We start from the raw sequence: 57671 nt of genomic DNA, 5'->3' as shown, positions 1-57671 counted from the left end.
TGATTGAATTAGACTCTCAACATGAGTTTGCTTATTTAAACCGCGCTATTGCATTATATTATGGTGACAGAGCAAAACTGGCGGAGAAAGATTTTGAATCCTTTTATCGGTTTAATCCGCAAGATGCGTTTCGGGTTATCTGGTGGTATTTTGCAAAATCAAGTTATGATCCCGCAGCGGCCATTGAGCAATTAAACCGTCAGATAACGCAGTTGCCTGATGATAGTTGGGGTACTCAAATTGCATTGTATGTAAAAGGCCAGCTAACCGCCGAACAATTACTTGAACAAGCTGTCATGTATAGTCAAAAAAACGAAAATTCAGCACAAAATATCAACCAGAGTATCAACCAAAATTTATGTGAAGCCTATTTTTATATTGCTAAGCAATTAGCTGCACAAGGCAAAAAAATGCAGGCAGCAGACTATTTTAATGCTGCTTTAAAAACGGCTGTGTTTGAATTTGTTGAATACAGATACGCTCATTTAGAGTTACAACGTTTATCCCGTTAATATTGTTGTGAAAGCATCAGTCAAGTTTAAACTGTTGGCAATGTTGCTGGTTGGTTTGCTAACCAGCAGTTTAGCTTATGCTCTCTTTTATCATTCAAACAATCAATTTATTGAAAACATTGCCAAGCGCAGTTTAAATAATCCCCTTAAATTAACGCAGCAAGAGTTAAGTTGGTATTTAAAGCAGGATAAAGCCAAACAATTAAGTTGGGCGCAAAATTTATTAACCGCATTAAATAATCAGAATCATCACTGGACTGATTTAGCCACAGCTCAATTACCGCAAAGTTTGATTTTGCATTGGGCTAATTTTAATCATATACCTAGCCAGTTTTATTTAGCTCAGCTGAGTAAAAATCAGTATTATAAAGTGTATTGGTTAAAAAAAATTGCGAGCGGGGTGGATAAACCTGATGAAGCGAGCAAAGCCAATATTCAGCTGGCTAAGCATTATGAAAATACCTCAACCAAAGCTGCGAAACTTAATTATCAACAAGCTTTAGCATTAAATAATATAAATGCATATCGATTTGAATACGCTAAATTTTTAATTAAACAGGGTTACCCAAAAAGTGAATGGAACACCTTGATTGAACACAATCAAGCCGCGCTATCTTTTACTCAAAATGACTTATTCTATTACTTTAACTCGTTAGGTGAAGTTATAAACGCAGAATTTTCAACAGATATTCAATGCGCACGACCGATTCAATTAATTACTTCTAATTACAGCCAGTTAAATAAACTAAAAATAACATTAGGGACTCTTTTAGATTTAAATTTTTTTAGGGAATCAGGCTTTTGTATTATTGCGGAGCATTGGTCAAATCAGCTCTCAGATAAACAATTACAAAATGCTGAATCGCTAGATTTTACTCAGCAATATTGGTTAATTGAACTGTCAGGTTTAACGCGGGCATACCGCCAGGGCAACCGGATATATTTGCCATCTAGTTTTAACTCGCAAGTTATGGGGCATGAGTTAGCTCATTGGTTAGGGTTTGAAGATGAATATCAACTTAATCAGGCAAAAGCACAACAGAGATGTTTTATTGCAAAAAATGAGGTTGGTAACGTATTAGCCCAAAACTTAATTATTTTTCAGATGGATTATTATTTTAAACATAAATCAGACTTATTAAATTGGATGAGAACAAATATCCCTTGGTTTAACTATATAAAAAATCCTCAAGATTGGATTATCCAAACAAAACAGGGTTTTAAATTAAAATTAGCAGAAAAAGAGCAGGGTATAGGGTTTTATCCGGCTCATACTTGTAATGAGATGGGGGTTATTTCGGTAAAACCTGTATTTAAAGCAACATTTATGCAGAATCATGCGTTTTATATTCCAAAATTATATAAAAAAATAATTCTTTAAACTGGCAGCAAGTTAAGCCTTTGACTAAGTTTGAAAATGTTTATTATAAATGGATAAGGACTAAGGATATGAAACGTATATTATTACCTCTCACATTACTGATTAGTTTACTTTCTGTTAATGTTCACTTACAAGCTAAAGAAGAATCTATCAATACTCATCCTGTTGCCTCGGACGTAACGCCACAGTCTAAAATTAATATTAACGACGCTACATTAGAACAGCTTCTCGAAGTTAAGGGGTTAGGGAAATCTAAAGCTCAAGCTATACTTGATTATAGAACGGCTAATGGGATGATTAAAAATGTAGACCAGTTAAAGTCAATTAAAGGGATTGGCAAAAAAACTCTTGCTCGACTTATTGAAAAATTTGAACTTGGTCAATAAACTAGATTGCGGTTTTGTATAGAATAGATACAATATGCCTTGATTTTTCATGTGGCATAGCCGTCACAAAAAAGACACTTGCAAATTTAGTAAAACTGTTTTCTAATCAGACTAAATTAACTCTCTTTCAGATCTCAAAATACAAGGAAGCTGAAAAATGAAATTAACATTTAAGCACACTGCTTTATCACTAGCTTTAGCTGGTTCATTTGCCTTAACTGGTTGTAACTTTATCGGTGATGGTGATGCTGTTTTTACTGACCCTTCTATGAATGTTGCGTTTAGTGGTTCTGCTATTAAAGGCCCATTAAAAGATGCTGATGTATCAGCTTATGAAGTTGATGATCTTAATACAGCAATCGCTACTCAGATTCCTACAAATGCTCAAGGTCAATACAGCTTCAATGCAGATGTAAGTAACTCTGTTATTATTGATGTAGTTGGTAATGCTAACTCATTCTTTGTATGTGATATCCCGGCAGGTTGTGGTGTGGACAATCAATACGCTGTTGGTGAGGATGTACCTGCTGAAGGCGTAACATTATCTACTGTTGCTTATGTTGAGAATGGTCAAGCTACTAGCACAACTCAAGCTAACGTAATTAGCACGATTGCTGCTACAATTGTACGACAAAACCCAAGTTTCCAAAGCAATAGCCAAGCAAACAAAGCTCGATTAAATAAAGTAATATTTGATTTACTAGGTTTATCTGATAGTGAGCAAAATGGCCTAGATGTTTTTTCTCTTAATTTAGTTGCAGGTAATAACTTAGGTGCAACTCAGTCAGCTGCATTGAAAAAATTATCAGCATTTAATGCTTCATTCGCTAAACTTACAGCTGGTCAAACAGTTGGTTCACTTATTAGTGGCTTAGCTACTGCTGTTAATAATGTTGCGACAGCAACAACTCAAGAAGAAGCTCAAGCTGCTTTAAATACAGCCTCAGAAGCTATTGTTGCAGGACAAGAAAAAGCGAAAGAAATTGACTCTTCTTTAGATTTTGAAGCACCTGAATTTGAATATAATGGTGAAGATTTAACTGGTACTGGTACTGGTACTGGTTCTGGTTCAAACTCTGGTGGTTTAAACTAAGAGTTCTGAATTTATTAAGTTTAAAAATCCTCGCTCAGCGGGGATTTTTTTTGCCTAAAGATTTTTAAAGTTCATAACACTATAAATACAAAAAAACCGGCATTAGAGCCGGTTTTTTTAATTAAACTTATATAACAGAAAAGTTTCTAGATTTCGTTTTTATCGACGATTGCTTTCATGTCTGTCATATAACCACGTAATTCTTGACCAACCCACTCAACAGGGTGGTTACGGATTTCGTCGTTAACACGTACTAATAGCGCGTTGTCTACAGAGTTAGACTTAGGTGCTTTGTATTGACCAATAAATGCGCTGTCTAAGTTATTTACGAAGTCTTTTAATAATGGAACAGCTGCGTGAGCGAATAAGTAACAACCATACTCAGCTGTATCAGAAATGACTACATTCATTTCATACAATTTCTTACGCGCAATCGTATTAGCGATTAACGGAGTTTCATGTAGAGACTCGTAATATGCTGACTCTTCGATAATGCCTACTTCAGTCATAGCTTCGAATGCTAATTCAACACCCGCTTTTACCATAGCAACGAATAAGATGTTGTTGTCGAAGTATTCTTGCTCATCAATAGACGCTTCTTGAGAAGATGATTTTTCGAAAGCAGTTTCAGCAGTTTCAGCACGCCATTTTAATAAGTTCACATCATCGTTTGCCCAGTCTTCCATCATAGTTTTAGAGAAGTGACCGGTAATGATGTCATCCATGTGCTTGCGGAATAAAGGACGCAAAGTCTCTTTTAACTCACCAGCAAGTGCAAAACATTCGATTTTAGCAGGGTTAGAAAGTCTGTCCATCATACCTGTGATGCCGCCGTATTTAAGCGCTTCAGTGATAGTTTCCCAACCATATTGGATTAATTTAGAAGCGTAACCAGCATCAACACCATCAGCGATCATTTTTTCGTAACCTAAGATAGCGCCAGTTTGTAACATACCACACAGGATAGTTTGCTCACCCATTAAGTCAGACTTAACTTCAGCAACAAATGAAGACTCAAGTACACCTGCACGATCACCACCAGTTGCAGAAGCATAAGCTTTTGCCCACTCTAAACCGTGTCCTTGCGGATCGTTAGCTGGGTGAACTGCGATAAGTGTAGGAACACCAAAACCACGCTTGTATTCTTCACGTACTTCAGAACCAGGACACTTAGGTGCACACATGATAACAGTGATATCATCACGAATTTGCATGCCTTCTTCAACAATGTTGAAACCGTGAGAGTAAGCTAAAGTTGCGCCTTGTTTCATTAATGGCATTACTGCACCAACAACCGCAGTGTGTTGTTTGTCTGGTGTTAAGTTACATACTAAATCAGCAGTCGGAATTAACTCTTCGTAAGTACCAACAGTGAAGCCGTTTTCAGTAGCGTTTTTCCAAGATTGACGCTTAGCTTCAATTGCAGATTCACGCAAAGCATAAGAAATGTCTAAACCAGAGTCGCGCATGTTTAAACCTTGGTTTAAACCTTGAGCACCACAACCTACGATAACAACTTTTTTGCCTTTTAATGCTTCACAACCGTTTGCGAATTCGCTACGGTCCATAAAACGACATTTACCTAACTGCTCTAGCTTTTCAGCCATACTAAGCGTATTAAAATAATTTTGACCCATGATTAATCCTTAACAGATTGTTTTTAAATACATTAGTGGTTTAATTTTAGCTAAATACTTTAACTTTCAAAGTGTAGCTAAAACAATTGCGCAATACTCTACCGTATTGTCCGTATTGCTTAAAGTGATATATTTAAAAAACAGTATTTCATTAAATGAAATACTTAATCCAAAGTTATCTTAACCGAATGAAAATTAGTCGTTTAGTTCAAATACAGGTTCAGGTTATAATTACTGTTAAATACGGTTTTTCAAATTATATAAATAAATTGGTGAGATATGCGTTTATTATCTACAGGGATTAGCCTGCTTTTGGCTTCTGGGTTTGTTCAAGCAAGTGAGCAGCCTGTTGTGCAGCCTTCATTAAATGGCTATGGTGGTTATTTTAATGTGCCTACCGCTTTTACTCTACAAGAGGGCTACGGCAGCGTTATTAAGAGTAACCTAACTGAAAAAGGTGGTCAGTATCGGGATACCCCTAATTTTCAATTTGGGGTTTCACTTTGGCAAAGTGTTGAATTATCGACCCGCATATCGGCTTATGAGGATGATACAGACGGCAGTTCAGACTTATCTGCAAATATAAAAGTTCAAATTCCTTTTATTCCAGATGACTGGTTTAAGTTAGCTGTAGGGGTTCAAGATTTAGGTGGTGCAGCTAATCACTATGATGCTCGTTTTATTGTTGCCTCTAAATATTTTGCTGATTATAACTTAGATATCTCGGCTGGTATGGGGAAAAGTGACTCAGCGCTAGACAGAATCGATGGCACTTTTGCTGCAATAAAATGGCAACCTTATGAATGGGGTGCATTGGTAGCGGAATATGATGCTAGTAGTACAAACTATGGGGTTGAGCTTGCGACGCCTAAAGCTTGGTTAGGCGGTACTCAGGTTATTTCAAAAGTGATGCTGGGAGCCAGTGATGAAGGCTTAGGCGATGAAAGATTCTATTCTGTTGGCCTTAATTTCCCTTTGCAACGACAAGCAGATGACATAGAGCCTGCTCAGCTAAATATAGTGACAACACCAGCCCAAAAAGTACAAAACTCGGATATAGCTCAAAATTTAAACTTATTAAATAAAGCGTTAGTCAGACGTGATTTTGAAGATTTTAAAATTGGTTTGGCAACACCAAGTCATATTGTTATTGAGGTTGAAAACTCTGTTTATACAACCAATTTAATTGACACTTATGGTGTGGTTTTAGGTTTAATTAGCCAATACTCACCTGAACAAGTGACTGATTTTACTGTACGAATTACTCAAACTGGGATGGTTGTAGATTCTATTTCCGGCAACTTAGCTCAATACCGAGCTTTCTTAAAAGGTGATAGTTTAAAACTGAAAACACAAGCTTATGCAGCTGATGTAAATTGGTATGAGAATGAAGACAGCTTTTTATTAAAACCTAGGCTTACTTTATACCCTCATATTAATAGTACCGTAGGTACTGAAGTGGGTATGCTTGATTATTCGGTTGCGCTAGCAACGCATGCCGAAATTCCTTTATGGAAAGGCGCTGCTTTCACTGCATTGCATATTAATCAGTTATTTGAATCTGAAGACTACAGAGATGGCCGTGCGTTTGCCAGTGGTCGCCAACCGGATTCAGCTTTATTAAATGCCACTTTCCACCAAGCGTTTAACTTACCTTATAATAGCCGAGTTTTATTTAATTATGGCCAGTTTGATCAAGACTTTATACAAACCAGTATTGAAGCTGATTGGATAAGCAACAATGGTGCTCATCGTGTTTCGGTGTATGCAGGTGATTATAAATTTGATGGTGAAGAGGTCTGGGGTTGGGACCGAAATTGTGTGAATGACCCTAATACAATGCTAATTCAATGCTATCGAAAAATGCCCCAGGGTAGTGACAGAAAAGTACAGGTGGCCAAATACAGATATTATTCTTCTGATTTAGATTCCAGTTTCCTCATTAAATATGGTAAATACTGGTCTGGTGATAAAGGCTGGCATTTAATCGCAAGTCGTCACTTTGATGATGTTGAAGTGAACTTTTCTTTTAAAGCGACCAAAGGTGCGTTATCTGGTTTAAGCGCATTTAATTACGAAGATGATTATCAGAAACAAGTCGGTATAGGGTTTACTGTGCCACTAGGGCCACGTAAAGACTTTAATTCTCGTTATATTAATATCCGAGGCCGAGCGGATTGGAGCTATGTGCTTCATACCTTAGTTGGTGAAGAGCATAACGGTTTAACTTTTGGTTTGGCGGATGAAGCGAGAAACTTCTACAATTTAAGCAATCACTTTAATAACTTTGATCGCAGTGGTTTAAGTTATATTTATCAGAATCAGGATAGATTAAGAAGCGCTTATTTTGAATTGAGATAATTGTAAATTAACTGTGTGGGCCAACTTAGGCTCACACAACTTTATTTCCCGCCAGTTGTTTTATTAATTTTCCTGTCAAATTATGCGTAGAGGCTAGCAATGGAGCTTAAATCATTAAGATGTTTTATTCATTTAAGTGAAACGCTGCATTTTGCAAAAACAGCTGAAGCTATGCATACCAGTGCACCAACCTTGAGTCGGATGATAAAAAGACTGGAAGATGAAGCCGGTTGTGTATTACTTGAAAGAGATAACCGCAGTGTTGTATTAACCGAAGCTGGCATGCAATTTTTGGCATTTGCCAGACAAACGTTAGATGCTTGGCAAAGCTTTAAACAAGATACACAAACTACAGGTAAAGCGTTAAAAGGTCAGCTAAAAGTTTTTTGTTCTGTCACTGCTTGTTATTCACATATTCCACCAATTTTAGCCAGGGTGAGCCAAACTTATCCTAATATTGAAATATTGCTGGAGACCGGAGCTGCGTCTTTAGCTATGCACAAAATTGCCGATGGTTCGGTGGATATTGCCCTATCTGCGCGGCCTGAGCATTTAGCTAATAATATGGCATTTCATACGATAGATAATATTCCTTTTTCCTTAATCGGGCCGAGTTCCGATTGTGAGATCGGTCGTAAATTATCATCGCAAGCGCCAGACTGGCAGAGTATTCCATTTATTATGGCCGATGCCGGATTAACTCGCAGCCGTAGCGACAAATGGTTTAGAGCGCATCATATTAAACCGAATATTTATGCCACAGTCGCAGGTCATGAGGCGATTGTTTCTATGGTCGCTTTAGGATGCGGAATTGGGCTTGCACCAGACATTGTGATTGCAAATAGCCCTGTGCGTGATAAGGTAAAAAAACTAGAAGCGGGCGCCGATCTTGAGCCATTTGAACTGGGCGTTTGTTGTTTGCACAAACATTTAGTTGAGCCTTTGGTTGCTGCTTTTTGGCAGGAAGTTATCAGCATTGGCAGTGAGTTAAGTCAATATCAAGCTTCATAAACGTCAATTTCGTGAATTTAAAATTTATATTTTTCATCCATAATTTATCAGCCGCCTATGCATTTTAATAACCTTTATTATCAAACATTTCCTAATCACTACCATAGCCAAATGCCAATGGCTTTAGCTAACCCTATGCTAGTGTGCAAAAATCAAGAACTGGCTAACTTTTTAGGTTTATCTGAGCAGAGAATCCGTGACGCTGATTTTCTTCAAGTATTTTCTGGTCAGGCGGTAATTGAGGGTATGCAGCCACTTGCGCAAAAATATACTGGTCATCAATTTGGTTATTATAATCCTGATTTAGGTGATGGCAGAGGCTTATTATTAGGCGAAGTGATTGCTGAAGATGGCTTAAATTGGGATTTACATTTGAAAGGGGCTGGTCCAACCCCCTATTCCCGTGGTGGTGATGGTAGAGCTGTATTGCGCTCGTCAATTCGAGAATTTTTAGCCTGTGAAGCGCTGCATTATTTGGGCATTCCGAGTAGTCGGGCATTAGCGCTGACAGTGGGTGAAAATCCAGTCTACCGGGAAACTCAAGAACAAGCTGCTATTTGCACCAGAGTTTGCCGTTCACATATCCGCTTTGGCCATTTTGAATATTTATTTCATAGTAAACAAACCGATGAGCTTAAAAAGCTAGTAGATTTTTGCATTGCGCATTATTTTACAGAATGCTTGGCTGAGCCTAAGCCGGAACTGGCTTTTTTCAGACAAATTGTAATCCGCACTGCTCAATTAATTGCTAAATGGCAAGCTTATGGTTTTTGTCATGGGGTAATGAATTCAGACAATATGTCTATTTTGGGCATTACTTTTGATTTTGGTCCTTATGCTTTTTTAGATGCATACCAAGAGAACTTTATTTGTAATCATTCCGATCATTCAGGGCGTTATGCTTTTAATCGCCAACCAAGCATTGGGCTTTGGAATTTAAATTGTTTAGCACATGCTTTTTCAGGCATTTTATCAATAGATGAATTAAAAGCAGCCTTACAGGAATATGAACCCGAGTTTTTAGTGCATTACCGAGATTTAATGCAGCAAAAATTAGGATTAACTGACTGGCAACCACAAGATCAACCGTTATTAGGTCAGTTGCTTGATTTAATGCAACAACATCAACTGGATTTTACCAATACCTTTCGCCTGTTATCCGAAACAGATGAGCAAGCTGAATTAATGGCTTGGTTTGGCGCAACAGAGCAAAATATGGCGTGGATTAATGCTTATTTACGCCGGGTTAATCAGCAAGATATCTCGGCTGATGAGCGCTTTAAATGTATGCAAAAAGTCAATCCTAACTATATTTTGCGCAATTATTTAGCTCAAAATGCAATTGAGGCTGCTGAAAAAGGAGATTTTTCGCAGGTAAATGAATTATTTGAGTTACTTAAAAATCCTTTTACCACGCAAAAAGATAAACAGCATTTTGCTGATAATGCGCCTCAGTGGGCGCAGCAGTTGGAAATATCATGCAGCAGTTAATTCAATTTGAGCTGCAAGTTGCACAGCAAGAACAAGGGTCAAATATTTTAATCGGGCAGCTTCAAAGCTGGCCTGAGTGGGAAAAAATTGAAACCTTATTTAATCATTGGCTGAATACTTATCAGTTTACTATTTTGGAGTGTATTACCGGAGCAGATCGGGTAAGTTGGCGGCTATCGTTAGATCAGGTATATTTTTATTTTCATGTTGAAAGTTTATCTGAGTCTTGTTGGTTTGAATATGATGACGGATTAAATTTTGAACAAAACTTAATCTGTTCAGACAATAATCCAAAAAATAAACCAAAAAATGCCAGTTTTGCTCTTTGGCTACTGGATTATTTAAATTCAAAAACTGTATAGTGTTTAATATACCCGTGCTGCCTTAAATGCGATTGAAGTAGTACGGGGATACTTTGTAAATGTGGTTATTTAAGCTGCTAGATTTATGCTGTTCCGGCCTTTAATAAACCTTTAGTTTTTGAATTAAAGCAGATAACAATTAAAATGAAATTGTCTTATTATTGGTTGGTATTACCGCTTATTTTGCTGTGCCAGACATTAATTGCCAGTGAGCCAGCAAATACCAATGAGCTAGCCAATCAGGTTATGCTTGAACAGTGTCAGTATCCAGACAGACAAACTCAACCTTCAATCAAGTTAGGCCGTTATCTTAAATATATTGTTTCCGATGATATCACCTCAATCGAACAATTAATCAGTCAAACTAACCAATTAACATGGCAAACTAGCTCGCAGGATATCCCATCATTAAACCGGAGTAATCAATTTTATTGGTTGTATTTTGATTTGGCTTGTCAGCCAGCGCAGGGCAATCGCAACTCAGATATTTTATACCTTTATTTAGATTACCCTTTGCTGGATTTTGTTGCTGTATATCAGCAAAACCAGCTAACTGGTGAACTAACTCAAATTGGTGAAAGTAGTGTTGAACAAGCTTATTATCAAAGAAAGATTGCACACCGGGCATTTGTTTTTGCTTTAAAACCATTTGAGCCGCAAGCCCCACAACGTATTTATCTGCAATTAAAAAATGATAGTTTTATGTTTTTACCGCTTAGCTTGCATTCTAAAGCGGAGTTTATTGAAAAAGAAAAAACGTTGAGTCTGGTATTTGGTTTATGTTTAGGCACATTGTGCATCATAGCCGCATTTGCTGTGTTTATTGCGCTCAGTTATCGCGAGTTAAGTTTTGTGTATTATGCGCTTTATAGCCTTTGCTTTTTTATTTTTTACAGTGCAACCAAAGGGTTTGCATTTGAATACTTTTGGCCTGCTTATGGTGGCTTAAGTCAGCCATTAAGTTTGATCGCTTTAGTGGCAGGTTTAGGATTTATTAATATTTTCAGCATATTGTTTTTGCAGTTAAAAGAGCGTAATCATTTACTGTATAAAGCAATTTCGGTTTTGATTCTGGCCTGTTTTATTAGCGCTACTATTTTTGTGTTTATGCCGCATTTTTATCGAATCCAATTGGTGATTATTTTATTTTCAATCACTTGTGTCTTTTTAGTGTTTGCTGGTTTAATTAGCTTAAATAAAACAACCGCAAGTAAAGGTTATTTATTGTGTTTATTTGTGATTGGCGCATCAGCATTATTATTTATCTTAAACCGGTTTGATTATGTTGTGCACAATAACTTTACTGAATACAGCATAATATTTTCTCAGTTCTTTACTTTTTTTGTTTTATTTAATGTACTGCACGACAGAATTCGTCAAGCACGTAAAGACATGCTCAAAGCCCAGTTAGATGCGACACATTATTATCAGCAGTTTTACGATATCTATCAGTTTGCAGTTGAAGGGCATTATACATCTACTGTTGATGGGCAGATTCTGCATGCTAACAAAGCGTTTTGTGAACTATTGGGGATTACCAGTCTTGCTGATTTGATCAATAATAAAACCAACATGAAAGATTTTTATGTTGATTTAAATGCCAGAACACAATTGTTAGCCAAAGCCAAAGAATCCGGTCAGGTGCTCAACTTTGAAGCACTTTGGCGCACCCGCCAGCAAAAGAATATTTGGGTTTCTATTTGCTTACGCTATCAAGACGATCCAGATGTTGGTGAAATTTTAATTGGCTCAATCATTGATGTCAGTTCACGTAAACGAGCCGATGCTAAATTAGAATTTATTGCCAAACATGATTCTTTAACCGGTTTATTAAACCGCCATGCGTTTGAGCTATTGATTACTGAAATCATCAAACGTAGTAAAACAAATCAGGCATTACATTCATTACTTTATATGGATTTGGACCAATTTAAATTAGTTAATGATACCTGTGGTCATAAAGCTGGCGATGCCATGCTTAAACAACTAACCAGTGAACTTAAAATGATATTAAACAAAAAAGGTCATATTGCGCGGTTAGGTGGAGACGAGTTTGGGGTGTTATTACCTAATTGTATCGACGAGCAAGCATTAGAAATAGCTCAAGATTTAAAACAAGCAGTGCAAAATTTTCGCTTTAGCTGGAACGAGCAAATATTCACACTGGGGGTCAGTATTGGCATGATCACACTCGGACAAGATGAATATAGCTTTGAAGAAGCGCTTAGTATTGCTGATACTGCTTGTTATGCCGCTAAAGAAAAAGGCAGAAACCGGATTCACGCTTATACCCGCACCGATAAAGATGTAAAAGATCGGCATGACGAAATGCATCAGGTCGGTGAAATTAAACAGGCGTTAGAGCAAAACCGTTTTTGTTTATTTGCTCAGCCTATTTTGGCGATACAAAGCCGGTCTGATTTAAAACATTACGAAGTATTATTAAGAATGAGAGATAAAAGTGACCAGTTTATTTCACCTGCTCAATTTTTATCTGCTGCCGAGCGTTACGGTTTAATGCCTCAAATTGACCAGTGGGTAATTGAAGAATACTTTCAATTTTTGGCTCAAAACCCACACCATATCGAGCAATTAGCCAAATGTGCAATTAACTTATCAGGCCCCTCGTTGGCAGATGAAAACATCCAAAGTTTTATTCTTAAATGTTTTGAGCAATACCAAATTCCGTATCAAAAAATTTGTTTTGAAATTACAGAGTCAATGGCCATCCAACAGTTAGATGCTACGCTGAGTTTTATCAGCGTATTTAAAGAGTTAGGCTGTACATTTGCATTAGACGATTTTGGAAGTGGTTTCTCATCTTATGGGTATTTAAAAAATCTGCCGGTTGATTATGTCAAAATCGATGGCAGTTTTGTCAAAGACATGCTGGATGAGCCAATCGATCAAGCTATGGTTAAATCAATTAACGAGGTGGCTAAAGCTATTGGAATGAATACGGTTGCTGAGTTTGTTGAGTCAAAACAAATTTTGAAGGTATTACAAAGCATTGGGGTTGATTACGCACAAGGTTATGCAATTGCTAAACCTAAACCTTTGATTGAAATATTTGCTAAACCTTGATTGTTTAAAAAGAATGCTGAGGTAAATTTGAAAAATCTAATCTTGTTATTAATTAGCTGTTTTATCTTTTCAAAAGCGAGTTTTGCAGAGCCAGCTTGTCAGCCTAGGCAATATCATAGTCAGGCAAAAGTTAAACAGGTGATCGATGGTGATACCATCCAGTTGCAATCTGGTCAGCTTGTGCGTTTAATTGGGATTAATACCCCCGAGATTGATCATAAAAATGCAGATAAAACAGAGCCTTTTGCTGAACAAGCGAAACAATATGTTGAAGATTTGATTGGGCAAAGTCAGCAAATTAATCTAGTGTTAGATAAAGAACTTGTTGATCCGTATAACCGAATGTTAGCGCATATTTTTAATTTAAAAGGTGAAAATATCCAGCAAAAACTCGTTGCGAAAGGGTTTGCGGATGCTAGTGTATACGGTGAGAATACATTATTCTGGCAGTGCTATTACCATGCTGAACTTGCCGCCAGACAAGATAAACTTGGTATTTGGCAAACTGCTAACTATCAACCACGCCCAATCAGCCGTTTATATAAAAGTTATTCCTATCCTTACGAATGGCAAGGCAAGCTAGACAGAGTATTTGTTAAAAACGACACTTTATGGCTGGTATTGGGTAATAAGCTGTATGTTGGTGTAACAGAGCAGGATCAATATCAGGTATTTAATCAAATTGATTTTAAAAGTTTAATCGGCCAAACACTTTATATTAAAGCGCCGGTGTATTATCAGGATAAACACTGGCGGGCTGATTTAACTAAATTATGGCAACTAATTATCGATACAGATATTAACCCTAAACATTAACGGCTGGCTGCTTGGTATCTAAAAGCCGGTTAGCTGATAACAGGAGTTGGATATGACAGATTTTCGCCAAAAAGCACTTGATTATCACGCATTACCTAAACCCGGAAAAATTAGTATTGAATTAACTAAACCGGCAGAAACAGCTGCCGATTTATCTTTAGCTTATAGCCCGGGCGTAGCTGAGCCAGTCAGAGAAATTGCAGCCAATCCAGAAGAAGCTTACAAATATACCGGCAAAGGCAATTTAGTGGCGGTTATTTCTAACGGTACAGCTATTTTAGGGCTTGGAAACTTAGGGGCTTTAGCTTCAAAGCCTGTGATGGAAGGTAAAGCTTTGTTATTCAAACGCTTTGCCGGATTAGATGCGATTGATATTGAAGTTAAACACAGAACACCCGATGAGTTTATTAATACGGTTGCCAGTATTGCCGATACCTTTGGTGGCATTAATTTAGAAGATATCAAAGCGCCGGAATGTTTTGAAATAGAACAACAACTAATTGAAAGATGTAATGTGCCGGTATTCCATGACGATCAGCATGGCACTGCGATTGTCACTGCGGCTGCAATGCTTAATGCGCTGGAAGTACAGGATAAGCGAATTGAAGATGTTATTATTGTTTGCATGGGCGCAGGGGCTGCTGCGGTGGCTTGTATGGAGCTGTTAATTCGCTGCGGCGCGCAGCGCGAGCGAATTTATATGCTTGACCGAAAAGGAGTTATCCATACCCGACGGGAAGATTTATCCGAGCATAAAAAACTGTTTGCGAATAATACAGACAGACGAACTTTAGAAGATGCGCTGTCGTGTGCGGATGTATTTGTTGGGGTATCAGGTCCGGATGTATTGCCGCCACAAGCACTTAAATTAATGAAACCGAATCCAATTATTTTTGCCTGTTCAAATCCAGATCCTGAAATTAAACCTGAGCTAGCGCATGCTGTTCGCAGCGATATTATTATGGCTACTGGGCGAAGTGATTATCCTAATCAGGTTAATAACGTTTTATGTTTTCCATTTATTTTCAGAGGTGCATTAGATGTGCGTGCAACTGAAATTAATGATCAGATGAAAGTAGCTGCGGTTAATGCGATTCGAGATATTGCAAAATTAGACGTGCCAGAATCTGTTTTAAAAGCCAGTGGGGTGAATTCGCTCAAATTTGGTAAAGATTATATTATCCCCAAACCTATGGATCCTAGATTATTAAAAAGTGTTGCCAGAGCGGTCGCCGTAGCGGCAGTTGAATCTGGTGCAGCGCAAATTGAACTACCAGATAATTATATGTTGTGATTTGTCGTGATGATTGAGCACGACTATTTAGCTATCTTTATAACTTATAGTCTAAATTAAACGTTTTCCTTGTTCATATAGCCATCAGATATTAGAATATTAACCCTTTTCTGGCATGAGTTTTGAATTTTGGAGTAGTAATCAATGTCTGCAACTGAAAACCTAATAAGTTTGGCTAAATCTGTAAATGGGGTAAGTGTCAGCACGGCTGATGTATATTTTGGTGCTGAGCATCAGGCTTTGCCGCTGATTATGGTTGAAACAGAGCTTTGTAAAGCTGTGATTGCAGTGCAGGGCGCTCATGTAATTGAGTTCACTCCCGTTGATGAGGCGCCACTATTATGGGTTAGCCCAAAGGCTGAATATAAACAAGGTAAACCAATTCGTGGTGGTGTACCAGTTTGTTTTCCTTGGTTTGGTGAAAACCAGCTAGATAAAAGTAAACCAAGTCATGGTTTTGTTCGCAACTTTGACTGGCAAGTCAGCAATATTCAAACCTTAGCGGATCAATCTGTCGAGCTAACTTTTGCGTTTACCAGTACAGACGAAACCCTTAAATTATATCCGTATCATTTTACTGCGCAGTACACAGTGACGGTTGGTAAAACGCTTAAACTAGCATTACAGGTTAATAATACGGGTGATCAAACTATGCCTGTGAGTTTTGCTTTGCACAGTTATCATCCGGTACAAGAGCTTTCAACAACTTATGTTGATGGCTTACACTGGACTAGTTTCTTGGATAATACCAAAAAATATCAAGCACATATTCAACAAGGACCGGTTTATTTTGACGGTGAAGTTGACCGTATTTATTTAAATGTGCAAGAAGAGCAAATTATTCAAACAGAACCTGCGATTAAATTAGCTAGCCGCGAATGTAAAAGTGCGGTTGTTTGGAACCCAGGTTATAACAAAGCCGCTTCAATTGGCGATCTAGGTGGCGAGAACTATCAGGCATTTATTTGTGTTGAGCGCGGTAATGCTTTTTCAGATAGTTGGTATTTAGCGCCAAATGAACAAAGAAGCGCTGAGCTAGAAATTTCACACTATTAAAATCAGGTTAGTTAAATGCTTGCTGGACTGTTAATTGATCATGATGGAACTTTAGTTGATTCAGAGCCTTGCCAGTTCAAAATCTGGCAAAAAATTTTAACTGACTTTGGTATCGACTATCATTTTAACGACTTTATTCCGCGTATAGGTATTCCTGGTAATGTCACTGCGGGATATTTAGTCGGACATTATCAATTAGATATCAGTTCAGCAGAACTTGCTATGATAAAAGAGCAGGCAACTAATGATTTTTTATTAAATCAAAGCTTTCCACTGATGCCCGGTATCGCAGAATTGCTTAACTGGGCTAAAAGTAAGCAGCTAAAACTAGCGATAGTTTCTGGTGCTGAGCGAGCTAGCGTGTTACGTAGTTTAGCCCTAAACGAAATTGATCACATGATAGATTTAGTTGTGGCTGGTGATGATGTTGAACACTGTAAACCAGCGCCGGATGCTTATTTATCTGCGCTTGAGCAACTATCGTTAACACCAGAGCAAGTTGTTGCAATTGAAGATTCAGCCAGTGGCATTCAATCTGCAAAAGCGGCGGGGTTAACTTGTTTAGCGATTAAGCATAGTTTCACCACGCCGGATAAATTAACGTTAGCAGACCAAAGCTTTAGCCATCACTTAAATATTCTGCGCCATCTGGCACAACAATTTTAAGCACTTTCGTCTACTTTTCCCTGTATTGCCAACCATGAAATCAAAGCACAGCAAAAAATTGCCAGACTTGCAGGCCATAAAGTTTGGTTAAAACATAAGCTGGAAAGTGCACTGAGCGTTGCTCCACTGGCATATTGAGTAAACCCAAATACAGCAGAAGCCGATCCCGCATTTTGCTCAAAATAGTTTAAATAACAAGCTTGTGCATTTGGTCCTATACCACTGATTGCTCCAATGGCTAAAGCAAATCCAATCACTACCAAATAAATCTGTTGTGAGAAAAATGCTGCTGATAATAACAAACACAACCCGCCCAAGAGCTGCATGGCAAAAAATACTTTTAACAATGAATGAGGTTGATAACGGTTTAATAGCAGTGAATTTAACCGGTTAATGATAATAATCACCGCCACATTTAATGAAAATAACAAACTAAACTGAGCCGATGATAAATTAAAATATTCCATATAAATCAGAGGCGAGTTAGCTAAAAAAATCATCAACACTGAATAACCAAAAGCCTGCGCAAGTAAAAATTTAATCGCTTTTGGGTGACGGACAATTTGCCATAAAGATAACGCCTGAGTTCGATTTTGTTGCGACTTTTCCGGTTGTTTTAAAATCAGCTTAATGGCAATAATAATTAAAGTTGAAAAGAACGCCAGAAAAATAAAAATACCGTGCCAATTGGTCAAGGTTAAAATTAATGTGCCTAAACTGGGCGCTAAAGCCGGTGCAAGCATCATCATTAAAGCAATAAAAGAAAACAACTTAGCGGCTTGGGCACCAGCAACATGATCCCGAATAATTGCTGGTACACATACCGCAGCAACCCCACCGCCTAACGCTTGAATAATCCGGTATAACCAAAGTAATTCAATACTTTGCGCACTGGCTAACAGGCAAGATGCCAGTGCAAAAATACTTAACCCGCTGATGATCACTTTTCGCCTGCCGTATTTATCTGACAACGGCCCGCCAATTAACTGGCCAAAAGCCAAACCTAAAACATATAAACTCACGGTTAAGCTCACCAGCTCCGAATCGGCTTTTAAATCTGACGCGATATTAGTCACAGCGGGAAGGTAAGTGTCTATTGCTAATGGAGAAATAGCAAAAATGCAGGCTAATAAAATTGTGAGTTTTAATGAAATTGGTTTAGGCATTAAACCTCCAGTTATCTTTCTGGAAAGATAGTATCTGGGTTTTATCTTTCTAGCAAGATAAATTAAGTTGGTATAATATTCATAAATATATCTATAAATTAGTGGAATATCTGCTCTTGTTGAGTGTCAGCAATAAATGAAAAGTGAGTGGTTTAATGCTTAATAATGATTTAAACAAATTTTTCGATGACATAAATAAAAACTGGCCCGAGCTAACAAGTTCAACCAATCCAGAAATTATCAAATTATATAAGATCGTTGAGCTATCACATAAAAACTTAGAACTATTTTTACGAGATTTTGGTTTATCACCTTCAGAGTTTAGTTTATTGAGTACATTACGTCGATGTGGTCATCCATTCCAGCTAACACCTACGGAGCTATCTCAGTCAATGATTTTTAGTTCTGGCGGAATGTCTAAGTTGCTAGTGCGCTTAAGTCAGAAAAAAATGATTAAGCGTTCTGTTAACTCAAAAGATAAACGTAGTCATTTGGTTACACTGACCCAGTCGGGAAAAGAAAAAATAGAAACTGTTATGCCTCAATTACATGCACTAGAATCTAATTATTTTGCAAGGTTCACATTGCAAGAAAAATCCAGTTTAAATATGTTATTAGACAAAATGCTAAATAATTTAACAAAAAAGACTATTTAGCAGCGTTGTAAATCAAAACTTAAACTTTGGTTTATTTCACTATGATTCAGCGCCAGCATAGTAAGACGGTCAATCCCCAGTGCAATACCAGCGCAATCAGGTAAACCGGCTTCGAGTGCAGCTAATAAGTTTTGATCTATTGGCTTTGCCTCTTTTCCATGACGAATACGTTGCTGATTATCTTGCTCAAAGCGCTTTTGTTGTTCGGCTGCATTGGTGAGTTCGTGAAAACCGTTAGCGAGCTCTATACCTTTAAAATACACCTCAAAACGTTCCGCAACTCTGATATCTTGCTGATTTATTTTTGCTAAGCTAGCTTGAGCCTTAGGAAAATGATAGATAAAACAAGGTACTGTTTGGCCTATCTTTGGCTCAACAAAATCTGCAAAAATCCATTGCAATAAATCTGTTTCATTATCTAGCTGAGCGGCTATATCGGTTTGATTATGCGCTGCTAAAAAAGTTTGTAGGGCTTTAACCGAGGTATTAAGTGGATCTATCTTGGTAAATTGCAAAAATGCTTGCTGGTAACTCAAACGCTCGCAGCGGCCACAATTTATAATTAAATCCAGCAGTTGCTCTGTTTCATCGATTAAATCAAAATGATTAAATCCCATTCTGTACCATTCCAACATGGTGAATTCTGGATTATGGTAGCGGCCGGACTCATCGTTTCTAAATGCTTTACAAATTTGATAAATACACCCAGAGCCTGCGGCAATTAGCCGTTTCATTGCATATTCTGGAGAGGTTTGCAGATATAGCTCAATGCCTTGGTGAAAACCCGGGCCATAAAATTGGCAGGTTAAATTCTCAAGGTGTAAATCAGTAACACCTGCACTAGCTAATAGTGGGGTTTCTACTTCCAGCACATTACGTTGTTCAAAAAAATGACGAATTTTTTTTATGATTTCAGCACGTTGTTTTAATGCTTGAATAGACGCACTTGGCTGCCAGTTTTGCATAAAATGATGAGGTTTGGTTAGTTAAGAGATTAATTAAGGTAGGAAAGGTAACAGATAAAATGCTAAAGCATAGCTCTGTTACCTGAGTTATTTGGCGTAATTATTTTACGCGAGATACATATTCGCCAGAGCGGGTATCTACTTTGATAACTTCACCAATTTGCACAAATAAAGGGACACGTACAACTGCGCCTGTGCTTAATGTTGCTGGTTTGCCACCTGTACCCGCGGTGTCACCTTTTAAACCCGGATCAGTTTCTGTGATCTCTAATTCAACAAAGTTAGGTGGCGTGACTGCAATTGGGTTGCCGTCCCACAGTGTTAAAGTACAAACGTCTTGCTCTACTAACCATTTTTCATTGTCACCTAAAGCTTTTGCATCGGCAGCAATTTGTTCAAATGTTTCGTTGTTCATAAAGTGCCAGAATTCGCCGTCGTTATATAAATAAGACAGTTCATAATCCATAACTTCTGCTTTTTCAACGGTTTCGCCAGATTTGAATGTTTTTTCTAATACTTTACCGGAAATCAGTTTACGAATTCTAACACGATTAAAAGCCTGACCTTTACCTGGTTTAACAAATTCGTTTTCTAAAATGGCGCAAGGCTCGCCATCTAACATGATTTTTAAGCCACCTTTAAATTCGTTGGTGCTAACTGTTGCCATGAGTTCCTCATCTATTCTTATGCAGAAAATTAATCGCTGAATTTTACCGCATATTCTGTCATAAAAAAGTAGTTTTTAACAAAAAAGCAGATTTAAACGGATAAAGCCGTTTTTAACTAAGCCAATGGCTAATCAATGCTAGTTGTTATAAGCAGTTGGGATTAAGTTAAGGTAGAATAGCGCTATTATTTTAATGAGTTATAAGTTCAGATGTTTGAATATGAATCTTGCTGGCAAAAAGAGTTAGCAAAAACCATAACCGATCCAGCCCAATTATTAGCTTTGTTAAATATTCAACCGGAACAATATCAGGCTGGTTTTGCGGCGCGAAAATTATTCCCGTTAAGAGTGCCAAGACCTTTTATTGGTAAGATGGAGCAAGGCAATATTGATGATCCTTTACTCAAACAGGTTTTAACATCTGAACTGGAGTTTGAAGAAAAAGCTGGGTTTGTTGCTGATCCGCTGGCTGAGCACGAGTCAGTTATACCGGGCGTTTTGCATAAATATAAAAGCCGGGTGCTGTTAATGGTTAAAACTGGTTGTGCAATTAATTGCCGCTATTGTTTTCGTCGCCATTTTCCTTATCAGGAAAACAGCTTAAATAAACAAAACTGGTCGCAGGTCATTGAGTATTTACAACAAGATACCGCAATTAATGAGGTTGTATTAAGTGGTGGCGACCCATTAATGGCAACCGATAAACATTTAATTGAGCTATTGAGGTTAATTGAAACGGTTACGCATATTAAAAGAGTGCGTTTTCATACTCGTTTACCTGTGGTGATCCCGCAGCGGATTACGCCAGAGTTAACCCAAGCTATATTAGCAAGCAGGTTAAAACCTGTGATTGTTTTACATATAAATCACGGTAATGAAATTGACGATTTGTTAATCCAACATTTGAGTTTATGGCGGGATAATAAAATAACCTTGTTAAATCAATCTGTTTTACTTAAAGGGGTTAATGATTCGGTCTCGGTTTTAGTTGACCTGAGCGAAAAATTATTTGCGGCAGGCATTTTGCCTTATTACATCCATTTATTAGATAAAGTTGCAGGTGCGGCACATTTTTATCGCCCAGACAGTGAATTAGCTCAATTACAGCAAGGATTATTAGCCGAGTTACCCGGATTTTTAGTGCCAAAATGGGCTAGAGAAGAGGCGGGGCTTTTAAGTAAAAGCCCCGTAGTTCTAAGTTAAATATTTATAGGCTTGTATTTAAATTAAACCAATAAATAATTGAGGGGTGCCAAGGCTAAAATTATTTTTGAAATAAAAATAAGAGGGGGTTAGCTTGGCCCTTCATCAAGTTAAACCTTGATGTTGATGTTTTGACCAACTGCCAAATCTGCGGAACGAGGGGGTGTTGCCTCAGCAGATTGCAACAATTCTAAAGCAGCTTTCCCTTCTGTTTCTTGTTGCGACTTAGCTAACTTAGCTGCGCGTAATTCTGCGCTGCTGTTATCTACAGTTGACGTTTGACCTAAACCAGCTGAACTTACGTCCATCAGTACCTCCAATACAACATCTGAGCAAGATTGCTCTGGTAAAACGAGAGCAGAATTACCCTCAATAAAATGTATCGGCCTTTTTTGTGAACTCTTTAGCATTTTTTAATGTTTTTTTAGCGTTTTTTATCAGGGCAAATAACCGTTATAATTGGCTTGTTTATAGCTCGAAATAGGATAAGTTTTGCAAAATTTAATAGATACAATTCGACAAAATATTGTACAGGCCAGAATTCAGGCAATTGAATGCGATAAAATTTTAGAGGCATTAAAACAACAGGGAAAAGGTAAATTTAGTACGATTTTTAGTGACGGGTTTGTCACCCGATCCAGTCAATTTGTACCTTATGTCGATGAGGTTGCGTCAGACTTTTATGATTTAATTGATAAAGGCCAAACTGAAATTCCGCAGCAAAGCGTGGTTCAATTAGTTAAACAGTTAGAAATGATTTTTACTACTCAGGCAAAATTTATGGATGCGATCTCAGAGCAAGATCAGCCATTACATTAATTGCCTTTACCCCTTTACCGATAAAACGAGCGCTACACGGTTAAATGGAACCGCGTAGCGTTAATGTTTTATTGCTATTTATATTGATTTAGCTCTATCTTAGGTGAAGCAATTATCGTTTAACGCCAGATACCCGACACCAATCGCCTTCAATTGCAACTGGGTCTAAATCAAACCATTTGCTATAAACCTGACAGATTTCTTCAGCCTGACTTTCTAATAAACCCGACAGCGCTAATCTGCCTTGTGGTTTTACATAAGCTTCGATAATTTCAGCCAGCTCTTTAAGCGGGCCGGATAAAATATTCGCAACCACAATATCTGCCTGATAGTCTGGTTGATCTTGTGGCAGGTATAAATCGAGTTTATCGGCAACACCGTTGCGCTCTGCATTGGCTTGTGAGGCTTGAATTGCTTGCGGATCTATATCAATCCCAATGGCTTTTTCAACACCTAATTTTAGCGCTGCCACTGCTAAAATACCTGAGCCACAACCAAAATCGACTAAAGTTTGGCCTGCGGTTACATGCTGATCTAGCCACTTTAAACATAACGAGGTGGTTGGGTGAGTACCTGTGCCAAACGCTAAACCGGGATCTAAAATAACATTCACCGCGTCTTGATCCGGAATATCGCACCAGCTTGGGCAAATCCAAAGTTTTGGGCCAAATTGAATGGGTTTAAAGCTGTCCATCCATTCTCTGATCCAGTCTTTGTCTTCTAATTGTTCAACTTTATATTGACCATCTTGCCCAAATGGGAAAGTTTTGAGCTGTTCAATAATTTGCTCAGGATCAATTTCAGCATCAAATAAACCCATGGCTATGGTTTCATCCCATAATAAAAAATCACCCGGTTTAGGCTCATAAATTGGGGTGTCTTTTGCATCTAAAAAAGTGACGGAAAATGCACCTAGCTCCATCATTTCGTCAGAAATCAGGTCTGCATTTTGTTTGTTGGTTGTGTATCTAATTTGAATCCAAGGCATGAGGGTACTCAGTTATTGAAATTTAAGAACAAGTGTAAAACACAAATAAAAAAGCCGAAACTGATTCCGGCTTTTTTGTTGCTTATGGCGTAGTTAATTCACTCAGGTTGAGTTTAAATTAATGACCGCCAATGCCTAACTTTTTCTCTAAATAGTGGATGTTTGTGCCACCATTTTGGAAGTTTTCGTCTTTTAAGATTTCTTTATGCAACGGAATATTCGTTTTAATCCCTTCAATTACTAATTCGTTTAAGGCATTTTGCATACGTGCAATAGCAATACCACGGTTTTCACCGTAAGTAATGAGTTTACCTATCATTGAATCATAATTTGGTGGGACAGAATAACCAGCATAAATGTGAGAATCCCAACGAACGCCTAAACCACCCGGTGCATGGAAACGGTTGATTTTGCCCGGACAAGGCATAAAAGTATCTGGATCTTCAGCATTAATACGACACTCAATGGCATGACCGTGTAACTTAATGTCTTCTTGTGCAATTGATAGTGGTTGACCCGCTGCAATTTTTAGCTGCTCTTTAATTAAGTCAGCACCAGAAATCATCTCAGTAACCGGATGTTCTACCTGAATACGGGTGTTCATTTCAATAAAGTAGAATTCACCGTTTTCAAATAAAAATTCAAACGTACCAGCACCACGATAGCCAATTTCGATACAAGCGCGGCGACATCTATCACCAATGTAGCGACGCATTTCTTCAGTAATGCCCGGAGCGGGTGCTTCTTCAACTACTTTTTGGTGACGACGCTGCATTGAACAGTCGCGTTCACCTAAATGAATTGCATTGCCTTGGCCGTCAGATAATACCTGAACCTCAACGTGACGTGGGTTTTCAAGGAATTTTTCCATGTAAACAACGTCATTATTAAAGGCTGCACCAGCTTCTTGTTTTGTTAACTCAATTGATTTAAGTAACTCGCCTTCACTGCGAACGACACGCATACCACGGCCACCACCGCCACCGGCGGCTTTAATTATAACCGGATAACCGATACGTTTAGCAATTTGAATATTCTTTTGGCCATCATCGCCTAAAGGGCCGTCAGAACCCGGTACACATGGTACGCCCGCTTTTTTCATCGCATTAATTGCTGATACTTTATCACCCATTAAGCGAATAGAGTCAGCCGTTGGGCCGATGAAAATAAATCCGCTTTGTTCTACCTGCTCAGCAAAACCTGCATTTTCAGATAAAAAGCCATAACCTGGGTGAATTGCAACAGAATCTGTTACTTCAGCAGCGGCGATAATTCGTGGAATATTTAAGTAGCTTTCAGTTGCTGGCGCTTTACCAATACAGATAGTTTCATCTGCTAATAAAACGTGCTTTAACTCTTTGTCTGCAACAGAGTGTACCGCAACTGTTTTAATGCCGAGTTCTTTACACGCGCGTAAAATACGCAGTGCAATTTCACCCCGGTTAGCAATCAGTACTTTGTCTAACATAAATTATAATCCCTTAGCCAATGATGAATAATGGCTGATCAAATTCTACCGGGTCGCCGTTTTCAACTAAAACAGATTTGATAACACCAGCTTTATCAGCTGTGATTTCGTTCATCATTTTCATCGCTTCGATAATACATAAAGTATCACCAACATTTACAGTATCACCTACGCTAACATAAGGCGCAGCACCTGGTTTTGATGCTGAATAATAAGAACCTACCATAGGTGATTTAACTTCATGACCTGCTGGTTTTGCAGGTGCAGCCGCAGGCGCTTCTGCTGCTGGCGCAGCCGCCGCTGGGGCAGGTGCAGCAACTGGTGCTGGGGCTGCATAATGATATGGTTGTGCAATTGGAGCCGCACGGCTAATGCGTACTGCTTCTTCGCCTTCAGTAATTTCTAACTCAGAAATGCCTGACTCTTCAACTAACTCAATTAGCTTTTTGATTTTACGAATATCCATAGCCATAATTTTGCTCTCTCTTTATATTTAATCTGCAATGGTCAATTATTTAATCGCTCGATAGGCTGCATCGAGCGCATAAAAATATCCCTGACTGCCCAAACCACAAATAACGGCTTGAGCAACATCAGAGAAGTAAGAATGATGTCTGAATTTTTCCCTTTTATGCACATTAGATAAATGCACTTCAATAAAAGGAATATTAACTGCCAAAATGGCATCGCGTAAGGCAACGCTGGTGTGAGTAAATGCCGCAGGGTTGATAATAATAAAATCAACCTGATTAAATGCCTGATGAATGGCATCAATTAAAACATGCTCTGCATTAGACTGAACATGAGAAAGCTCAATACCTAATGTATCGGCTTGCTCAGTTAATGCTTTTACTATGTCATTTAAAGTTTCGTGGCCATATATCTCTGGTTCACGCTTGCCTAGCATGTTTAAGTTAGGACCGTTTAGTAACAATACTTTCTTATGACTATTTTGCATGTTTCTTTTACTTTTTTGGCTCATTTTAGAGTTAACTTCGGAGAAAACACCGCGAAGTAATAAATTCCACTAACTATAGAAGAATCTGAGCCAATTTAAAATGATATTTTCAAAAAAAATGGTCTAACCAGTTATTTCTTTGCAAAATTAACGAAATTAACCTGTTTTTTGCCGAAATTTCCTCCAACCGTCATTTTTTATCTCAATTAAAGTTATTTAGCCTGTTTGTTGTTAATTGCGCAGTTTTGAGATAACCAAGTTTGGTAATCTTTTGAGATAGCAACTAAAGGTATTGCGATAATTTCCGGCACATCGTAAGGGTGCATTGTTTTTACCTGTTGCTCAATTTGCTCAAATAACGAAATATGGCTTTTTAGCTGAATTAATGATTCAGCATCTTGTTCTATCTTACCTTGCCAATGATAAATAGAGGTCATTGAATCTATAATTTGAGCACAGGCCGCAAGGTTTTGTTCAACTAATTGTTTGGCGATATGTCGAGCTAAAATTTTATCTGCACAAGTCAGATTAATTTGAATAAATTCAGACATGGAATTTCCTTTATAACGGAATCAACTAAAAACAAACTAAAACATTTAAAACCAATTGTGTCAGAATATGTCATAAAGGTAGTTAAGGTAAATCTTATTTAGCGAATTTTTAGCTAATTTTCAGTTTTCATTTTGCACTTGATTTTGCTGATTTTGTAACCATATTTGTATTTCAGACAGAGAAAGAGATTTTTATGCTTAAATTATTTATTTTATTTGTAGTATTACCTATCGCAGAAATCAGTTTGTTACTTCAGGTTGGTGATCTTATCGGCGGTTGGACCACATTAGCTATCGTTATTTTAACTGCAATTGTGGGTGCGCAGTTAGTTCGGGCACAAGGTCTAGCGGCACTTGCTGAAATTAAACAAAAAACGGCTATGGGTGAAGTACCAGCTGAATCAATCACCGAAGGTATTATGATTCTGGTAGCCGGTATTTTATTGGTTACCCCGGGTTTTATTACTGATACATTAGGCTTTTTGATGACAATCCCTGTTACCCGTAAGCCTTTTGCTAAAGTATTAATGGCGCAATTTGGTCAACAATTAAAAAATCAAAGTTTTGCTTATTACAGCAGTAGTCAAGGCGGTTTTACTGGCCAAAGTGGCTCGCCTTTTTCTCATTCGGCAAGTGGCGATGACTCCAGTGTTATTGAAGGAGAGTGGCGCCGAACCGACGAAAATAAAAAATTAGATAAATAAAGCTTTCACTTTATTCTCTTGTTATTCTTTTATTATTATCAACCCAATTAATACGGGTATATAAACCTAAGACTGATGATTCAGCTTAGGTTTATTTATTTTTAAGGTTTATACTTTTCAACAACATTAATCAATACGCAGCAATTGCTGCCGCGTTGCTAGTATTATTTCTATCAAGTTCTGAGCGGTTGAGATCAAATTGTAGTTAGGGCTTTAGCCCGTTTTATGCCTGTAGCTTTGAACGCCATAAATGGCGAACTACAGATAATTAACCATTCAAAACTAAAACAGAAATGCACTAGGTCATTAAAAATTAAATGCAAAGGCATAAGCATTTTCAAAGGAGCTTTGTGTGAAAACACGTTATAAAGTTTTAATAGGGCTGTTGAGTATTATTATTTTATTTATTTTAGCCGACCGCTTTATTGATCGAACCCCATTTGTTCAGCAAGCTATGGACGACATCAGCCAAAACGCACCCTATCAATTAAATTTAAGCCATATTGAACATAGCTTTTTATCTCCGGGTATATTGGCGATTAAAAACTTTAGCTTTACTGACGAGTTTGACAACGAGATCACAGTTGAGTCGCTCAATGTAGCGGTTGATATTCCTAACTTGTTTAGTAAAAAAGTGCATGTTGAAATTGTGGGTATTGAAGGTGTAGCGGTTAATGCATCAGAGCAGGGAATTAATCAATTGATTCAGGCGCTGGCTCAGCCACAACCTGAGCAAGAAAATACCGAAGCTTTACCTATTGCAATCGTTGAGTTAGACGATTTTAAAGTATCGCCGATAAAATTAAATTTTCAGTCTGAGCAGGGCAATATCCAAGTTGATGATTTAACGGTTCAAGTCAGTCAGGTGAGCCTGCTTAAAGATGGCGTATTTAATTTAGACGAAGTCAAAGGCCAGTTAAAATTAAACTCACGTGAGGTCAATGTATTAGTTAAAAACTTTCAGGATCAACGAGATACCTCAAGAATTGATTTAGTGCTGGCTAACTCTGAACTTGAGCTGGATATTAACCAAAGCCACGCTAGTCAGGTGACACTTAAAAGCCTGAATTTACAGCAAGCCGATATTAAAGTGAATTTAGGTGCAATTGAGCAAGCTGATAAAAATGCAATAGAAAAAGCTGGCGAAGAAGTTAAAGAAGTCAGCCAAAAAGCAGCTGAAGAATTAATTGAACTGCCTTTGGATTTTTATGTACAGAGTTTGGATATAGGGCAGGTGAATATGTCTGTTTTATACCAAAAGCAAACTTACACTTTAGACAAATTAAAAGTATCGTTAAAAGATTGGACTATCACCAATAATAAACAGTTTACCCTGCAAAAACTGGCTGGCGAGTTAGAGTTGTCGATTGATAAAATTGAGCAATCGCCAATTGATAAAAGTACAGATGACAACTTAGCTCAAAACCAAATGTTATTACCTTTTGAAAGTCAGGCGATTATTCAAGATATTAAACTGTCTTTAGATATTAACAAAACTAAAGCAGAACAAATCACGGTTAAAAACATTTCGTTTAATCAAGTTGATTTTGCATTGGATATGCCAAATGCAAACCAACCAGAAGTTGCTGAAAATGAACAACCGGCTATGCAATCTACGCAGCTTGAGCAAACTAATTCTGAGCAGACCAGCTCTGAGTCAAGCGCTGCCCCCACGAATCAACAAACTGCTCAAGAAAACACACAAACTGAAACGGCTGAAACTAAAACACCAGATGCTAAAACACCAGCAAATCCAGAGTTTGAGCCTATTCCATTGCCATTGGATGTATTTTTAGCTGAACTAAAAGTTAACACGATTAATGGTCAGTTATCTCAAAGTCAGCAAAAAGTTGAGCTTGAAAATATGGCAGTCGCACTTAAAAATACTCAGTTGACACAAAATAAACAAATTGAGCTGGATAAATTACAAACCCAGCTTGAGCTTTCTGTTACTAAAGCTCGTGCGCTAGAATATGAAATTACCGACTTAGCAATGAATGCAAAACTGGCAAATGGACAAGTCGATTTAGCTAACATGGCTTTTGAATTATTTGATGGCCAGATTAATTTAAGTGCGCAGGCTAATTATCTTGCGCCATATAAAGTGACACTCAATCATTTTAATGCCGATAATATTGCCGCTCATATTGAATTTGCTGATCCCAATAATCAAGCTGAACCAGCTGAGCAAAAAAGCACAGAAAAAACACCAGAAATTGTGGTGGATGAAGGCCAAACCCCACAACAAGCCGATCCTAACCGGATCGATTTGGTTGAGTTTATGCAAGTGAATAAAATTAAACTTAATAATATTCAACTTGAGGTGAGCGATCCAAATAATCAGCAAAGCTGGCTTAATTTGGCTGATTTATCTTTTAACCTAAACCAGTTAACTCTGGTTGAAAATCATCAGATTTTACAACTGGAACAAATTAAATCAGGCTCAGAGCTTAAATTAAATTTAGCCAAAGTAACTTATTTAAGTTCGGTTATCGAAGAGGTTGTATTAAATCTTAATACGTTAGATAAAGGGGTTGCGGTTAACGATTCTGGCTTTAAATTGGATGATGGTAACTTATTGGCTAATGCTCAGTTGGTGAGTGAAAGCGCAAAATATCACACTAAATCAGACATTAACTGGAAAGATTTAAACTTATCAAGAATTGATGCTTTTGTGCAGGATTTACCGGTAAAACCTAAAGGCTTAATTAGCGGTAAATTTAACAGCGAATTAAGTTTTGAACCTACAGCTAAAACGGTGCAGGACATTGATGGCAGCATTAAGCTTTCTACTGGCGGGTTTGAACTAACCGGTATCGCCTTAGATAAAATCATTGATGGCTTTAAGTCGAGTCAGGAAACTTCGCTTTTAGATGTAGGCATGTTTATGGTTTCAGGACCTTTAGGCATGGTTGCAATGAATTTTGCTCAGCTTGGCACTGGCGCAGCACAGTTAAAAGGGAAAACTAAAATTGAAGATATTAGTTTAGATAGCCAAATTAAAGATAGTATTGTGCAAGTTAAAAAAGCGGATTTAAAAACTAAAGACCACCACCTCGGTTTTTATGGTCAGGTTGATCTGGCTAAAAACCGGTTTAAAAAGTTCAGATTTGGTATTTTAGACTCGGATGGCTGTGCGGATATCAGACAAACTTTAGATGGCCCATTTGATGAAGTAAAAGATGTACTGTTTAGCACTACAACGGGGGCAGTAACCAGTCCGCTGTCCAGTGTATTTAATCAGGCTGCTAATTTAGCTAACGGTGGGAAATGTAATCCGTTTTTCCCTGCTGCAAAATAAAAATACAACCATCGCAAATAAATAAGCCGCTCTAGAATAGCGGCTTATTTTAAAATTAATTATTTAGATTCGGTTAGCTATTTTCAATCACTTCAGCTACTTCGTCAAAATCTGGTTTAGAAGCAAAATGTTTTTGCGCATACTCAACTCGGTGAAGCGCATTGCGTTTATGTTGAATCCGTTCGATTTGTTTGAGTCTAGGTTTTAAGCCACAACCATTTGCTACCTGAATTGATAAACCCGGACGTGCATTAAGCTCTAATACTAACGCACCTAAATTTTTATCCAATACAATATCAGTACCCAAATAACCTAATTGGGTTTCGTCATAACACCGTGATGCTAATATTAATAACTCTTTCCAGTTCGGGACAGATAATTCAGATAATGCTCGGTGAGTATCTGGATGCTCAACAATGGGTTGCCCAAACTGAACCGCATGCAAAGCATTACCGGTTCTTATATCAAGGCCAACGCCAACCGCGCCCTGATGTAGGTTAGCTTTACCGTCTGAATCTTTAGTCGATAAACGCATCATTGCCATTACAGGATAACCACGGAAAATAATTACCCTAATATCCGGCACACCTTCATGGCTGAAGCCGTCAAACATAGGATCAAATTCGATTAACTCTTCAATAATCGCAACGTCGGGGTTGCCACCTAAACTATATAAACCAGCCAAGATATTTGAGCAGTGGTGCTGAAGTTGTTCAAGGTTTAACAGTTTCTGGTTTGTTTTTACATATAACCCATCATGCTGGTTAATAATGACTAAAATCCCTTTACCGCCACTGCCTTTAGCTGGTTTGATGGCAAAACCTCGGTTTAGAGGTAAATGTTTTAGTAATTGTTGTACCTGAGACTGATGCATAATTGTAGCAATCAGTCCGGGTACTTTAATTTCGGCATCCAACATTAGTTTTTTCGTTTTTAACTTATCATCTACTAATGGGTATAAATGTCGATCATTGTATTGGGCAATATAACGGCTATTACGTTCATTCATGCCTAAAATGCCAAGAGCATGCAGTTTAAACGGGTTTGCCAGCCAGTCTGTAATGCGCATGATTACTTTCCTTGGTCCTGACTATTCGCCAGCATAGGCTTAAACCGGTACAGTTCTAGTAAACGATAACCTGTGTAATTACCTAATAATAAAATAACGGCAAGGATAATAAATTGCATTCCAATAAAGTTGAACGTTAAGTGGCGCACTAAATCACTGGTCATTGCAAGGTAGGCTAAAATTGCGGTAAATAAACTACCACCGCCTTGGATCACTACTTCTTTTGCACCTTCTTCTTCCCATAAAATGGACATACGCTCAACAGTCCATGACAAAATAATCATAGGGAAGAAAGTGACTTTTAAGCCTTCTGTTAAGCCAATCTTATAACTGAGTACACTAAATACGGCGATAATCGCAATAACACTGATAATAACCGCTGAAATCCGCGCGACCAGTAGCAGATTCAAATGTGACAAGTAACTGCGTAACATTAAACCAGTAAAAATAACTAGTAAAAAGCCAATTAAACCTGTGGCTAAAGACGTTTGAATAAATGCCAGCGCAATTAATACTGGCATAAAAGTACCTGAGGTTCTAAGCCCAACTAAAATTCTGAGTAAACAAACAACTAAAGCGCCAACAGGCAATAATAAAATGGTTTTAAACAGGGCTTGTTCTTCAATTGGTAAACTGTGAATTGAAAAACTGACTAGATTCTGTTCACTATCCTGTTTGGCTTGAATCGCCGCAGCAATAGATTCTTGTTTTTTGATAATTGAAAAGCTGACATTTGAGTGGTTGGCTCCAACCACTTCTAAAATAGGTGATTGAATTTGTTGCCATAAAATAAAGTTATCTGGTAGGCCACGCACACCAGAGTTTGGTTGAAAAATTTCAAATTGATCGTTTTGCCAAACCCGAACAAAAGGCACTAATGCTTGGCGACGACGACCATCTTCTAACTTTAAACCATAAATTAATTGTGCTGGAATGCTGGCCTGATTTAATAAATTAACCGCTAAACGGGCGATGTTAGATTGTTTATTTTCAAGCAGGGCAATGTTTTGATCTTGCTCTTGCTGGTTTAATACTTTAAATAACTGCTGAGCAAAGCTAAGTGGATCAGCCGATTGTTGGCGTGCTTGGCTGATAATTTGATTAGCTGCGGTTTTAAATGGTTCTTCCCAATTAACTAGTGCAATTTTTGGTGGTTCAATAGGCGCTGTTTCTTGGCTTTGATCAACTAAAAAATCAGCACGATAAAATAATGTTTGCTCACCAACCGCTTGGCGAATTGACCACTCAGTTTTAGATAAAGTATCAATAAAAGCGACACCATAACCCGGAGACGCTGTACTTTCATTAATTAACGTAAAACCGCTTTGGTTTTGCGGACGGGCTAAATTGGCTTTTACGGCATCGCCTAACGCATCAAACTCCACGCGTGCTTCAATTGACCAAATTGTGGATTTTTCACCAGGCAACCAAGGTACTTGATACTCAATGTGGCGAAAAATCGATAAAACTAAACCAATCGTAATTAAAATAGCGATTAAAAAATAAAAAGGAACTTTAGAGCGCGTCATTATTTGGTTTCACTTTTCTTATATTTTGGGTGAATAAAGGTGCGGCCTACATCAATTAAAGTTAAATCTTGTAAAAACTCACGTCCTAGTAGAATTGGATAATCCATATCAGAGCGGTCAGCTAGCGTAAATTCTGCAATTTGGTGTAAGTTGCCTAAATTTATGCTGAGTTTAACCACATGACGACGTTCTGTTTCGTCACTGCTGGACTGTCTAATGCGAACGGTTCTTTCTATTTTGGCTTCAATTTCTCGGCCATCTAAATCCGTTACTTGATGTAACAATTGAAAGCGTACCCATTCTTCACCATCGCGCTCAAACTCAACAATATGTTTGGCACTCAGTGATGAGGTGGTAGCACCAGAATCGACACGAGCCTTAAAGTGTTCATCAATTATCGGGAAGTACACCCATTCTAATTCGCCAACAATGACTTTGCCATCTAATTTAGGTTCTATCACTTTTTTAGGCTCTGGGCAGCTTAATTTAGCATTGTGAGGCTGTGCTTGATGTTTAATTAATCTGGCTTCAATACTTTTTGCTGCTTGTAATATATCAGTGTTTTGTTGTTGCTGGTTATCTATTTTAGCTTCAAGCGTATCCAGTCTGGTTTGGCACTGGCCAAGTAATTGGCTTTCAAACACTGACATTTGTTCTGTAATAGTTTGGTTAATATCAGGTTGGTTGGTTTCAGGCGTTTCTGCTGTTTGCGTTTGAGAGGTTGAAGTACAAGCTGAGATACTGGTTAGTGCAGCCACAAAAGTTAAGGTTTTTATTAAATTAATTTGACTCGGCATAATATTTTAACTTGTATTTAGTGTTCAAAAATTGGCGCAGATCATCTCATGTAAAAAATGTGTTCGCAAGTAGTTAGCCCCCTAATTAATTGTTATTGATAAGGTTATGTGACAGGTTCTACGAAACAGGGATTTGTTAATTTTTGTGAACAAATCCCTGCCTGTTTAAGAAAGGTAAAAGTAAGCTGATATAGCGCTAAAATACGGCTGTTAAGCTAAATAGCGGCTACGTTTATTGTCTTTTAATTTGTTGATATCTACCAAAACTAAACCGTCGATACAGTCGGCAAAGTCAGGGTCGACTCCAAAATCTAAAAACTCAACGCCACCGGGCTCACATAATTCACTGTATTGTTTATACAAAGTTGGAATGCTAGTCCCCATGTTGGCCAGCATAGATTTTAATTTAATGAAATCTTGTTTGTAATCATCGCCGCTAAATGCACTTTTCAGTTCATTTAATACAATCTCAGATATTTGATAAGGGCGCTTTGAGCTGGCTAAATCAAAGTTGGATTGAAAATACAGTTTATAAAAATAAACCATTAAATCTTTGGCGGCTTTTGGCATGCTATTACTCATGCTAACCGGGCCAAATAAATAACGAATATCCGGATTTTTTTTAAGGTAAGCACCAATGCCGTACCATAAATAATCTAGGCTTCTCATGCCCCAGTATTTGGGTTGAACAAAGCTGCGGCCAAGTTCTAATCCTTGACTAAAATAAGGGCGCATTTGGCTGCCATAATTAAATAGCGAGTCGGTATATAATCCTTTTTGACCATATTCATCAACGATTCTGTGGGTATTACCTAAACGGTAAGCCCCTACAATTTCGCTGGCTTTGTCATCCCATAAAATCAGGTGCTCATAATAAGCATCGTATTTATCTATATCGCGGCGCGCACCAGAACCTTCACCAACGGCTCTAAAGGCAATTTCACGCAGACGACCAATTTCACGCATAATGGGTGAGCTGTCTTCAAATTTATATAAATAAATATCTTTTTTATCACTGGTTTGGCCGATTAAATCGCATTTACTTAACGCGTGTTTTAAATCTTCTCGTGATTCAGGGCGGGCAATTGCGCTTTCTGTGATAAAGCAGCCTTTTTTCTGTTTGCCTATCCGGTATAAGTGACGCTGAAATAATCGGATTTTTTCTTTGTTGGTTAACTGAATGCCTTTAAAACTTTGGTAAGGAATCAGTTCGCCAACTCGAACCGGCATACTTTTATCCTGCTGTTTAAACATCTCTTTGACCAAAAACAGCGTTGAAAGAGGTTTGTAAAGCATAGATAAAAAATAAAAACTAGTGGAATTTTTACCTTGAACATACATAGGTAAAATGGGTGCTTGGGTGGCTAAAGCTAGCTTTAAAAAACCACCGTTCCAACGACCATCTCTGATCCCTGATGGTTTTAATCTGGATACTTCACCAGCCGGAAAAATAATGACTGCGCCTTCATTGCTCAGATAATTTTGAATGCCTTTGATATTTTCGCGCGCAGTGCGACCGCCCATGTTATTTACCGGCAATAATAGTTTTTGCAAAGGCTCTACTGTCATTAATAATTCATTGGCGACGACTTTAAAATCTTTACGCACTTCGCTAACTAACTTAATTAACGCTAAACCGTCTAATGAACCGATTGGGTGATTAGCCACAATAACACAACGGCCATGACTCGGGATACGTTCTAACTCACGATCTGAAATGGTGTAGCTAAAGTCGAAATAATCAAGCACTTGCTCTACAAAATCTAAACCGGTTAGATGAGGATATTGCTCAGCAAATTCAATAAATTCTCTTTCATGTAATAAACGGCGCAGAGCAAATTTGGTGATGTTAGTTAATAGTGGGTGTTTTTGTAGTTGGGGTAAATTTTTTTCGATGACTTCGTCTACAGTAAACATGCTTCTGGTACTCCAGGTTAAACTCAAGCGAAGTCTACTGCCTAAATATTAAACATAGATGCCAGATTTGTGTCAGAAATATGTCAAATAAAAAAGGCTCACTTAGTAAGCCAGTAATACCGGCTTACTTGGTGAATGCTTGATATTAAGCGGCTTGTTTGCTGGGTGATTTTTGAGCTTGTTCAAATTGAGTGATGGACTGAATGCTTTCGGTCCAGTAAATCAGTTCAATTGAGCCATCTAAGTTTTCAGCTAGCAGGGTACAGTTTTCAATCCAGTCACCGTCGTTGCAATACAAACAATCGTCGATTATTTTGACATCTGGTTGATGAATATGGCCACAAATAATGCCGTCGGCACCTTTCTTTTTAGCGTATTTCACTGCTGCATGTTGGTAGCGGGCAATGGCTTCGTTAGCGCCTTTTACTCGGCTTTTAATATAACCAGCTAATGACCAATATCCAAAACCAAACATTTTACGTAGGCTAAAACAGCAGCGGTTTAAAAACAGTAATAAATCGTACAGCAAATCACCTAATACTGATTGCCATTTGCCTAAACATACATCACCGTCAAATACATCACCGTGGGTGATCAGCAATTTTTGCCCTGAGCTGGTGGTATGAATAATTTCTTCTTTTATGATGACTTCGGCAAAGGTCATGCCGATGTATTTTTTGACTTTTTCGTCGTGATTGCCCGGTAAATAAATTACTTTGGTACCGGTTTGTGCTTTTTTGATGAGGGCATCTACAACTTGATTATGCTTTTCAGGCCAGTTAAATCTACGTTCTAGTGCCCAAATATCAATAACATCGCCAACCAGATATAAGGTGTCACAACGAACTTTAGCAAGCATGTCGAGTAAATAATCGGCTTTGCAGTCTTTGCTGCCAAGGTGAAGATCTGATAACCAAACAGATTTATAGTGAAAACTTTGTGCTGCCATAAAGTTGTCCTTTTGAATTGTTCGGCAACAGAATGACGGGGTAAAGTTAAACTAAATTGACTATTTAATGAACATTCAATGAATGCAGGCCAAATTGCCTGACATTCAATTATTTATGATGGGTTTATAAACTACCGGTAAAAAACAGTTTTATAGCAGAAAATAAACCTTTAATTTCAACAATGTCATAGCGGGTACAGTGTCTTGAGTTTTGTTCGTCACACAAATAAAGCCAGCGCTGATGTTGATCCAGATTAATCTTATATTGGCTGTCGAGGATAAATGGCTGACTACCAAATCGGCTTGGAATATAAATACTTTGTGCAACAATGCCTAATTTTTCATAAACAATCACTTTTGGATAAGGTAGGCAAGCTAAAGTCACTAAAAATAATGCCATAACATAATATTTGGTTTTACTAGGGGCTTTGGTTTGCACAATTAGTTGTGATTCTTTTGGTCTCGAGCTTAAATCTGCCATTTTTTGTTTAATTAGTGCTTGCTGGCGCTCAATAGCCGCTTTTTGCTGCTTTTGTTTGAGCTGCTTTTGATATGCCTCTTTATCGAGTAACTTGTGCTTTTGGTTCATATAAGACTCTTACGCGGTATATTTATGGCTGTTGTGACATGTCAAAATGCATATCCGAATTAGCAACAATATAAGTAAATAAGCTATACACAGCGACATTTTGCTGAAGTGCTTCAAGTTCAATTTTATCAAAAGTATCGTTTGCTGAATGCAAATATTTAAAATAATCCTGACTATTTTGCACCCAATTAAAGATAGGTACTTTATATTTTAACAAATGTTTACTGTTAGTACTGGCACTACTATTATTATGACCGCGATTTATTTCAAGATCTGAAACTAGTGTATGGATATAATCTACTTTGGATAATTGGTTTTGGCTGACCGAGGTATCCAGCGTTTCAATAAAACCTGCACCTAAATCAGATTCACTGGCCACAATAATATTGGTTAACTGAGCCTGATTATGTTTGATATAAGTTTGAATACCGGATTGATTAAACTGACTATTGGTTACAAATAAAACCCGAATACTCCGTTTAGGTCGGCTGGGTAACTGAGCCAGTTGGTGCATGGTAGAAAGCATAATTCCCACACCGGCAGCATTGTCTAAAGCCCCTGTGCCTAAATCCCATGAATCTGTATGGGCAATTAACAATACAAATTCATTCGGCGATTCTGTTCCAATAATATCACCGACCAAGTTATAACTGTCTTGCCACTGAGTTTCTGTATTATCTAATTTTAAAGAGATATTAACGGGCAAATTCTTGGTAAATAATCGGTCTAATAACTCTGCATCTACTGGAGAAACCGCTGCTGCCGGAATTTTTCTGACATCATGTTGATATAAAACTGAACCGGTATGCGCAATACGAGAGTTTAATGTGGTTAAAGAACGAATTACAATAGCCTGTGCACCAAGTTGAGCTGCAACAACCGCGCCTTGCTGGCGGGCTTGGGCGTTTTCAATATAATCACCCGGTTGGCTGTCTGTTTTAAGTGCTTTGGCGATATAAACGATTTTACCTTTTACATTTTCGGCTTTTGCTGAGCGTAACTCTTCAATTGAGTTAAAACGAACTAATTCGGCGTTGATCCCCGCCGCTGGGGTTGGCACTGAGCCCCCAAGAGAAACTGTAACTAATTTATGCTGATAAGGTGTATTTACGGTAATTGAAGCTGAGTGACGACGCCAGTTTCTGACCGGAACCGCTTGTCGGTGAATATTTTTTAACCCTATTTCTTGCATTTTGGACTCAAGCCAATCTATGCTTTTTAACTCTGCTTGGCTACCTGCTTGTCTGGCACCAAACTCGGTTGTGAGTGCTTCTGCAACATAATATGCATAATCATCGGCCAGTGCAGTTTGTTTTAATTTTTCCAGTTGCTGGTGATTGAATAAATGGTTTATTCCCGAATTATTTGCTAATGAAAAAAAAGAGAAAAGGCTGAGATAAAAAAAAGAAAGTAACTTTAACCTGATTGACATAGACAAAAATATAAAAAGAAAAGACAAATTAGCCTGATATTAGAGCAGGTTAAAATTCTTATTGCTAGTTTTTATTTTTATTTGATGCATAATTGTACAGGTTGGTTTTAATTGTAAATTCTATTTTTTTTGTTAGTACGATTAAGGAAGAAATAAAAACGAGTATGGTTAATTGGAGTTCAAAATAGATGTCACTAAATATTGCTTGGCTGACGCCTTGGTTTTTTGCCACGGCAGGTATGGCTGCCTTAGCAGGATTAGTATTTTTTGCACTACTATTTACAGGTCCAAAAAAGCAGCAGTTAGGTGCTTTGTTGTTCATGTGTTGTATTGTTGCAAGTTTTCAAGGTATTGCAGGGCTTCAGCATTTAGAGTTCTCACTTCAATCTACCATTTTGTATGAAAAAATACTCCTATCAATCGGAATTTGCTTTCCGGTTGCTTTATTTTTATTTATTACGAGTTATTTAAAACCAAAATATTTTCAGCAGTGGGTAATTGGATTTATTGTCACAACTTTGGTTTTGAATATTCTGAATTGGATGCTTCCGTACGGAATTGTCTTTAGGGAAATAACTCATGTTACAACACTTCAACTCTCTCAAGAAACCTTAGCTCTCCATGCAGGAACAATGCATAAATGGGGGTATATTTGGTTTATCTATTTGATGTTCATATTTGGCTTTTGCGGAGTTTGGTGCATTAAAATCTACCGTAAGGTAGATCAGATGGTCGGAAGCTTTTTATTAATTTATTTGATTATCCAGTTTGCTACTATCCTAGTTAATCGATTAACTAGAGAAACTGATGAAGCTGGAATTATTACCTCTGGGTTTGGATTTATAGCTTTACTGGTTTTAATGAGTATTTCTATAGTTTCTGAATTTAATAAATCAAATAAGGCTTTATATGCTAAGACTAGCTCATTAAGCCGAGAGATTAAAAAAAGAGTTGAAGCAGAATATAAACAAAGCAAACTTACTCAAATAGTAGAGCAGGATCCTATAGCGACCATAATCATTTCTTTACAGGGATATGTGATTAATATGAATCATGCTGCGCAGAGGTTTTGGGGGGAAGATTTATCTAACAAGAATATTCATTTTTTAAACGAAGTTAAAAAATTATGTGCAGCAAATCATCAATTATTTGAGTTTTCATCCCGAGATATCAGTTTACCAGTCTTAAAAATCACACCAGTATTTAAACAAACCTTTACAAAAATCAGCTGTAAAAATTGGATCAAAATTCATATATTTCCTATTTTAGATAATTCTGGGAATTTAACTGAATATTGTATTAGAGCTAAAGATGTATCCAAGGAAAGGTTTGTTAACCAGACAATCAAACAAATTGCCCAAGGGGTCGGTGTGCAAGGCAATATGGATACGTTGCAGCAGCTTGTTCTTAGTTTAAATCAGATATTTAACTCTAAATATGCCTTTATTGGATTGTTTAATGACCGGTTAGATCAGGTAGAAACCGTTGCTTTTGCTGATTTGGACAAAATTAGTAAAAACTTTTCATATTATCTAGCTGGTTCACCATGTGAACAGGTAGTTGGCAATCAGGTTTGCAGTTACCCAGATAAAGTATGTCAAAGATTTCCTGATGATGAGTTGCTAACCCAAATGAATATTGAAGGTTATGTCGGGGCTTCTATGTTTGATGAAAAGAATTCACCTATAGGAGTTATTGGTGTTTTAGACACTAAAGCTTTGGAGGTTAACTCACATGTTTTAGAGGTCTTACAGATTTTTGCTGCTAGGGCATCGGTAGAAATTAAAAAGAATATTGCTGAAGCTGAAATTAGAAAAATGGCTTATCAGGATTATTTAACTAATTTGCCTAATCGGGCTCGTCTATTAACAGAATTAACCAGACTTGTTGAATTTGCTGATATTGAACATCAGCATGCATTATTATTGATTGATTTGGATAACTTTAAATTTGTGAACGACTCTTTGGGTAATGATGTAGCAGATGAAGTATTAAGAGCCACAGGGGAGCGATTGTTACAATTTTCACCACAGGAAATAATCGCTCGTTATGGTGGTGACGAGTTTATTGTTGTAACCCAAGCAAATAACACAGTATCTGAATATGTATCTAGGTTGGCAGAACAAATTTTATCGAGTTTATGTAAACCTATTCAAATAGGGGAGCGTATTGTTAATATCCAAGCTAGTATAGGAATTTGTATCTTTCCCAAACATGCAATGAATCGTTTAGATATTCTACGTTATGCAGAAACAGCTCTGATGCAAGCTAAACAGGCGGGAAGAAATCAATATCGATTATTTAGCCCTCAAATTCAACAAAAAATTGATGAAAGAATGGAGATTGAAGCAGAGCTTAGCTACGCGATTGAACGTGGAGAGTTACGCTTGTATTTTCAACCTCAAGTAGATGAAAAAGGGCAATGCTACGGTGCAGAAGTGCTATTACGTTGGCATAATGCTAAATTAGGATTTGTTTCTCCCGGCGTATTTATTCCTATAGCTGAAGAAACTGGTTTAATTCACCAAATTGGTGATTGGGTATTGGCTAGAGCTATTGATCTGCTACATCTATGGCGTCAGCGTTTTCCTGACTTTCAGTTATCAGTGAATGTATCTGCGTGGCAATTCGCTGATATTGAATTTATTAATAAAATTCGAGTTATTTTATCTAAATATGAAGTGATGCCTAATCAACTTACTTTAGAGTTAACCGAAACCAGTTTATTGCAAAATTTAGAAGAGGCTAAACTCAAATTAACCGAGTTAAGATTGCTTGGGTTTAAAATCGCATTAGATGATTTTGGCACAGGTTATTCGTCATTGTCGTATTTACGAGATTTACCATTAGATGAGCTGAAAATAGATAAAGCATTTGTTGATGAAATTGATGGAAAATCTCAGCAACCGTTAATTGAATCTATGGTGGCAATTGCTAAGCATATGCATTTACATGTCATAGCTGAAGGAGTTGAAACAGAGTTACAAAAACAAGTTTTACTTGATATCGGATGTAAACATTACCAAGGGTATTTATTTGCCAAGCCTATGGATGCTGGTGCTTTAATGACTTGGTTAAATGGCTAAGTTCATGAAATATGCAAAATGTAAGCATAAAAAAACCAGATTCATCGCTGAATCTGGTTTTTTGTATTTGAATCTAAACTACGTATAAACGTAATTTTTGCTCTTTATAAAGCTTTAATCTGAGCAGATAAACGGCTCTTATGACGTGCAGCTTTATTTTTGTGGATTAAACCACGAGATGCAAAACGATCTAAAATTGGTTGTACAGTTTGGAAAGCAGTAGTTGCTTTCTCTTTGTCACCAGCTTCAATAGCGGCAACAACTTTCTTTAAGTACGTACGCATCATTGAGCGACGGCTTGCATTATGCTGGCGACTTTTCTCGGCTTGAACCGCGCGCTTTTTAGCAGACTTGATGTTAGCCAAAACTAAACTCCTAAATACTCGAAAATTCGGGATTACCCTTATCAAAGGCGCGAGAATATGCCTGTAAATTCATTAAAAGTCAATCGGTTTTCGGATAAAAAATGCACTTTACCGAGTTTTACAAGATTAACTGCTAAATTTTGGCTTTCTCGCGAACATATCTGTCACTCGTATCTTATTCTTGACCAATTACTATTTTAATATTGGCTCAAAAAGGTATACTCGCTGGCCGCAGATTCTACCGTTTTTCTGCCAGTTTCGAAAGTCTATAAATCATTTTTTTAAGATAGTCTTTAGGTCAAATTGACTGAATTTTTTGCAATAAGGAAATAAGTGTGTCGAAGAGTTTATTACGGTCTGGCATGTTATTTAGTGTAATGACCTTTATTTCGCGGGTATTAGGATTAGTGCGCGATGTGGTGATTGCTAATTTATTGGGCGCTAGTGCTGCTGCCGATGTCTTTATTTTGACTAATAAAATCCCCAACTTTTTACGTCGCTTATTTGCTGAAGGTGCATTTGCTCAAGCATTTGTACCGGTTTTAACTGAATATAAAGAAAACAAAAGTGTTGATGAAACCCATTTATTAATTGCCCGAGTTTCAGGCACTTTAGGCTGTATTTTATTGATCACCACTTTGATTGGGGTAATTGCCTCTCCGGTTGTGATTATGTTGTTTGGCACAGGTTGGTTTATCGACTGGCTACAGGGAAATCCTGAAGGCGTAAAATATGAACTGGCGAGTGTGATGCTTAAAATCACCTTTCCGTATTTGTTTTTTGTGGCTTTAACTGCGTTTTCCGGCGCAGTTTTAAACACGTGGGGCAAGTTTGGGGTGGCTGCTTTTACGCCGGTTTTACTCAATATAGCAATGATTATTGCGGCGATCTTTTTTGCAGACCAATTTATTGAACCCGCTTTTGCTTTAGCTTGGGGGGTATTTTTTGGTGGTATTTTACAGCTTTTATTTCAATTGCCTTTTTTAAAACAGGCAGGATTAATTCGCTGGCCTAAATGGGGGTGGAATGATCCCGGTGTTAAAAAAATCAGATTGTTAATGTTACCGGCTTTGTTTGGGGTATCTGTCAGTCAGATTAATTTATTATTTGATACTGTATTAGCGAGTTTTTTACAGAGTGGCTCAATCAGTTGGTTATATTATTCTGACAGATTATTAGAGTTTCCACTTGGATTGTTTGGCATTGCCATTGCCACTGTGATTTTACCTCAGCTTTCTAAAGATCATGTTAAATCGACAGAAGGTGGATTTGAGCAAACTATGGATTGGGGAATTCGTATGGTTTGTTTATTAGGTATTCCATCTGCACTTGGGTTAATGGCGCTAGCTGAACCTATGCTGATGGCGTTATTTATGCGCGGTGAATTTACGGCAATGGATGCCGCTCAAAGTAAATTAAGCTTGATGGCTTATTCATCCGGTTTATTATTTTTTATGTTGATTAAGGTGCTGGCAACCGGATTTTTTGCCCGTCAGGATACCAAAACACCGGTTAAAATTGGGATTAGAGCTATGTTAGCAAATATGGTGTTTAATTTAATTTTGATTTTTCCGCTAGCACATGCCGGGCTAGCACTGGCAACCAGTTTATCTGCGTTATTTAATGCCGCGTTTTTGTATGTGTATTTAAAACGCGAAGGGGTTTATTGTATTAGCCCGACAACATTTAAATTTGTTATGAAAGTATGTTTGGCCGGGTTGGCAATGTTGGCTTTATTAATTTTGGCACAGCCAAGCTCTGTAGAGTGGGCGCAAATGACATTGGAATTAAAAATTGGGTATTTAACGGGTTTGATTGCAGCAGGTGGGGTGTGTTACTTACTTGGCTTATTTATCTTGCGGGTTAAACTGAGTGATATCCGTTCAGCATAAGTTTTACAGGCTTGAATTAAGACGTATTTACTTGGCCTAATGCTCGCATTTGGGTGTTATTTGGGTATATAATCGCCCGCGTTTTTTGTTATTGACGGTTGAGCATGGAGTTAATCCGAGGTATTCACAATATAAAACCAAAACATCAGGGTTGCGTATTAACCATAGGTAATTTTGATGGTGTTCATTTAGGGCACTTATCTGTTTTGGCTCAAGTTAAACAGCGTTCGGCAGAGTTGTCTCTTCCTTCATTGGTGATGACATTTGACCCTCAGCCTGTTGAAGTGTTATTACCTCATTTGGCTCCAGCAAGATTAATTCGCTGGCGCGAAAAATATCAACTGTTGAGTGCACAGGCGATAGATCGCCTGTTATGTATTCGGTTTAATCAAAAAGTGTCCCAACTGAGCGCAACTGATTTTGTCAGTGAATTACTGGTTAAAAAGTTAGGCGTTAAACACATAGTGGTTGGGGATGATTTTAGATTTGGTTGTAAGCGCAGTGGTGATTTTGCGCTTTTACAAACCCTAGGTAAAAGTTTTGGTTTTACCGTTGAGGATACTCAAAGTTGTCAAATTGCCGGACAAAGAGTGAGCAGTACAGCTATTCGTCAGGCGATTGCCGATAATGATTTTGGGTTGGCTCAGCAGTTATTAGGTCGACCTTACAGCGTTTGGGGCACTGTGATTCATGGTCAGAAAAAAGGCCGGACAATCGGGTTTCCGACAGCTAATATTTTATTAAACCGTAAAGTATCGCCTGTTCAAGGGGTATTTGTGGTAACGGTTAAGGTTGATGGTCGCTCGTATCAGGCAGTGGCTAATGTGGGTTACAGACCAACGGTTTCAGGTAAACAAAATCAACTGGAAGTTCATCTTTTTGATTATCAGGGTGACTTGTATCAAAAACGAATTGAAGTGGTATTTTGTAAAAAGTTAAGAGATGAAAAAAAGTTTGAATCTTTTCAGGCTTTAAAGCACCAAATAGAATTAGATGCACAAGCAGCAAAACAGTTTTTTGTTGTTTGAATGTGTTATTGACAAGTTAGATTTGATTAGCAGGAATACAGCAAGGCAATGAGTGAATATAAACATACGCTAAATCTTCCGGAAACTGAATTTCCAATGCGTGGCGATCTTGCCAAACGTGAACCTAAAATGCTGGAAAGCTGGCAAAAAGCGGGTTTATACCAAGCAGTTCGTAAAGCCCGTGAAAACAATGAGCAATTTATTTTGCATGATGGCCCTCCGTATGCCAACGGCGACATTCATTTAGGTCACGCAGTTAACAAAGTGCTAAAAGATATTATTATCAAATCTAAAACATTGTCAGGTTTTGATGCGCCTTATGTTCCGGGTTGGGATTGCCATGGTTTACCAATTGAACTGCAGGTTGAGAAAAAAGTAGGCAAGCCAGGCCATAAGGTCAGTGCTGCTGAATTTCGTGAAAAATGCCGCGCCTATGCCAGCAAACAGGTTGAAGGTCAGAAAGCTGACTTTATCCGTTTAGGTGTGATGGGTGAGTGGGATAAGCCTTATTTAACAATGGATTATCAGTTTGAAGCGAATATTATCCGCTCACTGGGTAAAATTGTTAAAAATGGCCATTTAGAAAAAGGCTTTAAGCCGGTTCATTGGTGTACAGATTGTGGCTCAGCTTTAGCAGAAGCAGAAGTTGAATATAAAGATAAACAATCACCAGCAATAGATGTGCGTTTCACTTTGGTCGATGAGTCAATTGCAGATAAATTTGACCACCCTGAAGGTAAAGCTGGTACAGGCCCTATTTCAACCGTTATTTGGACAACCACGCCGTGGACATTACCGGCAAACCGTGCGGTTGCGATTCATCCAAATGTGGAATATAGCTTAGTTCAGGTTGAAAATGGTGATAAAAGTGAACGTTTAATTTTAGCATCAGAGCTCGTTAAATCGGCGATGGACCGTTTTGGTTTTGAGCATTACCATTTACTTGGTTGTTGTAAAGGCAGTGAGTTAGAGCATGCCCAAGCTCAACATCCGTTTTATGATTTTACTGTTCCGGTTATTTTAGGTGAGCATGTTACAACAGAGTCTGGTACGGGTTGTGTACATACTGCACCGGGCCATGGTCAAGATGACTTTGTCGTTGGCAAACAATACGATTTAGAAGTCGCGAATCCGGTTGGCGCAAATGGGGTTTATTTAGAAGGCACCCCATTATTTGCTGGTCAGCATGTTATGAAAGCAAATCCGGTTATTGTAGGGCTTTTAAAAGAACAAGGTGCGTTGGTTCATCACCATGCTTATGAGCATAGTTATCCGCATTGCTGGCGCCATAAAACCCCAATCATTTTCCGAGCGACTCCGCAATGGTTTATCGCAATGGATAAAGCAGGGTTAAGAGCCGACTCTTTAGCTGCCATTAAACAAACTAAATTTATCCCAGCATGGGGTGAAGGCCGTATCTCTAACATGGTTGAAGGTCGTCCAGACTGGTGTATTTCTCGTCAGCGTACTTGGGGTGTGCCAATTGCTTTGTTAATTGATAAAGATACTGGCGAGTTGCACCCTAATTCAGTTGAAATTATTGAAAAAGTGGCTGCAGCGGTTGAAGAAAAAGGCATTCAAGCTTGGTTTGATATGACAGCCGAAGAGCTAGTTGGCGCGGATGCTGAGCGATACATTAAAGTACCAGATACTTTAGATGTGTGGTTTGACTCTGGTGTGACTCATGCTTGTGTGGTTGATGCACGTGATACCTTCCGCAAAAAGCAGGCTGATTTATACCTTGAAGGTTCTGATCAGCACAGAGGCTGGTTTATGTCGTCATTAATGACAGGCATCGCAATGAAAGAACAAGCGCCTTATCAACAAGTTTTAACTCATGGTTTTACGGTTGATAAAGACGGCAAAAAAATGTCTAAGTCGTTAGGTAATACCATTAGCCCGCAACAGATTATGGGTAAATTTGGTGCTGACATTTTACGCTTGTGGATAGCATCGGCTAACTATACTGCGGATATCACAGTATCGGATGAAATTTTTAAGCGTTCGGCAGATGCTTATCGCCGTATTCGCAATACCGCTCGCTTTTTATTGGCTAACTTAAATGGCTTTAATCCTCAAACCGATATGGTTGCGTTGGATGAAATGGTTAAGTTAGACCGCTGGGCAGTTGCAAAAGCTTATGAAGTCCAGCAAGAAATTATTGGCGCTTACGATGAATATCAAATATTAGTAGTTGTGCAAAAACTAATGCATTTCTGCTCAATTGATATGGGTAGTTTTTATCTGGATGTAATTAAAGACAGACAATACACAGCAAAAGCTGACAGTAATGCTCGTCGCTCATGTCAAACCGCTTTATATTTAATTGCTCAGGCATTAACCCGTTGGATGGCTCCAATTTTAAGTTTTACTGCGCAGGAAATCTGGCAGGCGCTACCGGGTGAAAAAGACAATGAATTTGTATTTACCCAAACTTGGTTTGAGCAGTTAGCACCGTTATCTGAAGGTTCTGAATTTAACGATGATTTATGGCGTCAGTTAATGTCGGTTAAAGATGAAGTAAACCGTTTAATTGAAGTTGCACGCCGTGAAGAGGTGGTTGGTGCGTCTTTAGAAGCCGAAGTAACTTTATATGCTGAACCACAGTTAGCACAAAAACTGATGTTGTTAGAGGATGAATTAAGATTTGCTTTAATTACCTCTAAAGCAGTTGTTGCGCCATTAGCGGATGCACCAGCTGACAGTGCTGAAACTGAATTAGCTGGCTTAAAAATTAAAATTAGCCGTGCTGGTGGTGCTAAATGTGACCGCTGCTGGCATCATAGAGACGATGTAGGTCAGCATCAAAACCATGAAACCATTTGTGGGCGTTGTGTGACCAATATTGATGGGGCTGGTGAAGTTCGCCAGTTTGCCTAATGAAGAAGTTATTTAAAGAAACTGGGCTGGCTTATATCTGGCTTGCACTTTTGGTATTAATTATTGATCAGGCAACCAAAATTGCAGTTATCCAGCACTTTGCTTTATATGATAGTAAAGTGATTACGGACTTTTTTAATTTAACTTATGTGCGTAATCATGGTGCCGCTTTTAGCTTTTTAGCTGACAGTGGTGGCTGGCAACGGTGGTTTTTTACTGCGATTGCTATTATTGCCGTGGTGCTGATTTCATATTGGTTAAGTAAAACGGATAAAAGTAAAGTGGTGTTAGTCACTGGATTTAACTGTATTTTAGGTGGTGCGATTGGCAATTTGTATGATCGCATTGCGTATGGTTATGTTATTGATTTTTTAGACTTTACTATTCCTTTATATGGCAGATGGCCAGCTTTTAATGTTGCTGATATGGGCATTATGATTGGCGCCGCACTGATTTTAATCGACTCTTTACTTAATTCAGATAAATCGGAAAAAAGTAAATCATAATGAGTAATTTAATTAATTCAGGCAGTGAAGTTGTTATGCATTTTGCTATTCGTTTAGAAGATGGCTCTGCTGCTGAGAGTACAAAAGTACATAATAAGCCGGCTAAATTTGTAATGGGCGATGGCTCGTTAACTGAAAATTTTGAGTCTTGTTTATTAGGTTTAAAAGCAGGTGATAATAAAACTTTTAAGCTAAAACCAGAAGATGCTTTTGGGCTGCCGAATCCAGATAATATTTATCATTTAGACAAAAATAAATTTTCAGCAGATGTACCTGCTAGTGTGGGTGAGATCATTGCTTTTACCCAACCAGACGGGCAAGAGATTGCAGGTATTGTGCGTGACGTTGCGGGCAACTCGGTAACGGTTGATTTTAATCACCCATTAGCTGGTTTGAATCTTGAATTTGAGGTTGAGATAATCTCAGTTAATTAATTTTTACAGGTGGAATATGCAAATTCAGCTTGCCAATCCCAGAGGTTTTTGTGCCGGTGTTGATCGTGCTATCAGCATAGTTGAACGAGCACTTGAGCTGTTTGAAAAGCCTATTTATGTTCGTCATGAAGTGGTGCATAACAAATATGTTGTAGATGGTTTGCGTCAGCGCGGCGCAGTATTTGTTGATGAATTAGATGAGATCCCTGACGACAGCATAGTTATTTTTAGTGCACATGGCGTATCTCAAGCAGTCCGACAGCAAGCCAAAGCACGTGGGCTTAAAATTTTTGATGCAACCTGTCCACTTGTGACTAAAGTACACATGGAAGTCACCAGGGCTAGCCGTAAAGGCGTTGAGTGCATTTTAATTGGTCATCATGGGCACCCAGAAGTAGAAGGCACTATGGGGCAGTATTCTAACCCTGAAGGTGGAATTTATTTGGTTGAATCAGCCGATGATGTTGCTAAGTTAACCGTTAAAGATGAAGATAACCTATATTATTGCTCACAAACGACATTATCCGTTGATGATACTGCGGATGTAATTGATGCGCTGCGAGCCAAGTTTCCGAACATTGGTGGACCACGCAAAGATGATATTTGTTATGCAACTCAAAACCGACAAGATGCTGTTCGTGAATTAGCAGCTAAAAATGATGTTGTATTTGTGGTTGGCGCTAAAAATAGTTCAAATTCGAATCGTTTGCGCGAATTAGCAGAAAAAGTAGGTTGTACCGCTTATTTAATTGATACCGCAGAAGATATTCAAGCAGTTTGGCTTGAACAGGCAAACTCAGTGGGAGTTACTGCTGGTGCTTCAGCTCCTGAGGTTTTAGTTAAGCAAGTGATTGCTAAGCTAAAAGAATTAGGCGGCGTAGCAGTACAGGAAAATCCGGGCATTGAAGAAAACGTTGTGTTTTCTTTACCTTTAGAGCTTAGATAAATCAATTAAGCTTGTTTCTTTTCTGAGCGATTTTTTGCAGTCTCTCATTCTTCACTTATACTGATTTAATTGGAGAATTTTGAGAGGCTGTAATGAGCTCATATTTATCAAAAGAATATTCATTTCTTTGTTATCACTCATTTGATTTTAAATACAATTTTTTATTATTTAATTTCAGCCTTCTTTTATTCATTTAATGACTTTTATAGTTGATTCCGGCTTTTAATCGCTCATTTAGCGTTTGGGTTATTTAATTAATATGGTTGGTTTAAATGATTTATCAGGGCAAACACTCTTATCATTCAGCAGTTTATTTTAATTTTGTAAAAGGGTTTTCGCTGGTCGAGCTATTGGTGGCTATGGCCGTGATGGCAATAGGTATTGCTGGAGCAATTGCAACCCAAGCGACTGCTAAACGCGATAGTGTCGATGCAGGGCAAAGATCGAGCGCTATGATTATCGCCCATGATATGTTGGAAAGAATTCGCCTTAACCCCACGCAAGTCGTGAATTATCAAGGGACTCAATATGGCACTGCTGATTTTACAATAACCACTCCAGTTGCATGTGATAATTCATCGACTTGTACCTCGGCTGAACTGGCTGGCTACGATAAACAACAGTGGCATTTATTATTAAGTAAAGGACAAATTAATCACAGCGAAGTATATAAAACCCCGGTTTTATTAAAACCAACTGGGTGTGTTGAGTATAACAACGGGCTGGTTACTGTAGTCGTTAGTTGGTTGTCACGTGATAGCACCGAAGATGCTGCTAATCTGAACTCGGCTTTTGCTCAGGGCTGTGGACAAGCCAGTAATCAACGGCGTCAGGTTGTTTATACAAGCTATCTATAATGAGTGATTACAAATGAAATTAAAACAAATACAAGGTTTTTCACTAACTGAGTTAATGATAGTAATGGCAATTAGCCTACTTGTATTTAGTGGTGTCATTGGATTATTCATTGCCTCAGACGATACTTTGGATGATGCGCTACAAAGAGGTGAAATGCAGGAAAATGGGCGGCTGGCACTGTCATTTATTGCGCAGGATATCATGATGAGTGGCTATTGGGGGCGTTATAGTGGCAAGCCTATCCATTTAATTAGTGGGGCTGAATCTGGCTCAGTCAGGTTAGATCAGGTCGATGGTAATACGCTGGCTGTATCTGGTACAGATTGCATTGGTGAAGGGGAAAATAACGGTACTTTTTTTATTGAAGATAGCGATTTTTATTTTCGCCATTTATGGGGAATGAAGGTGCAATCCAGCTCTATTTATGCGGGATGTATTACAGATGCTAAAACGGGTTCTGACAGTATCCAGATTAAACGTGCAATTGGACAAGAAGTGGTTGCTGGAAGCGAGGATAGCAGGCGGATTTATTTTATTTCTAATGCAAATCAGGGCATTTTTTACGCAGGTTCAGATCCAACTCCTGCATTAGCTGAAGGGCTTATTTGTGAATATCAGCATCATTTATATTATGTTACCGAAGAGTCTCGCGGTGATATCTTAGTTCCAGTATTAAAGCGTAAATATTTGTATAAGGCGGATGATGCATTAACGCATCAGGCGAGAATGCGAGTTGCGAGTTTAGTAGAAGGGGTTGAACACCTAGGTTTTTTGTATGGAGTTGATACAGATTTAGACGGTGCCGTTAATTTTTATGAATCGGCTGCTAATTTGACCAGAGCACATTGGGAGCAAGATGGTGGTCAAATTGTTGCTGTCAGAGTCGCTATTTTGATTAGAGCATTACAGCCAAGTGCAGGCGTAAATAATACAAATCAATACGATTTAGGCAGTTATCAAGTTGAAGTTAATGACAATTATCGACGTTTGTTATTTACCCAGACAGTCAAGATTTTAAATAGCGGAGAGAAGGTATGGCGCAGTTAAACTCAACTAAACATAACCAAACTGGTGCTGCTTTAGTTGTTGCAATCGTCTTAATGGCTTTATTAACTAGCTTGGCCGTCACTTTAATGTATAACAGCTCGCTGGATACCAAAATGTCGAATGCCGCGGTATTAAAAAAAACATCGACTAATATGGCTTTGGGCGGAGTAAATGAATTTATTAATAAAGCACAGAATTCAGATGTTGCATTTGGTGGGCGTAACCCTCTTTCACTCAATAATGATATTGATTCTGTCGCATTAACCGGAACTGACTTAACGGCATCAGCGCAATCTAATGTTGCAGACTCTACTAACTGTCCTCATTTTAAACGAGCTCAGGCAAGTGACTCTTATATTCGCTGCAACCGGTTTGAGATTAAAGTTGAACATAAATATGGTCAAAATAAACAAGCTAAAACCGAAATTGTGACCTCCGTCGCCAGCCAAATTCCCGGAGATAGTTAACATGAAGCTAAACTTCCGAATCGTCAATTATGCCTTGTTATTATTAAGTTTAGTTAGTGGCTTAACGTACGCTGAAGATATTGAGTTATATGTGCGAAGCATTTCAGACAGGGTTGGAAGTGCGCCACAGGTGCTGATTATTTTTGATAACTCAGGCAGTATGGCAAGCAGTGAAACCATAAAAGCCAGCTATGATCCAACCCAAATTTATCCGGGACATTATACCAATGGTGCTAATGACCGAGCTGTATTTTTTTCAGTAGGCGCCACTGGACTAGAGCAAGTGCCAGAGCCGGATGATGAGCGCAGATTTAATGAGTTAATTAACGCTTGTAATCAATCTTTTATTCCGCTTTATGGGTTATGGCGACATAACATAACAGGCAATCAATTAACGGGGTTGCAAATTGAACAATCAGGCTTGAGTTACGATGACTATGAGTTAATTGAGGGTGGACAAGGATTTTATTCTGACCGGGTAGCTGAATACTATTCCAGTGGCCGAAACCGACAAACTTGGCAGAGTTTAAGGTTAAACAATGGGATGAATGCTACCGATATCATGGATTGCCTAGGAGATATATTAGAAGTAGATCAAAATAACCCCGGTGAGTTTGGCGCTCAAAATGGCAGTGGTACAAGTGTAGGTAATGGCTTGCCTGTTAATGGATATTCAGTAGGAAGTGGCTCTGCTCGCGAAAATAAAACGCATTATTTGGTTGCTGATCCAGCCAATATTGAAGCAGATGAAAGCTATCAGGGCATAAAAGCTAATTTTGCTGATGTTGCTATGGTGACTTTGTATACCGGCAATTATCTGAACTGGCTGACAGCGAATACTGAGGATGTTGGCAGTGAAACTAAAAGCCGGTTAGAAATTGCAAAACAAGCCATTTCGTCAGTGATTAATGCAACCTCTAATGTTGATTTTGGTTTGGCTTTGTTTAATTACAACTACCGATATGAAGGTAGTAATGATGGTGGGCGAATTGTATCGGCGATTCAGCCAAGAGACTCGTCTCAAACCAATATATTACTTAATACAATTGACGAAATTCAGGCTGAAACTAATACCCCGTTATGTGAAACCTTATATGAAGCTTACCGATATTTTGCCGGGCGTTCAGTTAAATATGGTAATGAAAATGGGACTGGATCACCAAGAACCGTTATCCGGCCTTTAAAAGATACATCAGCAGAAAATAGCGGACAGTATATTTCACCTTTTAGTAATAATTGTCGTAACGAAAGTTATGTGATTTTAATTACTGACGGTGCACCCACTGTCGATGACAATGCGAATGATGCGATCAGAGGTTTGCCAAGAGCCAATACCAGATTGAGAGTTAATGGCAGCTATTTACCTGTTTTGTCACACTGGATGTTAAATAACGATGTTAACTCAAATCTTGACGGTAACCAGCATGTGGTTACCTATACTATAGGTTTTGGTACAGGTGCTGTAGATGCAGAACCTATCCTCAGAGTAGCCGCAGAGCAAGGTGGTGGTGCTTATTATGCTGCGACAGATCCTAATGAGCTCGCAGCTTCGTTGCAAAAGGCATTAATTAGTATAATTGAGGAAAGTGCATCTTTTACTTCACCTTCTGTCGCTTCTAATAACTTTGATCAAACCCGAAGCTTAAACAGTGTTTATTACTCGATGTTTTACCCTGAAAGTGGGCCACGTTGGCCGGGGAACTTAAAAAAATTAAAAGTTGAAGCCAATGCAATTATAGATGCCAATGGCCAATTTGCAATTGATACTAACGGCAACATTACCAGTTCTACATTTACATTTTGGGGAGCAACAGAGCAGTGTGCTAACGGAGAACTCAATTGTGCGGATGGAAATGATGTGAATAAAGGCGGGGTTGCTGAGTACCTTGCAAGCCAATCCGCCAGCAGCAGAACTATTTATACCAATACTGCTCCCGGAGGGAATTTATCCGATTTTACGGACGATAATTTATCTTCTCAGGTCGATAATTTGGCTGAAATATTAGGGGTTAGTAATGATGCTGAACAAGCGGATTTAATTAATTGGGCTAGGGGAGACGATGTATTTAATGAAGATAATAATAGTGCAACAACAACCCGCTCCGATGTATTTGGTGATCCGCTGCACTCTAAACCTTTAGTTTTAAATTATGGTGGTGCATCTGAAGCTGAGCAAGATTTACGGATTGTTGTTGGCACCAATGCAGGTTTTTTGCACATGTTTAATGATCAAGGCGCTAGCATAGTTGAAGATTGGGCTTTTATTCCAAAATCGTTATTTCCAAATTTAAATTTATTAAAAAATAATCAAAGTGGCAGTGCTAAAGTGTATGGCATGGATTCATCTGCTGTTGCCTATATTAAAGACAGCAACGGCCAAATTAGTAGCGCGGATGGTGATAAAGTTTGGTTATTTAGCGGTATGCGACGCGGTGGCAACGAATATTTTGCGTTCGATGTATCGCAGCCAAATGCGCCGAGTATGATGTGGACTATTCAGGGTGAAAGTTCAGAGTTTCCAACATTAGGGCAAACTTGGTCTCAACCTAACGTTTCGTTTATAAAATTAGCGGGTCATACCGCGGGTAATCCTGTACTTATTTTCGGCGGCGGATATGTCAATGATAGTGATTCGAGCGGGACAACTTTAGTTGGCAGAGGGCTATATATTATAGATGCTCAAACCGGTAATCGTTTATGGAGTTTTACCCCCAGTTCAACTTTATCTAGAAATACTTATGTGGATATTCAAGATGCAATGCCTGCCAAAATAGCAACACTTGATTCAGATTTTGATGGGTATGTTGATCGCTTGTATGCCAGCGATTTAGGCGGAAATGTATGGCGGATGGACTTATATAGTTCAGACCCAAGCAATTGGACAAGTTACAAATTAGCTTCAGTTTCAGCGAGTGCCGCAGCAGATAAACGTAAATTTTTTAATGAGCCAACCATTGTTCGTACATTTTTTAAAGAAAAAAAATTAGTTAGTCTTGAAGGCGAAGAATCGAGTTCCGTTGTGGTTTCTAAAGAAATTCCCTATGAAGGCATTTTATTGGGGAGCGGAAACCGAGCTTGGCCAAATAATACTCAAATCAATGATAAATTATATTTAATCCAAGATCGTAATGTACTGACTCAATCATTTTCAACCGCCCCCGCGTGGAGCGGAATCAGTGAAGATGACTTGTATGATATGACAGATGATCCTTTTACCAATGCCAGCACTCAAGCTGAAGTAAATGATCTGATTTTAAACGGTTTATCACAAAAAAAAGGTTGGTTTATTAACTTAACCAGAAGCGGAGAAAAGTCATTATCTTCAGCCAGAGTGATTGGGGGCGTGGCTTATTTTACATCTTATACACCGCCAGCATCGGCCATCTTATCTAATACGTGTGAAATTAAAGCCGGAACAGGCCGCTTATATGCAATGGATTTAACTTATGGGACGCAGATATATAGTTGGCGTGAAAAAGATATTGGTAACCGTATTCCTGATACGCCAGTTACGTATGCTGGGGAAAATGAAGCCGGTGAAAGTTTGTTGTCTTTTATTGGAGTTGGTGAAGGAGAAGACGGCACCGGTGTGATTAAAGCAAAAGGGTCGTCAGGTGAGCCAAGTATTAATTGTGAGGATGAAAATTGTAATTTAGATTTTGGTTTAAAAACTTATATGTTGTACCAAAGGGTTACCGAGCAAGAATGAAAAAATTATTAAATGGGTTTAGTTTAATTGAGTTAATGGTGACAGTCGCGATTATTGGTATTTTAGTTATAGTGGCGATCCCCAGTTATCAGACTTATTACGCTCAAAGTTACCGTAGTGATGCAATGCGGGAACTGGTTAGAATGATTAACCGGCAAGAAAGTTATTTTGCCGATCAATTTACCTATACAAGTGATATGCGCAAGTTGGGTTTAAATGCTGATCCATACGTTATTGAAAATGGGTTATATTCGATAGATGTCGTGGCAGATGAAGATACCGATTTAACACTGGGTTATTTGTTACAAGCGACGGCAAATGCGCAACAGACAGATAATGATCCTAATTGCAAAACTATGAGCATTAATCATTTAGGGCAAAAGTTTGCAACTGATAAAACAGGCAACGATTCAACCCAAGACTGTTGGTATTAGGTTAAGTTATATAAAAGATAGTTTTTATGCTTGTTTAGTTAGCGTAATAAAGCCTAATAAGGCGCAATTAAAGGAGAAATAATGTGAAATTGATTCACTGGTTAATTGCCTCTATCTGTTTAAGCTGGTCAATTCAGCCATCTTGGGCAGACGAGTACAAATGTTATGTAGAGCTGGCTAATCAGCAAAATAAAATTGTATTACTTAAAGTAAAACCAAACAGTACAGTTGAGCAAGCTAAACAAACTATGCTTAATCAAGGTATTTTTGCGCCAGATGGAAAACAAAAGCTAATGGTTAGCAAAATAGCGGAGTGTGTTTTGTTTAACCGTCAGTTTCAATCAGATCAGGCTCGACAATTAGACAACAATACACCTTTTTAACTGCGGCAACTAATATGATCATTGTTTCCGGCAAGTTCATCTTTACCGTCATTATCTATATCCTGAGATACTCTAAACCGGCCACTTAAACTAATAATAATAGCTCTGGAATAAGCTTCATCATCTTCAATTGCAGGGCAAAATTTAAAAGTACCACTAATGCTATTGAGCCTGCCGTCAAAATCGTACCGAATATTATCGTGACCATTAAAGTCAATTAAGTCGTTGGCGTTTTGGTAATCTCTGAGCAGTAACAATTGATCATCATTGGGTTGATACACATTGTCTCGGTTTCGGTCTAAAAACACACTGTAACCTAACCCCCATTCACCGTCACAAATATTGCTGCTACTTAAATGGCATAACACAACCTGAGTTTCATACTGAATGGCATGATTACGGGCCAGTAATAAATCTTTAGATAGATTATAAATTTGATTATTGATACGGTTTTGAATTAATGCACCGTGTAAACTGGGAATGCCAAAAGTTAAAGTAACAATAATAAGCGCAGAAGCAATAATCAGTTCTAATAAACTAAAACCCTGCATACGGCAAACACGGCACATAAAGAATAACAATTTAAAATGGGTAATAAAGAGTATGGGTGAAAGCAGAAAAATTACCAGTAAGGTAGAGTAATAACCAAGAGAGGAAATAATAAAATGGCATCCCGTAGGGGATTCGAACCCCTGTTACCGCCGTGAAAGGGCGGTGTCCTAGGCCTCTAGACGAACGGGACACATAGGAACTAACCG

The 57671-nt window shown here is 38.2% G+C and carries 50 protein-coding genes and 1 tRNA gene (1 of these 51 running past the window's edge); 31 read left to right on the top strand and 20 right to left on the bottom strand.

What is annotated here, in order from left to right:
- From nlpI to N7931_RS11860, 4 genes are all read left to right on the top strand, one after another.
- On the top strand, positions 1-512 hold the 3' portion of the coding sequence (nlpI, locus tag N7931_RS11875; protein WP_262794316.1) for a lipoprotein NlpI. It extends 409 nt beyond the left edge of the window; the window shows 512 of its 921 coding nt (coding positions 410-921); its start codon lies off the left edge, out of view; the stop codon is at positions 510-512.
- A 7-nt stretch (positions 513-519) separates the two neighbouring features.
- Positions 520-1893 (top strand): hypothetical protein, encoded by a 1374-nt coding sequence (locus tag N7931_RS11870; RefSeq protein WP_262794315.1) that lies wholly within the window; start codon positions 520-522, stop codon positions 1891-1893.
- Between the two features lie 68 nt (positions 1894-1961).
- Positions 1962-2279, top strand: a complete 318-nt coding sequence (locus N7931_RS11865) for a ComEA family DNA-binding protein (RefSeq protein ID WP_262794314.1) — start codon at positions 1962-1964, stop codon at positions 2277-2279.
- Positions 2280-2436: 157 nt separating this feature from the next.
- A complete protein-coding gene (locus tag N7931_RS11860; protein WP_262794312.1) occupies positions 2437-3372 on the top strand; it encodes a hypothetical protein in 936 nt (311 codons plus the stop codon).
- A gap of 146 nt (positions 3373-3518) precedes the next feature.
- Here N7931_RS11860 and ilvC read toward each other — a convergent pair whose 3' ends face one another.
- The gene (ilvC, locus tag N7931_RS11855) at positions 3519-5009 is read right to left on the bottom strand and encodes a ketol-acid reductoisomerase (RefSeq protein ID WP_262794310.1); all 1491 of its coding nucleotides are present in this window, start codon (positions 5007-5009) and stop codon (positions 3519-3521) included.
- A 279-nt stretch (positions 5010-5288) separates the two neighbouring features.
- On the opposite strand from ilvC, the gene N7931_RS11850 reads away from it, so the two are divergent.
- The 9 genes from N7931_RS11850 (at position 5289) to N7931_RS11810 (ending at position 17150) form a co-directional block, all read left to right on the top strand.
- Positions 5289-7370, top strand: coding sequence for a YjbH domain-containing protein (locus N7931_RS11850; protein WP_262794309.1), 2082 nt, complete (start codon positions 5289-5291; stop codon positions 7368-7370).
- 99 nt (positions 7371-7469) lie between these two features.
- Positions 7470-8381 (top strand): HTH-type transcriptional activator IlvY, encoded by a 912-nt coding sequence (ilvY, locus tag N7931_RS11845; RefSeq protein ID WP_262794308.1) that lies wholly within the window; start codon positions 7470-7472, stop codon positions 8379-8381.
- Between the two features lie 57 nt (positions 8382-8438).
- Positions 8439-9872: a protein adenylyltransferase SelO gene (locus N7931_RS11840; RefSeq protein WP_262794307.1), complete on the top strand. Its 1434-nt coding sequence runs from the start codon at positions 8439-8441 to the stop codon at positions 9870-9872.
- Positions 9860-10234: a DUF3630 family protein gene (locus N7931_RS11835; protein WP_262794306.1), complete on the top strand. Its 375-nt coding sequence runs from the start codon at positions 9860-9862 to the stop codon at positions 10232-10234. Before N7931_RS11840 ends, N7931_RS11835 begins: the two co-directional genes overlap by 13 nt.
- Before the next feature lie 144 nt (positions 10235-10378).
- Entirely contained in the window at positions 10379-13318 is a 2940-nt protein-coding gene (locus tag N7931_RS11830; protein WP_262794305.1) for an EAL domain-containing protein, read from the top strand.
- Positions 13319-13345: 27 nt separating this feature from the next.
- On the top strand, positions 13346-14134 hold the full coding sequence (locus N7931_RS11825; RefSeq protein WP_262794303.1) for a thermonuclease family protein: 789 nt from the start codon (positions 13346-13348) through the stop codon (positions 14132-14134).
- Between the two features lie 52 nt (positions 14135-14186).
- Positions 14187-15428 carry a malic enzyme-like NAD(P)-binding protein gene (locus N7931_RS11820; protein WP_262794302.1) on the top strand — a complete coding sequence of 414 codons (1242 nt, stop codon included), beginning with the start codon at positions 14187-14189 and terminating at the stop codon, positions 15426-15428.
- A gap of 144 nt (positions 15429-15572) precedes the next feature.
- Entirely contained in the window at positions 15573-16484 is a 912-nt protein-coding gene (locus N7931_RS11815) for a D-hexose-6-phosphate mutarotase (RefSeq protein ID WP_262794300.1), read from the top strand.
- Between the two features lie 15 nt (positions 16485-16499).
- On the top strand, positions 16500-17150 hold the full coding sequence (locus N7931_RS11810) for an HAD family hydrolase (protein WP_262794299.1): 651 nt from the start codon (positions 16500-16502) through the stop codon (positions 17148-17150).
- Here the strand turns inward: N7931_RS11810 and N7931_RS11805 are convergent.
- Positions 17147-18316, bottom strand: coding sequence for a multidrug effflux MFS transporter (locus N7931_RS11805; RefSeq protein ID WP_262794298.1), 1170 nt, complete (start codon positions 18314-18316; stop codon positions 17147-17149). The genes N7931_RS11810 and N7931_RS11805 overlap by 4 nt on opposite strands.
- A gap of 155 nt (positions 18317-18471) precedes the next feature.
- Here N7931_RS11805 and N7931_RS11800 point away from each other — a divergent pair, with 155 nt between their 5' ends.
- On the top strand, positions 18472-18972 hold the full coding sequence (locus tag N7931_RS11800; RefSeq protein ID WP_262794296.1) for a MarR family winged helix-turn-helix transcriptional regulator: 501 nt from the start codon (positions 18472-18474) through the stop codon (positions 18970-18972).
- Here N7931_RS11800 and epmA read toward each other — a convergent pair.
- Positions 18969-19937, bottom strand: a complete 969-nt coding sequence (gene epmA / locus N7931_RS11795; protein WP_262794295.1) for an elongation factor P--(R)-beta-lysine ligase — start codon at positions 19935-19937, stop codon at positions 18969-18971. The genes N7931_RS11800 and epmA overlap by 4 nt on opposite strands.
- A 100-nt stretch (positions 19938-20037) precedes the next feature.
- A complete protein-coding gene (gene efp, locus N7931_RS11790; RefSeq protein WP_262794294.1) occupies positions 20038-20604 on the bottom strand; it encodes an elongation factor P in 567 nt (188 codons plus the stop codon).
- 210 nt (positions 20605-20814) lie between these two features.
- Here efp and epmB point away from each other — a divergent pair, with 210 nt between their 5' ends.
- Complete coding sequence (gene epmB / locus N7931_RS11785) at positions 20815-21807, top strand: EF-P beta-lysylation protein EpmB (RefSeq protein ID WP_262794292.1); 993 nt, start codon at positions 20815-20817, stop codon at positions 21805-21807.
- A 110-nt stretch (positions 21808-21917) separates the two neighbouring features.
- Here the strand turns inward: epmB and N7931_RS11780 are convergent, their stop codons facing one another.
- Entirely contained in the window at positions 21918-22115 is a 198-nt protein-coding gene (locus N7931_RS11780; protein WP_262794291.1) for a hypothetical protein, read from the bottom strand.
- A 184-nt stretch (positions 22116-22299) separates the two neighbouring features.
- Here N7931_RS11780 and N7931_RS11775 point away from each other — a divergent pair, with 184 nt between their 5' ends.
- On the top strand, positions 22300-22626 hold the full coding sequence (locus N7931_RS11775; RefSeq protein WP_262794290.1) for a hypothetical protein: 327 nt from the start codon (positions 22300-22302) through the stop codon (positions 22624-22626).
- Between the two features lie 112 nt (positions 22627-22738).
- Here the strand turns inward: N7931_RS11775 and prmA are convergent, their stop codons facing one another.
- The 5 genes from prmA to cutA all read right to left on the bottom strand — a co-directional run bounded on the left by prmA (position 22739) and on the right by cutA (position 26591).
- Positions 22739-23614 carry a 50S ribosomal protein L11 methyltransferase gene (gene prmA, locus N7931_RS11770; protein WP_262794289.1) on the bottom strand — a complete coding sequence of 292 codons (876 nt, stop codon included), beginning with the start codon at positions 23612-23614 and terminating at the stop codon, positions 22739-22741.
- A gap of 118 nt (positions 23615-23732) precedes the next feature.
- Positions 23733-25082, bottom strand: coding sequence for an acetyl-CoA carboxylase biotin carboxylase subunit (accC, locus tag N7931_RS11765; RefSeq protein WP_262794287.1), 1350 nt, complete (start codon positions 25080-25082; stop codon positions 23733-23735).
- 13 nt (positions 25083-25095) lie between these two features.
- Positions 25096-25548 (bottom strand): acetyl-CoA carboxylase biotin carboxyl carrier protein, encoded by a 453-nt coding sequence (gene accB, locus N7931_RS11760; RefSeq protein ID WP_262794322.1) that lies wholly within the window; start codon positions 25546-25548, stop codon positions 25096-25098.
- 45 nt (positions 25549-25593) lie between these two features.
- Positions 25594-26040, bottom strand: a complete 447-nt coding sequence (gene aroQ, locus N7931_RS11755) for a type II 3-dehydroquinate dehydratase (protein WP_262794286.1) — start codon at positions 26038-26040, stop codon at positions 25594-25596.
- Between the two features lie 212 nt (positions 26041-26252).
- A complete protein-coding gene (gene cutA / locus N7931_RS11750) occupies positions 26253-26591 on the bottom strand; it encodes a divalent-cation tolerance protein CutA (protein ID WP_262794285.1) in 339 nt (112 codons plus the stop codon).
- 194 nt (positions 26592-26785) lie between these two features.
- On the opposite strand from cutA, the gene N7931_RS11745 reads away from it, so the two are divergent.
- Both N7931_RS11745 and N7931_RS11740 read left to right on the top strand, forming a co-directional pair.
- Positions 26786-27295 carry an FxsA family protein gene (locus tag N7931_RS11745; RefSeq protein WP_262794283.1) on the top strand — a complete coding sequence of 170 codons (510 nt, stop codon included), beginning with the start codon at positions 26786-26788 and terminating at the stop codon, positions 27293-27295.
- A gap of 352 nt (positions 27296-27647) precedes the next feature.
- The gene (locus N7931_RS11740; protein ID WP_262794281.1) at positions 27648-30596 is read left to right on the top strand and encodes an AsmA family protein; all 2949 of its coding nucleotides are present in this window, start codon (positions 27648-27650) and stop codon (positions 30594-30596) included.
- Positions 30597-30669: 73 nt separating this feature from the next.
- Here N7931_RS11740 and N7931_RS11735 read toward each other — a convergent pair whose 3' ends face one another.
- The 7 genes from N7931_RS11735 to N7931_RS11705 all read right to left on the bottom strand — a co-directional run bounded on the left by N7931_RS11735 (position 30670) and on the right by N7931_RS11705 (position 38878).
- Positions 30670-31665 (bottom strand): alpha-L-glutamate ligase-like protein, encoded by a 996-nt coding sequence (locus N7931_RS11735; RefSeq protein ID WP_262794279.1) that lies wholly within the window; start codon positions 31663-31665, stop codon positions 30670-30672.
- 2 nt (positions 31666-31667) lie between these two features.
- Positions 31668-33194 carry an inactive transglutaminase family protein gene (locus N7931_RS11730; protein ID WP_262794277.1) on the bottom strand — a complete coding sequence of 509 codons (1527 nt, stop codon included), beginning with the start codon at positions 33192-33194 and terminating at the stop codon, positions 31668-31670.
- The gene (locus N7931_RS11725; protein ID WP_262794276.1) at positions 33194-33991 is read right to left on the bottom strand and encodes an ATP-dependent zinc protease; all 798 of its coding nucleotides are present in this window, start codon (positions 33989-33991) and stop codon (positions 33194-33196) included. Before N7931_RS11725 ends, N7931_RS11730 begins: the two co-directional genes overlap by 1 nt.
- 210 nt (positions 33992-34201) lie before the next feature.
- Positions 34202-35908, bottom strand: a complete 1707-nt coding sequence (locus tag N7931_RS11720) for a lysophospholipid acyltransferase family protein (protein WP_262794275.1) — start codon at positions 35906-35908, stop codon at positions 34202-34204.
- A gap of 145 nt (positions 35909-36053) precedes the next feature.
- Positions 36054-36857 carry a UDP-2,3-diacylglucosamine diphosphatase gene (locus tag N7931_RS11715; RefSeq protein WP_262794273.1) on the bottom strand — a complete coding sequence of 268 codons (804 nt, stop codon included), beginning with the start codon at positions 36855-36857 and terminating at the stop codon, positions 36054-36056.
- A 124-nt stretch (positions 36858-36981) separates the two neighbouring features.
- Positions 36982-37446 carry a hypothetical protein gene (locus tag N7931_RS11710; protein WP_262794271.1) on the bottom strand — a complete coding sequence of 155 codons (465 nt, stop codon included), beginning with the start codon at positions 37444-37446 and terminating at the stop codon, positions 36982-36984.
- Positions 37447-37468: 22 nt separating this feature from the next.
- Positions 37469-38878 (bottom strand): M28 family peptidase, encoded by a 1410-nt coding sequence (locus tag N7931_RS11705; protein WP_262794269.1) that lies wholly within the window; start codon positions 38876-38878, stop codon positions 37469-37471.
- Between the two features lie 188 nt (positions 38879-39066).
- Here N7931_RS11705 and N7931_RS11700 point away from each other — a divergent pair, with 188 nt between their 5' ends.
- On the top strand, positions 39067-41964 hold the full coding sequence (locus N7931_RS11700; protein WP_262794267.1) for an EAL domain-containing protein: 2898 nt from the start codon (positions 39067-39069) through the stop codon (positions 41962-41964).
- 104 nt (positions 41965-42068) lie between these two features.
- Here N7931_RS11700 and rpsT read toward each other — a convergent pair whose 3' ends face one another.
- The gene (rpsT, locus tag N7931_RS11695) at positions 42069-42329 is read right to left on the bottom strand and encodes a 30S ribosomal protein S20 (RefSeq protein ID WP_262794265.1); all 261 of its coding nucleotides are present in this window, start codon (positions 42327-42329) and stop codon (positions 42069-42071) included.
- A gap of 335 nt (positions 42330-42664) precedes the next feature.
- On the opposite strand from rpsT, the gene murJ reads away from it, so the two are divergent.
- From murJ to N7931_RS11630, 12 genes are all read left to right on the top strand, one after another.
- The gene (murJ, locus tag N7931_RS11690; protein WP_262794262.1) at positions 42665-44221 is read left to right on the top strand and encodes a murein biosynthesis integral membrane protein MurJ; all 1557 of its coding nucleotides are present in this window, start codon (positions 42665-42667) and stop codon (positions 44219-44221) included.
- 104 nt (positions 44222-44325) lie between these two features.
- Positions 44326-45249: a bifunctional riboflavin kinase/FAD synthetase gene (gene ribF / locus N7931_RS11685; protein WP_262794260.1), complete on the top strand. Its 924-nt coding sequence runs from the start codon at positions 44326-44328 to the stop codon at positions 45247-45249.
- 48 nt (positions 45250-45297) lie between these two features.
- Positions 45298-48129, top strand: a complete 2832-nt coding sequence (gene ileS / locus N7931_RS11680; RefSeq protein WP_262794258.1) for an isoleucine--tRNA ligase — start codon at positions 45298-45300, stop codon at positions 48127-48129.
- Entirely contained in the window at positions 48129-48635 is a 507-nt protein-coding gene (gene lspA, locus N7931_RS11675) for a signal peptidase II (protein ID WP_262794257.1), read from the top strand. The genes ileS and lspA overlap by 1 nt, the downstream gene beginning before the upstream one ends.
- On the top strand, positions 48635-49069 hold the full coding sequence (gene fkpB, locus N7931_RS11670; RefSeq protein ID WP_262794255.1) for an FKBP-type peptidyl-prolyl cis-trans isomerase: 435 nt from the start codon (positions 48635-48637) through the stop codon (positions 49067-49069). The genes lspA and fkpB overlap by 1 nt, the downstream gene beginning before the upstream one ends.
- A gap of 16 nt (positions 49070-49085) precedes the next feature.
- Positions 49086-50015, top strand: a complete 930-nt coding sequence (gene ispH / locus N7931_RS11665; RefSeq protein WP_262794253.1) for a 4-hydroxy-3-methylbut-2-enyl diphosphate reductase — start codon at positions 49086-49088, stop codon at positions 50013-50015.
- Between the two features lie 272 nt (positions 50016-50287).
- The gene (pilV, locus tag N7931_RS11660) at positions 50288-50872 is read left to right on the top strand and encodes a type IV pilus modification protein PilV (protein ID WP_262794251.1); all 585 of its coding nucleotides are present in this window, start codon (positions 50288-50290) and stop codon (positions 50870-50872) included.
- 13 nt (positions 50873-50885) lie between these two features.
- A complete protein-coding gene (locus N7931_RS11655; RefSeq protein WP_262794250.1) occupies positions 50886-51920 on the top strand; it encodes a PilW family protein in 1035 nt (344 codons plus the stop codon).
- Positions 51908-52387, top strand: coding sequence for a pilus assembly PilX N-terminal domain-containing protein (locus tag N7931_RS11650; protein ID WP_262794248.1), 480 nt, complete (start codon positions 51908-51910; stop codon positions 52385-52387). The genes N7931_RS11655 and N7931_RS11650 overlap by 13 nt, the downstream gene beginning before the upstream one ends.
- Position 52388: 1 nt before the next feature.
- Positions 52389-56096 (top strand): pilus assembly protein, encoded by a 3708-nt coding sequence (locus N7931_RS11645; RefSeq protein WP_262794246.1) that lies wholly within the window; start codon positions 52389-52391, stop codon positions 56094-56096.
- Positions 56093-56530 (top strand): type IV pilin protein, encoded by a 438-nt coding sequence (locus N7931_RS11635; RefSeq protein ID WP_316250580.1) that lies wholly within the window; start codon positions 56093-56095, stop codon positions 56528-56530. Before N7931_RS11645 ends, N7931_RS11635 begins: the two co-directional genes overlap by 4 nt.
- 83 nt (positions 56531-56613) lie before the next feature.
- On the top strand, positions 56614-56913 hold the full coding sequence (locus N7931_RS11630) for a TapY2 family type IVa secretion system protein (protein WP_262794244.1): 300 nt from the start codon (positions 56614-56616) through the stop codon (positions 56911-56913).
- Here N7931_RS11630 and N7931_RS11625 read toward each other — a convergent pair.
- A complete protein-coding gene (locus tag N7931_RS11625; RefSeq protein WP_262794242.1) occupies positions 56910-57482 on the bottom strand; it encodes a GspH/FimT family pseudopilin in 573 nt (190 codons plus the stop codon). The genes N7931_RS11630 and N7931_RS11625 overlap by 4 nt on opposite strands.
- A 97-nt stretch (positions 57483-57579) precedes the next feature.
- Positions 57580-57655 (bottom strand) — tRNA-Glu (locus N7931_RS11620).
- Positions 57656-57671: the final 16 nt, after the last annotated feature.

This window comes from Catenovulum sp. 2E275 (assembly GCF_025515275.1).
In the GTDB taxonomy this organism is placed as follows: Bacteria; Pseudomonadota; Gammaproteobacteria; order Enterobacterales; family Alteromonadaceae; genus Catenovulum.
Note: the sequence above shows the minus strand (reverse complement) of the source record. Positions and strands in the feature narration are given on the sequence as shown.

What these genes read in the sequence shown, in the direction of transcription:
- fkpB (WP_262794255.1), top strand. Translation starts at nt 48,635, where the DNA reads ATGAGTAATTTAATTAATTCAGGCAGTGAAGTTGTTATGCATTTTGCT.
- N7931_RS11720 (WP_262794275.1), bottom strand. Translation starts at nt 35,908, where the DNA reads ATGTTTACTGTAGACGAAGTCATCGAAAAAAATTTACCCCAACTACAA.
- N7931_RS11655 (WP_262794250.1), top strand. Translation starts at nt 50,886, where the DNA reads ATGAAATTAAAACAAATACAAGGTTTTTCACTAACTGAGTTAATGATA.
- ileS (WP_262794258.1), top strand. Translation starts at nt 45,298, where the DNA reads ATGAGTGAATATAAACATACGCTAAATCTTCCGGAAACTGAATTTCCA.
- N7931_RS11700 (WP_262794267.1), top strand. Translation starts at nt 39,067, where the DNA reads ATGTCACTAAATATTGCTTGGCTGACGCCTTGGTTTTTTGCCACGGCA.
- N7931_RS11840 (WP_262794307.1), top strand. Translation starts at nt 8,439, where the DNA reads ATGCATTTTAATAACCTTTATTATCAAACATTTCCTAATCACTACCAT.
- cutA (WP_262794285.1), bottom strand. Translation starts at nt 26,591, where the DNA reads ATGTCTGAATTTATTCAAATTAATCTGACTTGTGCAGATAAAATTTTA.
- N7931_RS11805 (WP_262794298.1), bottom strand. Translation starts at nt 18,316, where the DNA reads ATGCCTAAACCAATTTCATTAAAACTCACAATTTTATTAGCCTGCATT.
- N7931_RS11865 (WP_262794314.1), top strand. Translation starts at nt 1,962, where the DNA reads ATGAAACGTATATTATTACCTCTCACATTACTGATTAGTTTACTTTCT.
- N7931_RS11735 (WP_262794279.1), bottom strand. Translation starts at nt 31,665, where the DNA reads ATGCGCATTACAGACTGGCTGGCAAACCCGTTTAAACTGCATGCTCTT.
- ilvY (WP_262794308.1), top strand. Translation starts at nt 7,470, where the DNA reads ATGGAGCTTAAATCATTAAGATGTTTTATTCATTTAAGTGAAACGCTG.
- N7931_RS11745 (WP_262794283.1), top strand. Translation starts at nt 26,786, where the DNA reads ATGCTTAAATTATTTATTTTATTTGTAGTATTACCTATCGCAGAAATC.
- N7931_RS11815 (WP_262794300.1), top strand. Translation starts at nt 15,573, where the DNA reads ATGTCTGCAACTGAAAACCTAATAAGTTTGGCTAAATCTGTAAATGGG.
- ilvC (WP_262794310.1), bottom strand. Translation starts at nt 5,009, where the DNA reads ATGGGTCAAAATTATTTTAATACGCTTAGTATGGCTGAAAAGCTAGAG.
- N7931_RS11830 (WP_262794305.1), top strand. Translation starts at nt 10,379, where the DNA reads ATGAAATTGTCTTATTATTGGTTGGTATTACCGCTTATTTTGCTGTGC.
- prmA (WP_262794289.1), bottom strand. Translation starts at nt 23,614, where the DNA reads ATGCCTTGGATTCAAATTAGATACACAACCAACAAACAAAATGCAGAC.
- aroQ (WP_262794286.1), bottom strand. Translation starts at nt 26,040, where the DNA reads ATGCAAAATAGTCATAAGAAAGTATTGTTACTAAACGGTCCTAACTTA.
- N7931_RS11625 (WP_262794242.1), bottom strand. Translation starts at nt 57,482, where the DNA reads ATGTGCCGTGTTTGCCGTATGCAGGGTTTTAGTTTATTAGAACTGATT.
- N7931_RS11850 (WP_262794309.1), top strand. Translation starts at nt 5,289, where the DNA reads ATGCGTTTATTATCTACAGGGATTAGCCTGCTTTTGGCTTCTGGGTTT.
- N7931_RS11820 (WP_262794302.1), top strand. Translation starts at nt 14,187, where the DNA reads ATGACAGATTTTCGCCAAAAAGCACTTGATTATCACGCATTACCTAAA.
- pilV (WP_262794251.1), top strand. Translation starts at nt 50,288, where the DNA reads ATGATTTATCAGGGCAAACACTCTTATCATTCAGCAGTTTATTTTAAT.
- ribF (WP_262794260.1), top strand. Translation starts at nt 44,326, where the DNA reads ATGGAGTTAATCCGAGGTATTCACAATATAAAACCAAAACATCAGGGT.
- N7931_RS11800 (WP_262794296.1), top strand. Translation starts at nt 18,472, where the DNA reads ATGCTTAATAATGATTTAAACAAATTTTTCGATGACATAAATAAAAAC.
- lspA (WP_262794257.1), top strand. Translation starts at nt 48,129, where the DNA reads ATGAAGAAGTTATTTAAAGAAACTGGGCTGGCTTATATCTGGCTTGCA.
- ispH (WP_262794253.1), top strand. Translation starts at nt 49,086, where the DNA reads ATGCAAATTCAGCTTGCCAATCCCAGAGGTTTTTGTGCCGGTGTTGAT.
- efp (WP_262794294.1), bottom strand. Translation starts at nt 20,604, where the DNA reads ATGGCAACAGTTAGCACCAACGAATTTAAAGGTGGCTTAAAAATCATG.
- N7931_RS11810 (WP_262794299.1), top strand. Translation starts at nt 16,500, where the DNA reads ATGCTTGCTGGACTGTTAATTGATCATGATGGAACTTTAGTTGATTCA.
- N7931_RS11860 (WP_262794312.1), top strand. Translation starts at nt 2,437, where the DNA reads ATGAAATTAACATTTAAGCACACTGCTTTATCACTAGCTTTAGCTGGT.
- N7931_RS11835 (WP_262794306.1), top strand. Translation starts at nt 9,860, where the DNA reads ATGCAGCAGTTAATTCAATTTGAGCTGCAAGTTGCACAGCAAGAACAA.
- N7931_RS11710 (WP_262794271.1), bottom strand. Translation starts at nt 37,446, where the DNA reads ATGAACCAAAAGCACAAGTTACTCGATAAAGAGGCATATCAAAAGCAG.
- N7931_RS11635 (WP_316250580.1), top strand. Translation starts at nt 56,093, where the DNA reads ATGAAAAAATTATTAAATGGGTTTAGTTTAATTGAGTTAATGGTGACA.
- accB (WP_262794322.1), bottom strand. Translation starts at nt 25,548, where the DNA reads ATGGATATTCGTAAAATCAAAAAGCTAATTGAGTTAGTTGAAGAGTCA.
- N7931_RS11780 (WP_262794291.1), bottom strand. Translation starts at nt 22,115, where the DNA reads ATGGACGTAAGTTCAGCTGGTTTAGGTCAAACGTCAACTGTAGATAAC.
- N7931_RS11715 (WP_262794273.1), bottom strand. Translation starts at nt 36,857, where the DNA reads ATGGCAGCACAAAGTTTTCACTATAAATCTGTTTGGTTATCAGATCTT.
- accC (WP_262794287.1), bottom strand. Translation starts at nt 25,082, where the DNA reads ATGTTAGACAAAGTACTGATTGCTAACCGGGGTGAAATTGCACTGCGT.
- epmB (WP_262794292.1), top strand. Translation starts at nt 20,815, where the DNA reads ATGTTTGAATATGAATCTTGCTGGCAAAAAGAGTTAGCAAAAACCATA.
- N7931_RS11705 (WP_262794269.1), bottom strand. Translation starts at nt 38,878, where the DNA reads ATGTCAATCAGGTTAAAGTTACTTTCTTTTTTTTATCTCAGCCTTTTC.
- N7931_RS11645 (WP_262794246.1), top strand. Translation starts at nt 52,389, where the DNA reads ATGAAGCTAAACTTCCGAATCGTCAATTATGCCTTGTTATTATTAAGT.
- N7931_RS11730 (WP_262794277.1), bottom strand. Translation starts at nt 33,194, where the DNA reads ATGACGCGCTCTAAAGTTCCTTTTTATTTTTTAATCGCTATTTTAATT.
- N7931_RS11725 (WP_262794276.1), bottom strand. Translation starts at nt 33,991, where the DNA reads ATGCCGAGTCAAATTAATTTAATAAAAACCTTAACTTTTGTGGCTGCA.
- N7931_RS11650 (WP_262794248.1), top strand. Translation starts at nt 51,908, where the DNA reads ATGGCGCAGTTAAACTCAACTAAACATAACCAAACTGGTGCTGCTTTA.
- epmA (WP_262794295.1), bottom strand. Translation starts at nt 19,937, where the DNA reads ATGCAAAACTGGCAGCCAAGTGCGTCTATTCAAGCATTAAAACAACGT.